At 53.7% G+C, this 57,671-nt stretch carries 49 protein-coding genes (2 of these 49 cut by a window edge); 16 read left to right on the top strand and 33 right to left on the bottom strand.

Translation table 11 applies throughout. The annotated features are described in order from the left end of the window. From ACRDCA_RS17160 to ACRDCA_RS17110, 11 genes are all read right to left on the bottom strand, one after another. Nucleotides 1–185, bottom strand: the 5' end (the start) of a protein-coding gene (locus ACRDCA_RS17160; RefSeq protein WP_438690624.1) for a F390 synthetase-related protein. It extends 1,102 nt beyond the left edge of the window; only the first 185 of its 1,287 coding nucleotides appear in the window; its start codon is at nucleotides 183–185; the stop codon falls past the left edge of the window. Then, entirely contained in the window at nucleotides 182–988 is an 807-nt protein-coding gene (locus tag ACRDCA_RS17155; protein WP_438690623.1) for an MBL fold metallo-hydrolase, read from the bottom strand. Before ACRDCA_RS17155 ends, ACRDCA_RS17160 begins: the two co-directional genes overlap by 4 nt. Continuing rightward, nucleotides 981–1,997: an NAD-dependent epimerase/dehydratase family protein gene (locus ACRDCA_RS17150; protein ID WP_438690622.1), complete on the bottom strand. Its 1,017-nt coding sequence runs from the start codon at nucleotides 1,995–1,997 to the stop codon at nucleotides 981–983. Before ACRDCA_RS17150 ends, ACRDCA_RS17155 begins: the two co-directional genes overlap by 8 nt. Next, complete coding sequence (locus ACRDCA_RS17145) at nucleotides 1,994–3,001, bottom strand: 3-oxoacyl-[acyl-carrier-protein] synthase III C-terminal domain-containing protein (RefSeq protein WP_438690621.1); 1,008 nt, start codon at nucleotides 2,999–3,001, stop codon at nucleotides 1,994–1,996. The genes ACRDCA_RS17150 and ACRDCA_RS17145 overlap by 4 nt, the downstream gene beginning before the upstream one ends. A gap of 492 nt (nucleotides 3,002–3,493) precedes the next feature. Beyond that, nucleotides 3,494–4,171 carry a respiratory nitrate reductase subunit gamma gene (gene narI, locus ACRDCA_RS17140; protein WP_438690620.1) on the bottom strand — a complete coding sequence of 226 codons (678 nt, stop codon included), beginning with the start codon at nucleotides 4,169–4,171 and terminating at the stop codon, nucleotides 3,494–3,496. 2 nt (nucleotides 4,172–4,173) lie between these two features. After that, nucleotides 4,174–4,896 carry a nitrate reductase molybdenum cofactor assembly chaperone gene (gene narJ / locus ACRDCA_RS17135; RefSeq protein ID WP_438690619.1) on the bottom strand — a complete coding sequence of 241 codons (723 nt, stop codon included), beginning with the start codon at nucleotides 4,894–4,896 and terminating at the stop codon, nucleotides 4,174–4,176. Next, a complete protein-coding gene (gene narH, locus ACRDCA_RS17130) occupies nucleotides 4,893–6,437 on the bottom strand; it encodes a nitrate reductase subunit beta (protein ID WP_438690618.1) in 1,545 nt (514 codons plus the stop codon). The genes narJ and narH overlap by 4 nt, the downstream gene beginning before the upstream one ends. Beyond that, nucleotides 6,434–10,195: a nitrate reductase subunit alpha gene (locus tag ACRDCA_RS17125; protein ID WP_438690617.1), complete on the bottom strand. Its 3,762-nt coding sequence runs from the start codon at nucleotides 10,193–10,195 to the stop codon at nucleotides 6,434–6,436. Before ACRDCA_RS17125 ends, narH begins: the two co-directional genes overlap by 4 nt. A gap of 295 nt (nucleotides 10,196–10,490) precedes the next feature. Further along, on the bottom strand, nucleotides 10,491–11,447 hold the full coding sequence (locus ACRDCA_RS17120) for an NAD-dependent epimerase/dehydratase family protein (protein WP_438690616.1): 957 nt from the start codon (nucleotides 11,445–11,447) through the stop codon (nucleotides 10,491–10,493). 213 nt (nucleotides 11,448–11,660) lie between these two features. Beyond that, nucleotides 11,661–12,416, bottom strand: coding sequence for a winged helix-turn-helix domain-containing protein (locus tag ACRDCA_RS17115; protein WP_438690615.1), 756 nt, complete (start codon nucleotides 12,414–12,416; stop codon nucleotides 11,661–11,663). Nucleotides 12,417–13,100: 684 nt separating this feature from the next. Then, nucleotides 13,101–14,498, bottom strand: a complete 1,398-nt coding sequence (locus ACRDCA_RS17110) for a NarK family nitrate/nitrite MFS transporter (RefSeq protein ID WP_438690614.1) — start codon at nucleotides 14,496–14,498, stop codon at nucleotides 13,101–13,103. Between the two features lie 353 nt (nucleotides 14,499–14,851). On the opposite strand from ACRDCA_RS17110, the gene narX reads away from it, so the two are divergent. Next, complete coding sequence (gene narX, locus ACRDCA_RS17105) at nucleotides 14,852–16,636, top strand: nitrate/nitrite two-component system sensor histidine kinase NarX (RefSeq protein WP_438690613.1); 1,785 nt, start codon at nucleotides 14,852–14,854, stop codon at nucleotides 16,634–16,636. A 9-nt stretch (nucleotides 16,637–16,645) separates the two neighbouring features. Then, nucleotides 16,646–17,296: a two-component system response regulator NarL gene (gene narL / locus ACRDCA_RS17100; protein ID WP_438690612.1), complete on the top strand. Its 651-nt coding sequence runs from the start codon at nucleotides 16,646–16,648 to the stop codon at nucleotides 17,294–17,296. On the opposite strand, the gene ACRDCA_RS17095 is transcribed toward narL, so the two are convergent. The 3 genes from ACRDCA_RS17095 to ACRDCA_RS17085 form a co-directional block, all read right to left on the bottom strand. Then, entirely contained in the window at nucleotides 17,293–19,089 is a 1,797-nt protein-coding gene (locus ACRDCA_RS17095; RefSeq protein WP_438690611.1) for a YchO/YchP family invasin, read from the bottom strand. The genes narL and ACRDCA_RS17095 overlap by 4 nt on opposite strands. Before the next feature lie 391 nt (nucleotides 19,090–19,480). Next, complete coding sequence (gene cbl / locus ACRDCA_RS17090) at nucleotides 19,481–20,434, bottom strand: HTH-type transcriptional regulator Cbl (protein WP_438690610.1); 954 nt, start codon at nucleotides 20,432–20,434, stop codon at nucleotides 19,481–19,483. Between the two features lie 298 nt (nucleotides 20,435–20,732). Beyond that, nucleotides 20,733–21,428 carry a gamma-glutamylcyclotransferase gene (locus ACRDCA_RS17085; protein WP_438690609.1) on the bottom strand — a complete coding sequence of 232 codons (696 nt, stop codon included), beginning with the start codon at nucleotides 21,426–21,428 and terminating at the stop codon, nucleotides 20,733–20,735. Between the two features lie 373 nt (nucleotides 21,429–21,801). Here ACRDCA_RS17085 and ACRDCA_RS17080 point away from each other — a divergent pair, with 373 nt between their 5' ends. Both ACRDCA_RS17080 and chaA read left to right on the top strand, forming a co-directional pair. Further along, nucleotides 21,802–22,620: a siderophore-interacting protein gene (locus tag ACRDCA_RS17080; protein WP_438690608.1), complete on the top strand. Its 819-nt coding sequence runs from the start codon at nucleotides 21,802–21,804 to the stop codon at nucleotides 22,618–22,620. Nucleotides 22,621–22,929: 309 nt separating this feature from the next. Beyond that, nucleotides 22,930–24,030: a sodium-potassium/proton antiporter ChaA gene (chaA, locus tag ACRDCA_RS17075; protein ID WP_248947091.1), complete on the top strand. Its 1,101-nt coding sequence runs from the start codon at nucleotides 22,930–22,932 to the stop codon at nucleotides 24,028–24,030. Between the two features lie 47 nt (nucleotides 24,031–24,077). Here the strand turns inward: chaA and lpxO are convergent, their stop codons facing one another. The 3 genes from lpxO to ACRDCA_RS17060 form a co-directional block, all read right to left on the bottom strand. Next, on the bottom strand, nucleotides 24,078–24,980 hold the full coding sequence (gene lpxO, locus ACRDCA_RS17070; protein ID WP_438690607.1) for a lipid A hydroxylase LpxO: 903 nt from the start codon (nucleotides 24,978–24,980) through the stop codon (nucleotides 24,078–24,080). A gap of 450 nt (nucleotides 24,981–25,430) precedes the next feature. Further along, entirely contained in the window at nucleotides 25,431–25,994 is a 564-nt protein-coding gene (locus tag ACRDCA_RS17065) for a phosphatase domain-containing putative toxin (RefSeq protein ID WP_438690606.1), read from the bottom strand. Between the two features lie 63 nt (nucleotides 25,995–26,057). Further along, nucleotides 26,058–26,786 carry a GntR family transcriptional regulator gene (locus ACRDCA_RS17060; RefSeq protein WP_438690605.1) on the bottom strand — a complete coding sequence of 243 codons (729 nt, stop codon included), beginning with the start codon at nucleotides 26,784–26,786 and terminating at the stop codon, nucleotides 26,058–26,060. A 252-nt stretch (nucleotides 26,787–27,038) separates the two neighbouring features. Here ACRDCA_RS17060 and ACRDCA_RS17055 point away from each other — a divergent pair, with 252 nt between their 5' ends. Further along, complete coding sequence (locus ACRDCA_RS17055; protein ID WP_438690604.1) at nucleotides 27,039–28,391, top strand: class-II fumarase/aspartase family protein; 1,353 nt, start codon at nucleotides 27,039–27,041, stop codon at nucleotides 28,389–28,391. Nucleotides 28,392–28,421: 30 nt separating this feature from the next. Next, a complete protein-coding gene (locus ACRDCA_RS17050) occupies nucleotides 28,422–29,846 on the top strand; it encodes a DASS family sodium-coupled anion symporter (protein WP_438690603.1) in 1,425 nt (474 codons plus the stop codon). Nucleotides 29,847–30,109: 263 nt separating this feature from the next. On the opposite strand, the gene ACRDCA_RS17045 is transcribed toward ACRDCA_RS17050, so the two are convergent. From ACRDCA_RS17045 to putP, 8 genes are all read right to left on the bottom strand, one after another. Beyond that, nucleotides 30,110–30,589 carry an Hcp family type VI secretion system effector gene (locus ACRDCA_RS17045; RefSeq protein ID WP_438690602.1) on the bottom strand — a complete coding sequence of 160 codons (480 nt, stop codon included), beginning with the start codon at nucleotides 30,587–30,589 and terminating at the stop codon, nucleotides 30,110–30,112. A gap of 52 nt (nucleotides 30,590–30,641) precedes the next feature. Next, nucleotides 30,642–31,058 (bottom strand): hypothetical protein, encoded by a 417-nt coding sequence (locus tag ACRDCA_RS17040; RefSeq protein ID WP_438690601.1) that lies wholly within the window; start codon nucleotides 31,056–31,058, stop codon nucleotides 30,642–30,644. Beyond that, nucleotides 31,055–31,726 (bottom strand): hypothetical protein, encoded by a 672-nt coding sequence (locus tag ACRDCA_RS17035; protein ID WP_438690600.1) that lies wholly within the window; start codon nucleotides 31,724–31,726, stop codon nucleotides 31,055–31,057. Before ACRDCA_RS17035 ends, ACRDCA_RS17040 begins: the two co-directional genes overlap by 4 nt. A gap of 519 nt (nucleotides 31,727–32,245) precedes the next feature. Further along, a complete protein-coding gene (gene phoH, locus ACRDCA_RS17030; RefSeq protein ID WP_021180979.1) occupies nucleotides 32,246–33,034 on the bottom strand; it encodes a phosphate starvation-inducible protein PhoH in 789 nt (262 codons plus the stop codon). Nucleotides 33,035–33,645: 611 nt separating this feature from the next. Beyond that, on the bottom strand, nucleotides 33,646–34,941 hold the full coding sequence (efeB, locus tag ACRDCA_RS17025; protein WP_438690599.1) for an iron uptake transporter deferrochelatase/peroxidase subunit: 1,296 nt from the start codon (nucleotides 34,939–34,941) through the stop codon (nucleotides 33,646–33,648). Between the two features lie 11 nt (nucleotides 34,942–34,952). Next, entirely contained in the window at nucleotides 34,953–36,089 is a 1,137-nt protein-coding gene (gene efeO / locus ACRDCA_RS17020) for an iron uptake system protein EfeO (protein WP_438690598.1), read from the bottom strand. Nucleotides 36,090–36,107: 18 nt separating this feature from the next. Beyond that, nucleotides 36,108–36,953: an iron uptake transporter permease EfeU gene (gene efeU, locus ACRDCA_RS17015; protein WP_438690597.1), complete on the bottom strand. Its 846-nt coding sequence runs from the start codon at nucleotides 36,951–36,953 to the stop codon at nucleotides 36,108–36,110. A 241-nt stretch (nucleotides 36,954–37,194) separates the two neighbouring features. Next, entirely contained in the window at nucleotides 37,195–38,673 is a 1,479-nt protein-coding gene (gene putP / locus ACRDCA_RS17010; protein WP_438690596.1) for a sodium/proline symporter PutP, read from the bottom strand. Nucleotides 38,674–39,232: 559 nt separating this feature from the next. On the opposite strand from putP, the gene putA reads away from it, so the two are divergent. The 3 genes from putA to ACRDCA_RS16995 all read left to right on the top strand — a co-directional run bounded on the left by putA (nucleotide 39,233) and on the right by ACRDCA_RS16995 (nucleotide 43,971). Next, nucleotides 39,233–43,207 carry a trifunctional transcriptional regulator/proline dehydrogenase/L-glutamate gamma-semialdehyde dehydrogenase gene (putA, locus tag ACRDCA_RS17005; protein ID WP_438690595.1) on the top strand — a complete coding sequence of 1,325 codons (3,975 nt, stop codon included), beginning with the start codon at nucleotides 39,233–39,235 and terminating at the stop codon, nucleotides 43,205–43,207. Nucleotides 43,208–43,341: 134 nt separating this feature from the next. Beyond that, nucleotides 43,342–43,545, top strand: a complete 204-nt coding sequence (locus ACRDCA_RS17000) for a type II toxin-antitoxin system HicA family toxin (RefSeq protein ID WP_438690594.1) — start codon at nucleotides 43,342–43,344, stop codon at nucleotides 43,543–43,545. 12 nt (nucleotides 43,546–43,557) lie between these two features. Next, nucleotides 43,558–43,971 (top strand): type II toxin-antitoxin system HicB family antitoxin, encoded by a 414-nt coding sequence (locus ACRDCA_RS16995; RefSeq protein WP_438690593.1) that lies wholly within the window; start codon nucleotides 43,558–43,560, stop codon nucleotides 43,969–43,971. 28 nt (nucleotides 43,972–43,999) lie between these two features. Here ACRDCA_RS16995 and tcyN read toward each other — a convergent pair whose 3' ends face one another. From tcyN to ACRDCA_RS16960, 7 genes are all read right to left on the bottom strand, one after another. Continuing rightward, a complete protein-coding gene (gene tcyN / locus ACRDCA_RS16990) occupies nucleotides 44,000–44,752 on the bottom strand; it encodes an L-cystine ABC transporter ATP-binding protein TcyN (protein ID WP_438690592.1) in 753 nt (250 codons plus the stop codon). 3 nt (nucleotides 44,753–44,755) lie between these two features. After that, nucleotides 44,756–45,418 carry a cystine ABC transporter permease gene (tcyL, locus tag ACRDCA_RS16985; protein ID WP_438690591.1) on the bottom strand — a complete coding sequence of 221 codons (663 nt, stop codon included), beginning with the start codon at nucleotides 45,416–45,418 and terminating at the stop codon, nucleotides 44,756–44,758. Next, complete coding sequence (gene tcyJ / locus ACRDCA_RS16980; RefSeq protein ID WP_438690590.1) at nucleotides 45,418–46,218, bottom strand: cystine ABC transporter substrate-binding protein; 801 nt, start codon at nucleotides 46,216–46,218, stop codon at nucleotides 45,418–45,420. Before tcyJ ends, tcyL begins: the two co-directional genes overlap by 1 nt. 118 nt (nucleotides 46,219–46,336) lie before the next feature. Continuing rightward, nucleotides 46,337–47,323: a D-cysteine desulfhydrase gene (locus ACRDCA_RS16975; RefSeq protein WP_438690589.1), complete on the bottom strand. Its 987-nt coding sequence runs from the start codon at nucleotides 47,321–47,323 to the stop codon at nucleotides 46,337–46,339. Nucleotides 47,324–47,724: 401 nt separating this feature from the next. Next, nucleotides 47,725–48,234: a flagella biosynthesis regulatory protein FliZ gene (fliZ, locus tag ACRDCA_RS16970; RefSeq protein WP_438690588.1), complete on the bottom strand. Its 510-nt coding sequence runs from the start codon at nucleotides 48,232–48,234 to the stop codon at nucleotides 47,725–47,727. Nucleotides 48,235–48,293: 59 nt separating this feature from the next. Beyond that, entirely contained in the window at nucleotides 48,294–49,016 is a 723-nt protein-coding gene (locus tag ACRDCA_RS16965) for an RNA polymerase sigma factor FliA (RefSeq protein WP_438690587.1), read from the bottom strand. A 180-nt stretch (nucleotides 49,017–49,196) separates the two neighbouring features. Further along, nucleotides 49,197–50,438, bottom strand: a complete 1,242-nt coding sequence (locus ACRDCA_RS16960) for a FliC/FljB family flagellin (protein WP_438690586.1) — start codon at nucleotides 50,436–50,438, stop codon at nucleotides 49,197–49,199. 357 nt (nucleotides 50,439–50,795) lie between these two features. Here ACRDCA_RS16960 and fliD point away from each other — a divergent pair, with 357 nt between their 5' ends. The 5 genes from fliD to ACRDCA_RS16935 all read left to right on the top strand — a co-directional run bounded on the left by fliD (nucleotide 50,796) and on the right by ACRDCA_RS16935 (nucleotide 55,086). Continuing rightward, on the top strand, nucleotides 50,796–52,199 hold the full coding sequence (gene fliD / locus ACRDCA_RS16955; RefSeq protein ID WP_438690585.1) for a flagellar filament capping protein FliD: 1,404 nt from the start codon (nucleotides 50,796–50,798) through the stop codon (nucleotides 52,197–52,199). A gap of 24 nt (nucleotides 52,200–52,223) precedes the next feature. Then, nucleotides 52,224–52,634: a flagellar export chaperone FliS gene (gene fliS, locus ACRDCA_RS16950; protein ID WP_248944512.1), complete on the top strand. Its 411-nt coding sequence runs from the start codon at nucleotides 52,224–52,226 to the stop codon at nucleotides 52,632–52,634. Beyond that, nucleotides 52,634–53,002 carry a flagella biosynthesis regulatory protein FliT gene (gene fliT / locus ACRDCA_RS16945; protein ID WP_438690584.1) on the top strand — a complete coding sequence of 123 codons (369 nt, stop codon included), beginning with the start codon at nucleotides 52,634–52,636 and terminating at the stop codon, nucleotides 53,000–53,002. Before fliS ends, fliT begins: the two co-directional genes overlap by 1 nt. Before the next feature lie 313 nt (nucleotides 53,003–53,315). Next, nucleotides 53,316–54,170, top strand: a complete 855-nt coding sequence (locus ACRDCA_RS16940; RefSeq protein ID WP_438690583.1) for a helix-turn-helix transcriptional regulator — start codon at nucleotides 53,316–53,318, stop codon at nucleotides 54,168–54,170. Between the two features lie 772 nt (nucleotides 54,171–54,942). Beyond that, a complete protein-coding gene (locus tag ACRDCA_RS16935; protein ID WP_438690582.1) occupies nucleotides 54,943–55,086 on the top strand; it encodes a hypothetical protein in 144 nt (47 codons plus the stop codon). A gap of 86 nt (nucleotides 55,087–55,172) precedes the next feature. Here ACRDCA_RS16935 and fliE read toward each other — a convergent pair whose 3' ends face one another. Beyond that, entirely contained in the window at nucleotides 55,173–55,487 is a 315-nt protein-coding gene (gene fliE, locus ACRDCA_RS16930; protein WP_438690581.1) for a flagellar hook-basal body complex protein FliE, read from the bottom strand. A gap of 331 nt (nucleotides 55,488–55,818) precedes the next feature. On the opposite strand from fliE, the gene fliF reads away from it, so the two are divergent. Both fliF and fliG read left to right on the top strand, forming a co-directional pair. Beyond that, entirely contained in the window at nucleotides 55,819–57,501 is a 1,683-nt protein-coding gene (fliF, locus tag ACRDCA_RS16925) for a flagellar basal-body MS-ring/collar protein FliF (RefSeq protein WP_438690580.1), read from the top strand. Then, nucleotides 57,498–57,671, top strand: partial view of a flagellar motor switch protein FliG gene (gene fliG, locus ACRDCA_RS16920; protein ID WP_438690579.1) — the start only. It continues 819 nt past the right edge of the window; 174 of the gene's 993 nt are visible here — the first part of the coding sequence; the start codon lies at nucleotides 57,498–57,500; the stop codon falls past the right edge of the window. The genes fliF and fliG overlap by 4 nt, the downstream gene beginning before the upstream one ends.

The following is a 57,671-nucleotide window of genomic DNA, read 5'->3' as shown; positions in this document are numbered from 1 at the left end:
TTGTCCATTTCTGGCCATTCGCTCAAGGGTAACAGACAGTATGGCCGGAAATACGGGCTATGCGCCAAAACGCGGCGGGCAAAACGTTGCAACTGGCGCGCCTGGTAGGCTTCAAGCGCTGCCCGTTCGGTGAAATGCAGCTTTCGCGCTCGCAGGTAGTGCCACAGCGTCATCAATGGGATCATAAATCCCCCTCATGGCACAACAGGATCTCCGCCGCGCCACCGTGATGCAGTTGGTTTAGCGCCTCAAGGGTTTGATAGTAACTGCGCGGATTATCCATGATCAGATTCGCCAACCGCGAAGGACCGCGGAGTTGCTGATAGTTCAGCGGTGACCAGGCGGCATCGCTTGCCAGCAGCGTCCAGCCCGCGTCGGTTTGCACAAAGGCACCAATATGGCCCGCAGCATGGCCCGGCAGCGGCACGATGATGATTTGCCCCGCGCTACCCGGCAACGCATAACCCTGCTGGAACGGGGCCAGCTCGGCGGGCAGGCTCTGTAACGGGAACGACTCCACAAACTGCAACGCGGATTCAAATTCCTCTGGGATCAGCCCGGGCACAAACGCCCGCCTCAGGGCGGCAAAGCCGCGCAGTTCACGAGTTTGCTGCCAACCCTGGCCGGAGCAAATCATGTTAAGGCGGCTGAAGTCACGCAGACCGGCAATATGGTCGGCATGAAAATGGGAAATAATCACCGCCTCAATATCACCCACGCCCACGCCCCGGCTACTCAACTGTTCGAGCAGTGCCTGCTGTGGGCTGAAATATACCGGCGTCATCTGACTATACAGCCGGAAGATACCGCTGGACGTGTACTGCTGGAAATAGCTGGCGTAACCGGTATCCCACAGCCAGCGGCGCTCGCCCACCTCCAGCAAATACGCTCGGGAGGGGAATTTACAGGTACGCATCGGCGAGCCACGCAGCGCCATACAGCCCAGGTGAGTGCAATAGCCGATTTCAAAGGGAGTGATATTAGCCATGCGGCGCCATCCCCTGCTGTTTCATCCATTGGCCGGTCAGTTCAATCCCTTGTTCCAGGCTATAACGCGGCCGATAGCCCAGCTCTTCAATCGCGCGGCTGTTATCCAATGTCATATCAAAATAGGCGGCTGCCACGCTGTAGCGCGTCAACATCGGCTCTTTGTCGGTAAAATGAGACACCATCTCCATTCCTCCCGCCACAGCCCACAACAGCGGATAAGGCAATGCCTGTATCCGATATTGCCAACCTAGCTGTTGAGCCAGTAGTTGATGCAGCATATCCTCCAGCCGCTGTGGCTGTTGGTTGCTAATGTTATAGATACCGCCAGAGGCTAAATGTTCCCGGTTGCTGGCCAGATCCATCGCATGCACCACGTTGAGCACAAAGGTCAGATCCAGATAGGCGTTACCGCCTCCGGGCAGGCGCAACACGCCTTTATCACGCTGCATCTGGGCCAGGATCCTGGGCACAATGACCCGGTCATGCGGGCCAAACAGGCCACGTGGTCGCAGGATCAGATAGGTCGTCTGCGGATAACGATGCAACAGTCCGGCAATACTTTGCTCGGCGGCATACTTGCTGGCGGCGTAATGATTGGCAAACCGCCGGGCAGACTCGCCTTCGGTGATGTTGTGATGATGTTTGAAATCAAAATAGATCGCAGGCGTCGAGATATGGATAAAGCGCTTTACCCCACAACGTCCGGCAGCCTTGGCGAGTTTTTCCGTGGCGTAGGTATTGGCCTGAAAAAAGGCTCTGCGATCGCCCCAGGGGGAGGATTTGGCGGCACAGTGCCAGACCACGTCATAGCCTTTCATCAGTTGCTCACACTGTTCCATCCCGGCACGGGTCAGATCCAACGGCGTAAACTTTGCCCCCTGCGCCACCAACTCACGGCCGACGGCCTCATCGCGCCCGGTAGCATGGACCTGATGTCCGGCGGCCAATAACCACTCGGCCGCATTGCGCCCAAGCCCACTGGTCGCTCCTGTTACCAACACTTTCATGGCAACAGTACCATGCCACCCAGAGTCAACCCGGCCGCAGTGCCGATCAGCATCACCGGTTGGTCGGCATTCAGCCTGCCGGTGATCGCCGCCTCGTGCAGAGCGGAAGGAATTGACGCCGCCACCTGGTTACCCCGATAACGATAGATATCCACCAGTGCCTCTGGCGCAACATGCAACCTTTTGCGCATATGCTCCAAAGAGAGGTGGCTGGCCTGATGCGGTACCACGGTGGCGATCTGTGGCAAGGTTAGCCCTGCGGCGGCCAGTAAACGGCCAAGGTAACCTTCAATCAGCGCCGAAGCCTGGCGGAACAGTTGCTTGCCCTTCATATGGAACAGAAAATCGCTGTCGTTCATCCCTGCACGCGGGTTGCGGCGCGTGCCACCGGCGCGGATTTCACACAAATCGCTGCCTTCCGGGTAGGTCTCCATCAGGTAGGACAAGATGCCGCTGCGCCCATCACCACGCTCTACGATGGCACAGGCAGCACCATCGCCAAAAATCAGTGAGGACTCTTCATCCTCCCAGTCGATGCCGCGTGAGGCAATATCGGCAGAAACGATGGCGATACGCCGGTAAACACCGGCGTTGAGTAGCCCCGCCGCCACCTGCAATGCGCTAATAAAACTGACACAGCTGGTATTGATATCAAAGCCCGCAATCCCCGACGATAGCCCGGCGATTTTAAGTATATGCGCAGCGCTGAAGGGCAACGCCTGGACGGAAATTGCCGAAGCCGAGATCAACAGATCGATGGAATCGCGCGGGATGTCGTGACGAACCAGCGCGTCGTCTAATGCAGCGACGGCCAGTGCAGCCTGGCTAGCTTGATTGCTGGCATGAAAGCGATGAATAATCCCCGAGCGTTGTTCTACATAGCCGACGGGTTTATTTAATTGCCGATCCAACGCCGCAGATTCGATGCAGCCGGGAGGCAAGGCCGCACCGGTCGCGATGATTTTCAGCGGCAGTACGGGGTGGGACAGGTTATCAATGGTCATAGGTGTTCAGTCTGCTTATCCCTAACTCGTTTGGCTAGCATCCAGCGTAATTAATGAGAACCTTAACGCTATTGTTGATCCAGCCTTTATTTAACATCAGCATAATGAAAATCCTAACAGGAATTTTTACTGATTGATTCCGTTCGCTTAACTAACCGGGTAAAGCATGCTGTTAACCCAATGGCACAGCGTAAATCAACGCCGAAAAGAGATCTATAAGAATAAGCGCTTTGTCGTGTCATATGGGGCTAAGACTGGTCAAAGCAGCCCCTCACCCTAGCCCTCTCCCACAGGGAGAGGGGACTGCGCGTGCCACAGTTTAATACCTGTACCTGATTGCGGCTCAGGGCTAGCTCCCTCTACCTTGTGGATGTACATACGATGGCTAAGATCTATTCGGGGAGAAGGTTGGAGCGAGGGGAAAATAATGAGGAAAAATAACAGAGTAGCGGCAATGTCCATCGGACCTTGCCGCTCGATAATGCGGGGGAATTAACGGCGGTTACGCACCAGTTGGTAGCGACGAGTCAGATATTCCACCGGCACGCTCCAGATATGCACCAAACGGCAGAACGGGAATATCAGGAACAACGTCATGCCGAGCACGATATGGATTTTGAATATCAGTGCGACCCCTTCCAGATGCTGAGCCGCCCCACCATGGAAAGTGACCACCGCTTGCGCCCAGGCCACCAGCTTCAGCATCTCGCTGCCGTCCATATGTTGGGCAGAGAACGGAATGGTCAACAGCCCCAGGCAGACCTGCACGACCAGCAACGTCAGGATCAGGATATCCCCTGCGCTGCTGGTGGCGCGAATGCGCTGGTTGGTCAAGCGGCGTTTCAATAACAGCACGCCCCCTACCAACATCATCACGCCACAGGCCCCACCGGCAAACATTGCCATTTTCTGCTTCACCGCCATCGGCAGGAAGGATTCATACATCCAGTGCGGCGTCAGCATGCCAAGGAAATGCCCGGCAAAAATGCCCAGGATGCCGATATGGAACAGGTTGGAGGCCAGGCGCATGCCCTTTTTATCCAGCATCTGGCTGGAACCGGCACGCCAGGTGTATTGCCCGTAGTCGTAGCGTAACCAACTGCCGATCAGGAAGACGGCCCCGGCGATATACGGATAGATATCGAAGAAGAAAAGCGTCAGAAAGTGCATGATTAGCGTCCTTTGGTTGCCGTGGTCATCGAGCCCACATCCAGATACTGTGGCGCTACCGCGCCCGCAAAGCGCCGCTGGTGAGCGGTTTGCTGCGCCGAAGCACACCCCTGTTCGCCCAGGAACTTGACTTGCTCCTCTTCCCAGACGGCATCCAGTGCCTGTGGCGTATCGTCTCTGGCCTCACCAGCCACCTGCGCCTCCAGGCTGGTGCTGGTGACTGCGGTGCCGGACAGCGCCAGCAGCAGATCGAACAGCACCGCATACGGGCTTTGGCGTTGCTGCAAACGAGCGCCCAGCAAGGCCAGGATTGGCGTAATATCCTGCAATCCCCCCTGCGCTTCCACTTTATTACGGCTGGCCAGGTACTCCAGGTACAGCGGCAGAAAGTCGGGGAGTTCGCGACTGTCGATCTCCAACCCGGCGGCACGGTATTGCTCCATCAAATCGACCATCGCCTGGCCGCGATCGCGGGATTCACCGTGAACGTGCTCAAACAGCAACAATGAGGTCGCACGGCCACGATCGAACAGCTCGCAATACTCCGCCTGCACGTCCAGCAGCGGGCGGCCGCAGAAGCGGCGAATAAACAGGATCAACTGGGCGCTCTGATGCAGATCCAGTTCACACGCCGGCTCCAGGGCTTCCACCAGTTCTTGCTGATGGTCAAACAACGCCCGATCGGGATAATCCAGCAGGCGGGCAATAATTCGCAGAGCGATCATGAGGCATCCTCCTTGCGCGGGGTTTTCTGCGTCACGTCGATGGCATCGATGCGGCGGCTGTTAAACAGGTTGAACTTGCTGTCGCTACCGTGGCAGCCGTCGCCAAAGCTGAAACCACAGCCTTTGCTTTCCGGGAAGGCTTCACGCGCCAGTTCACGATGGCTGGAAGGCACCACAAACCGATCTTCGTAGTTGGCGATCGCCAGATAACGATACATCTCCTGTGCCTGCACCTCGGTCAGCCCAACCTGCTCCAGCGCGCTGGTATCCACCACGCCATCAACGGTTTCTGCCCGCTTGTAGTGGCGCATCGCCAACATGCGTTTCAGTGCCAACAGCACCGGCGCGGTATCCCCGGCGGTCAACAGATTCGCCAGGTATTGCACCGGAATGCGCAAGCTTTCAACGTCAGGCAGCACGCCGCTATGGGCCAGTTCACCGGCATCGGCGGCTGACTGGATCGGTGACAACGGCGGCACGTACCATACCATCGGTAAGGTGCGATACTCCGGGTGCAGCGGCAGCGCCAGCTTCCAGTCGATCGCCATTTTATACACCGGCGACTGCTGCGCGGCTTCTATCACCCCTTGCGGGATACCGTCTTTCAGCGCCTGCTCAATCACCGCCGGGTCGTGCGGATCGAGGAAGATGTCCATCTGGCTCTGATACAGGTCTTGTTCGTGCTCGGTAGCGGCCGCTTGTTCAATGCGATCGGCATCGTAGAGCAGCACACCGAGGTAACGGATACGCCCCACACAGGTTTCCGAACAGACGGTAGGCTGACCTGCCTCAATCCTTGGATAGCAGAAGATGCACTTCTCGGATTTGCCGCTCTTCCAGTTGAAGTAGATTTTCTTGTACGGGCAGCCGGTCAGGCACATCCGCCAGCCACGGCATTTATCCTGATCGATCAGCACAATGCCGTCTTCGCCGCGCTTATAGATCGCGCCGCTTGGGCAAGTCGCCACGCAGGCCGGGTTCAGGCAGTGCTCGCACAGGCGTGGCAGATACATCATGAAGGTGTTTTCGAACTGGCCGTACATCGCCTTCTGCATGTTGTCGAAGTTTTTGTCCTTGGCACGCTTGTCGAACTCGCCGCCGAGGATCTCTTCCCAGTTCGGGCCGTTTTCAATCTTCTTCATCCGCTGGCCGGTGATCAGCGAGCGCGGGCGGGCGATCGGCTGATGCTTGCCCTCTGGCGCGGTATGCAGATGCTGATAGTCGTAATCGAACGGCTCGTAATAATCATCCAGCGCAGGCACGTCCGGGTTGGCAAAAATCTTCGACAGCAGGCCAACACGGTTACCCATGCGTGGCTCCAGTTTGCCGTTGATTTTGCGTATCCAGCCGCCCTTCCACTTATCCTGATCTTCCCAGGCGTTCGGGTAGCCGATGCCCGGCTTGCTTTCCACGTTGTTGAACCAGGCGTATTCCATCCCTTCACGGCTGGTCCAGACGTTCTTACAGGTCACCGAACAGGTATGGCAACCGATGCACTTGTCCAGATTCAGCACCATGCCAACTTGCGAACGAATTTTCATTTGGCTTTCTCCTGCTGGCTGCCTTGTGCGTAGTCGTTACCTTCACCGTCTAACCAATCGATCTGGTCCATTTTACGGACCACCACAAACTCATCGCGGTTAGAGCCAACGGTGCCGTAGTAGTTAAAGCCGTAGGCCAGTTGCGCATAGCCGCCGATCATGTGGGTCGGTTTCGGACACACGCGGGTCACCGAGTTGTGGATCCCGCCGCGCTGGCTGGTGATTTCCGAGCCTGGAATGTTCACAATGCGTTCCTGCGCGTGGTACATCATGGTCATACCCGATGGGATACGCTGGCTGACCACCGCACGTGCGGTGAGCGCCCCGTTGGCGTTAAAGGCCTCGATCCAGTCGTTGTCCTCGATGCCCAGATCTTTGGCATCGTCCTCACTTAACCAGACAATCGGCCCACCGCGTGACAGGGTCAGCATCAATAGGTTGTCGCTGTAAGTGGAGTGGATACCCCACTTCTGGTGCGGCGTCAGGAAGTTCAGCGCTTTTTCTTTGTTGCCGTTCGGTTTTTTATTCAGCAACGGCTGTGCGGCACGGGTGTCGATCGGCGGGCGATAAACCAGCAGGCTTTCACCGAAGGCACGCATCCACTCGTGATCCTGATACAGCTGTTGACGGCCGCTCAGGGTACGCCATGGGATCAGCTCATGCACGTTGGTGTAGCAGGCGTTGTAAGAGACGTGTTCATCTTCCAGGCCAGACCAGGTCGGGCTGGAGATGATCTTGCGCGGTTGGGCCTGAATATCGCGGAAGCGGATCTTCTCGTCTTCCTTGTTCAGCGCCAGATGGGTGTGATCGCGCCCGGTAATGTGGCTCAGTGCCTGCCAGGCTTTCACCGCCACCTGCCCATTGGTTTCCGGTGCCAGCGAGAGGATCACCTCCGCCGCATCGATGGCCGTTTCGATCTTCGGCCGTCCGGCAGCCGGGCCATCTGCCTTCACATAGTTGAGCTTTTTCAGGAAGTCGACTTCGGTCTGGGTATTCCAACTGATGCCCTTACCGCCGTTGCCCAGCTTGTCCAACTGCGGGCCGAGCGAGGTAAAGCGCTCGTAAGTCGCAGGGTAATCACGTTCAACCACCATGATGTGTGGCGCGGTTTTCCCCGGGATCAGATCGCACTCGCCTTTCTTCCAGTCCTTCACGCCATAGGGCTGCGCCAGTTCGGCGGCGGAATCATGCTGGATCGGCAACGTGACAATGTCGGTTTCCTGACCCAGGTGGCCAACGCACACCTCGGAGAACGCTTTGGCGATGCCCTTGTAGATCTCCCAATCACTCTTGGAATCCCAGGCAGGATCGACAGCCGCAGACAGCGGATGAATAAACGGATGCATATCCGAAGTATTCATATCGTCTTTCTCGTACCAGGTCGCGGTAGGCAGCACGATGTCGGAATACAGGCAGGTGCTGGACATGCGGAAATCGAGCGTCACCACCAAGTCCAACTTACCTTCGCCGCCATTATCCAACCATTCGACTTCCTGTGGTTTCACACCGCCCTGCTGGCCCAGATCCTGGCCCTGGATGCCGTTCTCGGTCCCCAACAGGTATTTGAGCATGTATTCATGCCCCTTGCCGGAGGAACCCAGCAGGTTGGAGCGCCAGACGAACAGGTTACGCGGGAAGTTCTGCGGGTTGTCCGGCTGTTCGGCGGCAAAGCGCAGGCTGCCCTGTTTCAGGCTCTCCACGGTGAAATCTACCGGCGTCTGACCAGCGGCTTTGGCCTGCGCGGCCAGATGCAGCGGGTTGGTGTCCAACTGTGGCGCCGATGGCAACCAGCCCATGCGCTCGGCACGCACGTTAAGGTCGATCAGGCTGCCAGCAAACTGGCTCTTGTCCGCCATCGGGGACAACAGCTCTTCGGTACCGACCGTCTCGTAGCGCCATTGGCTGGAGTGGTTGTAGAAGAACGAGGTACTGTTCATATGGCGCGCCGGGCGTTGCCAGTCCAGGCCAAACGCCAGCGGCATCCAACCGGTTTGCGGGCGCAGTTTTTCCTGGCCAACATAGTGCGCCCAGCCGCCGCCGCTTTGCCCAACGCAACCGCAGAAGATCAGCATATTGATCAGCCCGCGGTAGGTCATGTCCATGTGATACCAGTGGTTGACACCGGCACCAACGATAATCATCGAACGGCCGTGCGTTTTCTCGGCGTTTTCAGCAAACTCCCGCGCAATGCGGGTGATGTTATGGCGAGATACGCCGGTGATCTGCTCTGCCCAGGCTGGCGTATAGGCTTTGACTTCGTCATAGCTGTTCGCACAGTTGGCATCATTCAGACCGCGATCCAGCCCGTAGTTCGCCAAAGTCAGGTCGTAGACGCTGGTGACCAGCGCCTGGCTGCCATCCGCCAGCTGCAGGCGTTTGACCGGCAGCTTGTGCAGCAGGATTTCGTCTAGCGCCACGCTGTTGAAATGCTCGCTTTCGGCACCGCCAAAGTAAGGGAAGCCAACGTCGACCACCTCATCATGGCTGCCTAACAGGCTGAGCTGCAGTTCCACATCCTGTTGGGCTTTCCCTTCGCGCTGCTCCAGGTTCCATTTACCCTTCTCGCCCCAACGGAAACCGATGGAGCCTTGTGGAGCCACCAGTTCGCCGCTGGTTTGATCCAGCGCCACGGTTTTCCACTCTGGGTTGTTTTCCTGGCCTAGACCGTCAACCAAATCGGCGGCGCGCAGCAGGCGGCCAGCGGCGTAATAACCTTCAGTACGCGGCTCCAACAGCACCAGCATCGGCATGTCGGTGTAGCGGCGCACGTAATCACGGAAATAACCCACTTCACGATCCAGATGGAACTCTTTGAGCATCACGTGGCCCATCGCCAGCGCCATGGCGCTATCGGTACCCTGTTTAGGGTTCAGCCACTGGTCGCACAGCTTGGCCACTTCCGCGTAGTCTGGCGTCACCGCAACGGTTTTGGTGCCTTTGTAGCGCACCTCGGTGAAGAAGTGGGCATCCGGGGTACGCGTTTGCGGCACGTTAGAACCCCAGGCAATGATATACGACGAGTTATACCAGTCAGCGGATTCCGGCACGTCGGTCTGTTCGCCCCAGGTCATCGGCGAGGCCGGTGGCAAATCGCAGTACCAGTCGTAGAAGCTAAGACAGGTGCCGCCAATCAGCGATAGGTAACGGGCACCCGCGGCATAAGACACCATCGACATCGCCGGGATGGGTGAGAAACCGATAATGCGGTCCGGGCCAAAGGTCTTGGCGGTATAGACGTTGGAGGCGGCAATCAGTTCATTCACCTCCTGCCAACTGGAACGGACAAAACCGCCACGGCCACGGGCCACCTTGTAGCTTTTGGCCTTTTCCGGGTCGGAAACGATCGAGCCCCAGGCATCCACCGGATCGCTGTGCAGGGCCTTCGCCTCACGCCACAGCTTGATCAGACGTTTGCGCATCAACGGGTATTTCAGGCGGTTGGCGCTGTAGAGATACCAGGAATAGCTGGCACCGCGTGGGCAGCCACGGGGCTCATGGTTTGGCAAATCCGGGCGGGTGCGTGGATAGTCGGTCTGCTGGGTTTCCCAGGTAACCAGACCGTTTTTCACATAGATTTTCCAGCTACAGGAGCCGGTACAGTTCACGCCATGGGTTGAACGCACCACTTTGTCGTGCTGCCAGCGGCTGCGGTAGCCGTCTTCCCAATCACGGTTGGTGTTCAGCGTTTGACCGTGACCGCCAGAGAAGGGTTCGGCCAACTGCTTGAAGTAGCGGAACCGATCTAGAAATTTGCTCATCCGGAGTTCTCCTGAAGGCTATTATCGTTGTAAGAAGTTGCCAAGTGACATTGCTCAATCTGCGGTCAGGCTACTAATGCCCAGCAGGGCGTAACTTGATTGCGATCAAGGGAATCAGGGAGGGAAAGAGCGGGGAATGCTGGAAATACCACTAAAGGATGATAGGTTAAAATTACGCTATCGTACTGTATTTAAACAAAAATAATAGATTTAAGCCAAAAAACGCCTGCTGAAAAACAGGCGACAGATATTTGGGGGTAGTGCAGGAAAAGCACCGTACAAACGGCTTTGAACCTCAGCTAAATTCGTGCCTTACCGTTTGCTCAATCGCCAGGCTGAGTTCGACGGGGGCGACAAAATGTGACGGTCCATTGGAGGTAAACTGGGCCGTGGCACAAAACTTTTGTACCTTGGCGCGGCTGATGGCAAATTTATGGCGGCTGACCTTACCGGCTAAATCAAGCAGTGCCACACCGCACATCCCTGGCCAATAGGGGATATGAATAAACCTGTCTTCTCGACCGAGAGCGGTGGCCACGCCCTCAATAAGCTGGTTCATGGTGAGGTCCGGCTTATCGGCATAGTTGCTGATCTGGTAATCGGCCTGCCGATCGAGCACATACTCCAGGTGAGCCGCGATATTTTCAACATAGGCCATCGACTGCCTGTTGTTACCGTCGCCGATCATGACGTAACGGCCGCTGGCGATCCGGCGGCACAGATGATAAAAATGGCCACGATCGCCTTCGCCAAACACGGGCGTTGGGCGAATAATCGTCAGCTTGTTACCCGCACCCGCGTGACGCCAAGCTTGATAAATCAACTCCGCCTGCCGTTTTGACTTGCCGAAACGATCGGCAGGAACAAGAGAACCCTCCTCCCCGGTTTCCTGCTCCACTACACCATAGACGGCCACCGACGAAGTGAACACGATTTGCTTGATTGCCAACTCGACAGCGACATTGCACAGAGTGCGCGCGCCTTCGACACTGACCTGACGATCAAGCGAGCGGGACCTCCTTTTATCCCGATGCGTAGCCGCCAGATTGATCACGGCATCGCAACCTGCCAGCGCCTGTCGCAGGCTTTCTGGCTGAGTCACATCAGCATAGTGGTACCACTGAGCAAAGCGTTGGCTCTCTTTGAGGTCGATGATCTTCAGTGCCAAATCACTACGGGTACTCAGGCGTTTCACCAGGCGCGTGCCAATAAAACCAGAGCCACCGATAATAGCTATTGTGCGTTTACCCATTATTTACCACCCAGTCAGTTTCCCTACTCTATTTTTCCACATGAAAAATACGGCAAAGGGTCGTGGCTAGACTGGGCAATTCATCTTGAGGATTCAAATAACAAATAATAAAATAGTATTTTTCGGTAATTATAAAGCCAAGCTAACATGAAATTACGTGTTCAACTTACTCTTTTGAAGGCTCATAACTTAAAGAGGTACAGGTGAAAACGGTTAAGGAGCACGGCAGCTCACCCTGATTTCCTTGCCCTGCCCCTCCTGATAGATACAGTTCAACGCCTGTGGCCGGGCACTGGTGCGCAGATCCAATGACAGTACCAGACGGGCATTGTTTACCCGCTCATGCTGCATGGCTGGCTTGGCTCGGCTGCCTAACGCATAGGACAATAGCGATACCGTCAGCAACGAAATAAATACCGCCAAATAGTTCACTATTCTGTTCCTGCGGATCACCTGCGCCCGTTGCCCCGTGCGGTTTAATGTCGGCTTTAGTGATGGATAACTTTCCGCAACCGTGATGTTATCGACAATTTCAGCCTCTCTCTGGTAAATTTCATCCGCTTCGACAGCGTCATTATCTTCATTTGCGCACGACTCCTTATTAATACCTTTACCGTGATTTTCTGAAAAAATGGTGCCCGCAGGCAAGGCAGGCTCCGTTTCAGATTTAAAATGAAAAATCGTTTTATTATCCACCTTATAACCAAGGCGAGGAATAGTTCTGATCAGGGTATGCTCAGCATCACCAATTTTTTGGCGAATAGACTTAATCGTTTGATTTATTGTAGAGTCTGAGCAATAGGTGCCCTTCCAGATATTCTCTATAATTTCCGCACGGCTCACCAACTCTGGCGATCGGTTAACCAGCAGAGAAAGTATCTGAAACTCTTTCCAACGTAACCGGGTGTTTTTTCTATTGGGTATGATCACCTCAAGATTTTTGATTTTTATTTCCCTTTCAGCGCTCATTTTTCATTCCCTTTATGAATTCACAAAGTCTTCTTTGTATAGAAGTATGAAAAAATGTTCAAGGCATTAAATATAAACTCTAACGGCTAAATTTTCTTTATATTTCACCTTAATTAAAATCATCAATTTCACCGTTTTAGATTTTGATTTTTTGCCTAATCGACACGCAAAAATTTATGCTGTAAAAAGCGTCTGTTTTTTACGATGCGCAGAAAAACAAAATCACAACTCAATGATAGTAATCAATAAAATAACCAGAAGCACATTTTTTCAGCGCCAGATGAAATCATGAAACCCGCCCAGCGGGCACATTTCACACGTTAACCTGTTGCTTGACGCAGACATAAATCAGCTGGCAGCAGACCTTGGGCGTTTTCTTTTTCTATGGTGCTGAAAAATGGTGCGCCCACTTTCCCGATCAGGGAAAAACACGTCTGGTCACTCATCGGATAAGATTGTACCCCTAAAAATGCAGAGATTTATCCTGCAATCGGTTGTTTATAATAACCAGGATTTTGAAAAGAAGAGGTTGGTTACTGGAGGATATCCATGTAATGAAACCGCATTATGGATAACAGTGAAAATATCACACCAAAAAGGCTCGCCCCTGAATTACCAATAAAATACCCTGAAGAGTTCAAAGAAGAAAACACTCCCCGGCAAGCCAGGGAGTGTTAGAGGACATTAACGTGACGCTTTTTTACGACCGTAAACGCCCCAGGTCACCACAACACACAGAATATAAAACACCAGGAAGATCTTCATCGCCCCGGCCGGTGAGCCCGTCAAGGCCAGCGAAGTACCAAACGCCTTGGGAATAAAGAACCCCCCTGCCGCACCAATCGCCGAAATGAAGCCCAAAGCGGCTGCCGAATCAGTGACCGCCTCGCGCTGCGCCAACTCATCGCTTCCCCCTTCAGCTTTTACTCTGTCCACGGTGATCTTGCGGAATATCACGGCAATCATCTGGAAGGTTGAACCACTACCCAATCCGGCAGTGAGGAACAACACCATGAACACGCCATAGAAGGCGATAAACGAGCCTTGATGCGCGCTTCCCGGCAAAGTCAGGAATAACAAGGCAGCGAAAATGGCCATGACGATAAAGTTAAGCAGCGTTACCCGAATACCGCCAAAGCGATCGGAAAGCGCCCCGCCCACCGGACGAGCCAGCGCCCCAAGGAACGGCCCGAAGAAGGCGTAATGCAGGATCACCACGTCCGGGAACTGGGTTTTCGCCAGCATGGCAAAACCGGCCGAAAAGCCGATAAAAGAGCCAAAGGTCGCCAGATACAGCAGGCTCAGCACCCACAGGTGACCTCGTTTCAGTACCGGCAACTGTTGGCGTAAAGACGCCTTGGAGGCTGCCAAGTCGTTCATGCCGAACCAGGCCGCCAGCGTCGCTACCAGCAGGAAAGGCACCCAAATCCAGGCGGCGTTCTCCAACCACAGTTGGCTACCGTCCGGCTGTACTTGGCCGGTGCCGCCCAGGAAACCAAACATGGCGAGCGAGATGGCTAACGGAGCCACCAGTTGCATCACGCTGACGCCCAGATTTCCCAGACCACCATTCAGACCCAGTGCACCGCCCTGCTTCGCTTTCGGGAAGAAGAAGCTGATGTTTGCCATGCTGGAAGCAAAGTTGGCCCCGGCAAAACCGCACAGCAACGCAATAATAATAAAGACGTTAAACGAGGTGGTCGGATCCTGCACCGCATAGCCCAACCACAGGCAGGGTACCAGCAGGAAACAGGTGCTGATGGCTGTCCAACGACGGCCACCAAACATCGGGATCACAAAGGAGTAAGGCACGCGCAGGATAGCACCGGAAACCGAGGGTAATGCGGTCAGCAGGAACAGTTGATCGGTAGTAAAATTAAAGCCCACCTTATTGAGATTGACCGCCACCGCGCTGAACAGCATCCAGACACAGAAGGCGAGCAACAGGCAAGGTATGGAGATCCACAGGTTGCGGCGAGCAATGCGATGCCCGCTTTGCTGCCAGAACTCGCTGTTCTCAGGTTGCCAGTCCTGAATAACCGCACCTGTTTTTCTTGTTAAAGGCGTTGCAGATTGCGACATAATAACCTCAGAAACACAGTGATAATTGCGCCCACCCTAGATGATCCCCGCAAGCGGTAAAGTTGATGCAAATCAACCAGCAAGCAGGTAACCCACAGCGGAAAAACCTCATACATCCCTTAGTGAGTAGCCCATCAAGGCCAGCTAATCTATTGCTATTCAGCAGCTTATACCTCAGCAACGCTTAAGGTTTGGCTGATAGGCAAGCAGCCGGAAACTAAGGGGTACTTCGTTAGGGGTATGGGGTTATGCCGGGGGATAAGGAAAAATGGCGGCTATTGACGTCATTTGGCCGCCGGAGTGGCTGGTAATTCCCCCTCCGGTTTGCGCTGCTGTATGGGGATGCGTATTCGATGAAACGCTTGCTGGCTCCGCTTTCCATCGTTAACCAGGTAGCTCTGCTTATGCTACTGCTGGGGGTGCTGGGTATCGCCGGAATGAGTACTTCTGCCTGGATGTCGCAAAGCATTCAGGGCAACGCGCATGCCATCAACAAAGCGGGTTCGTTGCGCATGCAGAGTTACCGTCTGCTGTCTCAGGTGCCTCTGGATGCCCACAGCGACATCCTGATGCTGGGCCTGGATCAGGATGAAACCAGCCGCGACTTGCAGCAGGCGCTGGAGCGCGAAGGGCTGACCCCGCAGTTACGGACATTACGTGATTATTGGCTCAACCAGCTGCAACCACGACTGCGACAGGCGCAACGCCCTGCCGATGCGGCTCCTCAGGTAGCCCACTTTGTCAGCCTGCTGGACAAGCTGGTTTCCGATATCGATCACCAGACCGAACGGCGTCTGCTGATGGTGACGCTGGTTCAGGGGGGCTTTATTGCCCTGACGCTGTTGCTGCTGGTGGGCACCATCTGCTACCTGCGCCGCCGTTTATTGCACCCGTGGCGTCAGTTGGTGGCCATGGCGCTGGCGGTGGGACGCGGCGATTTCAGCAGCCGCTTCGCCCAACGTGGGCATCAGGATGAGATGTCTTCCCTGGGTGCCGCGCTGAATACCATGTCCGATGAGCTTTCCACCATGTACGCCAGGTTGGAACAGCGCGTCGCGGAAAAAACCGCCGACCTGCAACAGAAAAACCAGATGCTGAGCTTCCTGTATCGTACCAGCCGCCAGTTGCACACCAGCGAGCCGATCTGTAGCCGCCTGACGCCGATCCTCAACCAGTTATCGACGCTGACGCCGCTGCACAGCATCCAGGTACGGCTGTATGAAAATAATAGCCAGGAGCAGTTTTTGCAGCTGAGCGGTAACCAGCCGTTAAGACCGGAGTATTGTCATAACCCGGTGTGCAGCGCCTGCTTGAGTGAGCATCAGCCCCATCATCAGGGGCATCCTTCGCTTAGCTGGAGCCTGAGTGACCAACTGGGCAATTATGGCGTCGTTGTCGCTCAACACGCGCCAGACCAGCGGTTAAGCGATGAGCAATGCCAATTGCTGAATACTCTGGTAGAACAGTTGACCAGCGTACTGGCGATAGAGCGCCAGGTTGACCACCAGCAGCAGTTGATGTTGATGGAGGAACGCGCCGCGATTGCCCGCGAGCTGCACGACTCCATCGCTCAATCCCTCACCTGTCTGAAGATGCAGACCAGTTGCCTGCAAATGCAAGGAGAGGAACTCCCTCCGGCCAGCCTGGCGTTGGTGCAGCAGATGCGGGAAGAGATCAATACTGCCTATCGGCAGTTGCGTGAACTGCTGACGACCTTCCGCCTGCGCCTGACCGAACCCGGCCTGCTGGCGGCGTTACAGTCTACGGTACAAGAATTCAATCAGCGGCTGGGGATTGCCATCGAGCTGGATTATCAGTTGGGCCCGCGTAGCGTACCGGCTTATCAGGCGATCCACCTGCTGCAAATCACGCGCGAGGCGCTGAGCAATATTCACCAACATGCGCAGGCTAGCCAGGTGACTATCCGCGTAATGCACCAACAGGGCGAAGTCAGCCTGAGCGTCAGTGATAATGGTCGTGGCCTGCCGGATATCAGCGAACGACCCGATCACTATGGCCTGATCATCATGCGCGATCGCGCCAAAAGCCTGCACGGCCAGTGCGAAATCTTGCCGTGTAGCGGCGGCGGCACCGAAGTCCGGGTGACGTTCCGCCCGGATAACCCAGCTATCGAATAAGGAAAGAGTATGACGACCGAAGAAGCTGCCACCATACTGCTGATTGACGACCACCCCATGTTGCGTAACGGCGTCAAACAGCTGATTAGCATGGATCCGCAACTGCAAGTCATTGCCGAAGCCAGCAACGGTGAGCAAGGCGTGGAACTGGCGGAACAGCACGATCCTGACCTGATCCTGCTGGATCTGAATATGCCCGGCATGAACGGCCTGGAAACGTTGGATCGTCTGCGTCAGACCGCCCTTTCCGGCCGCGTGGTGGTGTTCAGCGTTTCCAACCATGAAGACGACGTGGTGAACGCGTTAAAACGCGGTGCCGATGGCTATCTGCTCAAGGATATGGAGCCAGAAGAGTTACTCAAGGCGCTGCATCAGGCAGCGGCAGGGCAAATGGTGCTGAGCGAAGCGCTCACCCCAGTGCTGGCTGCCAGCCTGCGGGAAAACCGCCCGGCAACAGAACGCGACATCCAGCAGCTAACCCCGCGCGAGCGCGACATCCTCAAGCTGATCGCACAGGGGCTGCCAAACAAGATGATCGCCCGCAAGCTGACAATCACTGAAAGTACCGTCAAAGTGCATGTAAAACATCTGCTGAAGAAGATGAAACTGAAATCCCGGGTCGAAGCCGCCGTCTGGGTGTTGGGCAATAAAAAAGATTAGTTGCCCTGCGGGTGCAACGGCCCGGTAACCGCCGGGATGGCCGGTGGCTGTAAGGTTTGCGGCGGCGGTAACCCAGGTTCCCCTTCGACAGACAAGCTCAACGGAGCGGCAACCTGTAGCGTGATCCAGTTAGAGGTGGCTTTCTGCTGCTTTTCATCCTCAAGGGTGACGGACAGTTGGTAGTGATTACTGGCTCCTGGCGTCTCATCCCATGCTGGCACCGTCAAGGTCCAACCCTGTGGATCGTTGCTGTTGGCTGGCGGCGTCAGGCTGACGGCCTGAGTATCCCCTTGCCAGTTAACCGCAGCGATCTTGTTGGCCGCTTTGATTTCCAGCACCAACGGCAGCGTTTCCCCGGCATTCAGGTTCCATGACGGCGTTGCCAGAAACACCTGCAGCGTCTTGCTTTCGCGGAACTCCAGCACCGGCACATTATTACGCTCGATGCTATCGTAGCGGCTACCGCGCAACGATTTGGCCTGCTCCACATAATAAGGGGAGATCTGCTTGATCAGCGGCACCCCCAGGCGGTAACTCATCGCCAGTTCGACTTTGTCCTGAGTGTCGCCTGCATTATCCAGTTTGTGCAGGGCTTTGACCGTGACCAAAGGAACCGGCGTATAGTTGAGCCCCACCTGCATCGCGCTGGGATCGGTTTGTTTATTGCCATTGCCTAACAGATCGACGCTGGCGCCGCGATACTGTTCATAGCTCAGTGATGCACCAAGCTGGCGATAAAAAGGCAGATAGCCTTGGGTGGTAATGTCGTAGCCGCGCGCCGGACGGCCAAGGAACACGGCATTATTGGCCTGTTGGGTAAACGACGACAGCGGATGGTAATAGTTGGCCGACAAGCGGAGATAATCCCCCCAGGCTTCGGCACCGATGCTGCCGCGGTTATGCTGACTCTGGAAATCACTGTCGAGCACGGAGTTATAGCCCAGCAGCCAATCCCCTACCACCCAGCGCTGCCCCAGGCCAAAATTACCTTGTGAGCCGTTGGCCTTTTGCAGATACCCCACCTGGCTGTATGTCAGCAGACCATCCACGTCATACAGCGGGCTGAACAACTGGCCACTGCTGCCGGTGAAATCGCCTTCGGGCGTAACCGCCAGCGACAGTTTGGCGGTACCCAGTGGCGAAAGTAGCTCCTCAGTCTGCTGCTGTAGGGCCGAGCTGGCCTGGTTGGTCAGATAATCTTTGGTACCGGCGCGCGCCCGCTCGCTGGATAGCTGGTTAAGATTCTGCTCTGCCAGCTTTTTCGCCCGCGTAGCCCACTCTTTTTCCCGTTCGGCATCGTTGACGCCAGCGCTGCCCAGTTCCGGCAGGTCTTGTGCCGGGTTTGGCTTGGCCTTTACTTCACTGACCTCTGCAACCGGAGTTTCTGCCACGGGTGCTGGCACTGGGATATCTGCCGCATTGGCTACCGCTGGCGGGGCAATTGCCTCAGCCTCTGCCGCTGGCGTTACCGTCTGGGCTTCTACTACCGTTGGCGCGTCTTTCTGAGCGGGTATTGCTGCTACCGGCAGTACTTCCTCCTGAGCTGGTGCCACTTTTACCGGCGGAGCTTCCTTCTGAACCTCTGCTGTCGCAACCGGTGGCGCTTTAGCCAGATCGTCAATCACGCTCGTCCCTTCCGAGGGAGCGTCCACCGTAGCTTCTGCTGCGCTTTGCGCCACTGCCGGCGGTGCTTCCGCCTGGGCGTTAAACGCCATTACTGGCAAGGCCAATAGCCCGAGCAAGCGCGTGCTGGATAACAACTGTGACACCTTTTGCCGCATAACCTTTGTCATAACTACGTTTGCCTTCCGTCTTCCTTGCCGCATGGCAAACTCACCTCGTTGACGCTACCGTTCCGGCCGGTAGAAAAAAACTGTCGCACAGCATAATGCAACCTGAGGCATTAGCCTAAGCGATCGACAAAAAGAAGCCATCGGAAAAACCTGTAATCGGCAACGCCAGCCATAAAAAAGACGCCCGGGCAGCACATTCCACCATTGGGGCAAACGTGCTGCGCGGACGCCTGTTGAAGTTTTCGTGGCTATTTTACAACTCACTAGCAGCTTGTATGCCAGTTTGCCAACCCACAGATACTAAAATGTTCTTGCCGTACAATCTGTAACCTACGCCTCACTTTTGCACAGAGATGTGGCATTCCTTGCACCATTCAGGCGCATAACAGCCTCAGATCTGATAGTCGATGACCTGCTCCAACTGGTCGGAGAACACTTTCTCTTTAATTTCCGTGAGCGACAAGGTGGGATTGCATAGCTGGATAAATTGCCAGGTATAGTTACGTTGTAACTGACCGCGTTTCAGGCCCAGCCAGACGGTATTAGGCTCGAACAGATGTTCGGCATTGAGGTTCACCAACCCACGATCGCGCTCTTTTTCAAACGACATATCGGCCAGAATGCCCACCCCCAGCCCCAACTCGACGTAGGTTTTGATAACGTCAGAATCCTGGGCGCTTAGCGCGATATCCGGTGTCAGCCCTGCGGCCTTAAATGCCGCATCCAGCCGTGAGCGCCCGGTGATCCCCTGACGGTAGGTAATCAACGGCAAGGTACTGAGCATTTCCAACGTGACCTGCGGTTGGCGTGTCAGCTCGTGGCCCTCCGGCACCAAGATGGCATGATGCCAGCGGTAATAAGGGAAAGCGGCCAATGACTCTTCGCTCATCAGGCGTTCACTGGCGATACCGATATCCGCCTCGCCACAGGCCAGCATGGCGGCAATCTCCTCTGGACTGCCCTGGTTCAGCACCACGCGCACCTGTGGATACAGCGCGCGAAACTCCTTAATCACCCCCGGCAGGCTATAGCGGGCCTGGGTATGAGTGGTCGCAATATGCAGTTGGCCAGCGTCTTTACTGCTGAACACGTCGGCCAGGCGGCGGATATTATTGGCATCATTAAGGATACGTTCCGCCACCACCAGCAGCTCTTTGCCCGGTTCGGTCATGCCTAATAATCGTTTGCCACGGCGGATAAATATCTCAATCCCCAGCTCCTCTTCAAGTTCGCGAATATGGCGGCTGACCCCGGATTGCGAGGTAAATAATGCATTAGCCACGTCAGTCAGGTTGTAGTTGCAACGCGCTGACTCACGAATGATTTTTAATTGCTGAAAATTCATTCCGTACCCTTCTCTCCCCAATAGCGTTAACAATATTGATACGGAGTCTGTTCGGGCAGAACAAATAAGCAATACGCTTTACTTATAGCTTTTAATGCTAAGTGCATTTTTTATCATTAAAAATTCATCTCTGATGTTGGTGAAAATATAAATGGCTTATGAATTAACAAGATAAATAACCATTAACTTATTATGGTTAACTGAGTTATGCAGTAAAAAGTTATTACCTAGAGGGATTAGATATATAAACGCGATGATTTTTGGGCGCGGAATACCACGCCCTGATGGTGATGGAGGGTTAGGCCGTGGCTTCGCCACCTATTGGCCCCGAGGTGTTCTGCTGCAACCACTGGCGTACATAGCCGACCAGATCGCCAATGCAGTCATCCTTCATACCGTAATTTTTCAGCTCGTTATCCAGCGCAAACAGATACTGCGCGTTAGTACCCAACGGGCCGCTGGCGCTGGCAATCAACGGGGCGATCACCTGATGGCTGGTATCCGCTTCAAACAGTGGATGCTGGGGGTTCATCACAAACACCAGAGCGGTCACTACGGTGCCGTCGTCCAGCGTCAGGTCACACCAGGTTGGCAGGTAGCAACCGGTGATCATCTCGCGCTTCCACAGCAGTTCCAGCTCTTCGCGCAGCTTATCTTCCGGCAGGCGAAACGCCAGGCCAGTGGTTTGCCCTCCTTCCTGTAGCGCCAGCATGCGCCCAGGCTGATGCAGCGTACCCCGCCCAGCGGTTAAACGCAGACAAAATGCCCGATGCCAGCCTTGCAGCGTCGCCGGGCGTACTTCTTCGGATTCAAATACCGGGTTCCACATCAGCGAGCCATAGCCAAAAACCCATACTGGGCTATTGCCTCGCCGCCTGGAGAGCGTACATGTCAGTGAGGCCGAGCGCTGTTCCGGCGTCAGCAACAGCGACTCTTCGATGGTGCCGAAAGCCGTTTTGCAGTCTGCTTTTTGCAGAAAATCTCGAGTTAACACCTAATACAACCTCCTGGGAATAGGATTGCCCTAAACCCTGCGCCACTGTGTCTGTAATTTGCTTTGGATACGGGCGTGTATTTATTTTCACCTACCCGATGTAATAATGACCATATTCTTTTCTGGCCCCCCAATCAAGTTCCCACACAGATTAAATGTGAAAAAGTATTTGTACCCACAAGCAATAATAATAATAGACGTAAAAGTTTACTCTTCACCTGTGTTTTGTTAACAGAGAGCGGAGTTTTAACCGCAAAAAAATACAATCCGACCGGATGAGGTCGCTTGGCATGATGTGCCATGCCAACCAGCAAACAATTCTCATTATCAGATGGCATGATATACTGCCCGCAGAATGATAAAGGAGAGTCCCGTGACAACCGAAACCCCACGCAGCCGCGCCCCCTATTTGATCGAAGTCGCCCGTTTACGCGACATCACACCGCACCTGCGCCGCATTACCTTCAGCGCGCCAGACTTGCGTTATTACCCGGCCGAAGCCGCAGCCGCCCATATCAAGGTCTTCTTACCGCTCGCAAATCAAACGCAACCAGACCTGCCGACGCTCACCGAGAATGGCCCGGTCTGGGCCGCCGATGCCGTACGTCCAATAGTGCGTACCTACTCTATTCGTGCCGTTCGCCCGCAGCAGGGTGAGATTGATATTGAGTTTGCCCTGCACGATCACAGCGGGCCAGCAGTGAACTTTGCGCGCCAGGCCAAGCCAGGGGATAAAATTGGTATCAGTAATCCTGGTGGCCCCAAGCCAATGCTGCCAACGGCCGATTTTTACTGCCTGGCAGGCGATCCTTCTTCGTTACCTGCCATCGCCGCACTGCTGGAAAACCTGCCTGCACGTAGCGAAGGCCACGCCTTTATCCGCGTCGATACCCCAGCGGACGTTATCGAGCTGCAAAAACCTGCCGGCGTTGAACTAAGCTGGATCATTGGTGGCACGGAAAAAACGCCCGATCTCATCACCCAATTCTGCACCCTGCCCCTGCCGCAAAGCGGCACCCAGTTCTGGTTGGCTGGTGAGGATCGGCTGGTGGTGGAACTACGTCGCTACCTGCGTCGGGAGCGGCAATGTGATCGTAATCAGCTTTATGCCGTCCCTTACTGGCGTGAAGGGCTAAATGAAGAGGGTTACCACCATAAAAGGCACGAGATCATGGATAACATTGATTCCTGATCACCATTATCTGCCTTATTTTGCGTGAAAAACGCCGGTTAAAAGCCATTTATAGGCGTTTAAGCCGTAATCTCTGATTTTTTACGTAAAAGTAAGTAAATAAAACCGCATCCAATGCGGTTTTTTTGTTACTCTTATCACATAAAGCAAAGTTTTGCTTTCTAAAAACTAAACATAACATCACATTATTACTCGGCGTCATACGCAGAGTGTATCCTATTATTATTAACAACTTTCTGGATACGCTGACCCTATCTGCAGGTGAACAGCGATGACGGGCCACGCAGTTTGAGAAGGAGATGTACCGTAATGAAGTCGCACAACGATCCTGGCCGATCCAAATCTCGCCACACAGAGTACTCCCTGATTTTTCCTATCGCCGCGCTGGTGGTGCTTAACCTATGGAGCGGTACCAGCAGTTTCCCACTTATTGTTGCTATCAACATCATCGCCCTGGTTGGTATCCTTAGCAGTGCCTTCAGCGTGGTACGCCATGCCGACGTTCTGGCCCACCGCCTGGGTGAACCCTACGGCTCGCTGATCCTCAGCCTGTCGGTGGTGATCCTGGAAGTGAGTCTGATTTCAGCATTGATGGCAACCGGCGACGCGGCCCCGGCTCTGATGCGCGATACGCTGTATTCCATCATCATGATAGTGACTGCCGGACTGGTTGGGGTTGCCCTGCTGCTCGGCGGGCGCAAGTTTGCCACCCAGTACGTAAACCTGGGCGGCATCAAACAGTACCTGATGGCGATTTTCCCGCTGGCGGTGATTGTGCTGGTGTTGCCAAGCGCTTTGCCGGGCGGCAATTTCAGCGTAGGTCAATCTCTGCTGGTTGCGGCCATCTCGGCGGCGATGTATGGCGTGTTTCTGCTGATCCAGACCAAAACTCACCAGAGCCTGTTTGTCTATGAACACGAAGATGATGATGGTGACCCGCACCACGGTAAACCCTCGTCACACAGCAGCCTGTGGCACGCGGCCTGGCTGATCGTGCATCTGGTTGCGGTTATTGCCGTTACCAAATTCAACGCCAATCCGCTTGAGGGCTTGCTCACCAAGCTCAACGCGCCAACCCAGTTCACCGGTTTCCTGGTTGCGTTGTTGATCCTGTCCCCGGAAGGGCTGGGTGCTCTGCGTGCGGTATTGAACAATCAGGTGCAGCGCGCCATGAACCTGTTCTTCGGCTCAGTGCTGGCGACCATTTCACTGACGGTGCCAGCGGTAACAATTATTGCTACCCTGACCGGCCAGACGCTGATCTTCGGCCTACAGGCACCGCATATGGTAGTGATGCTGACGGTGTTGATCTTGTGCCATATCTCGTTCTCTACTGGCAGAACCAACGTGCTGAACGGCACCGCGCATCTGGCGCTGTTTGCCGCTTATATGATGACGATATTTGCCTGATCCCAGACAAAACAATCAACGGGGCGCAGATTTGTGCCCCGTTCTCTTTATAAGGAGAAGAAAATCAGTGCAGCGATCCCGCCAAACAGCAACCATTTGATCAGGTAATATCCCGTCTTGTTCCAGGCTTTTAATCGTTTGCCAACCTTACGGATAGCGTAGATATATTTGAACACCCGATTGACGCCGCCGGTGCGATCGCCCTCCTCGTTCGGTGCCGTGGCCGCACTCATCAAATTACGCCCCAGCCAATGATTCACCGCCTGCGCCCAACGATAACGCATGGGGCGTTCGATGTCGCAAAACAGGATCAGCCGGTTTTGCCCGCTCTGGTTCTCGGCATAGTGCAGATAGGTTTCATCAAACATCACACCTTCCCCGTCACGCCAGCTGTAGCGTTCACCATCCACCTCAATAAAGCAGCGGTCATCGTTAGGGGTTATCAGCCCCAGGTGATAACGCAATGAACCGGCATAGGGATCGCGATGGCGTGGCAAGCGGCTGCCATGGGGCAATTCGGCAAACATGGCGGCCTTCACCGAAGGCATGCTGCGTAGCAACGCGGTAGTTTGCGGGCATAGCGCCATCGCCGAAGGGTGATTATCCTCATACCATTTCAGGTAAAAGCGTTTCCATCCGGTTTTAAAAAAGGAGTTGAAGCCGGCATCGTTAAACTGGTCCGACGCCTTGATTTGCTGGATCGCCATCAGCTGCTGCCCTTCCTCACGAATGGTCTGCCAGTTGTCGCGCAGCGTGACCAGATCGGGGAACTGCTCTGGTTGCAGATATGGCGTGGTTGGCACGCGTGAGAACAGATACATAAATACGTTCAGCGGCGCGGTAAAGGTAGAGTGGTCGGAAAGTTGCCGCCAAAAAGGATAACGAACGCGGCCGCGATAATGAATGTAAATCACACATAAAATCAATAGAATCAGAATGATATATTTCATGATGACTTCAAAGCTCCCAAATACAACAGTCGGTGTACCCAGCACTGCGCACTGCGCACAACCCAAAAATTCCTAAATCTGCGTTAAGTTCGGTTTTAACGGCTGGAAGACACCAATAATTAACATTATTAATGTTAAATGATATACAAAAAACCACACTAATTTACACAAAGCGTAAACGAGAATGAGATTTGCTCTGAATAAGGATGGGAGACGGCGTAGTGGTCTGGTCATTGAGATCGCCCCTCACCTCAACTCTCCCACAGGAGAGGGAGCAGATCCGCAGTTGTGGTCAGGTGACGAGTCTGTCTGGGACGCTTTCCAGGGCTGGAACCTTGGCGCAAAAGCCTGCCTGTGGCACGTTCGGTCCCCTCGCCCTTTGAGTGAGGGTCGGGGTGAGGGGAAGATCGCTACTGCCAATGCTATTAACTGCTATAAAATCTCTCATTTTTACAAATGGTTATCAGCAAAAACTCGCTGCCGTATCTGGCTGATATCGACATTGGCAATATAGCGCGCAATCCCGGCATAATAGTTTTCATGATAACCATGCTCCGGCTTTCTCAACTCGGCCAATGCCGCAGGCTTGGCCGCATTTTCAAACACCAGACGATACATTGCGACCACCAGCCCGGTACGATCGCTACCGTGCCAGCAGTGAACCAACACCGGTTTCTGGGCAAAACGAATTTCTCTCAGCGCCCGCACCACAACATCATCATTGATCACAGCGGCGTTGATCGCTACCCGGCGCAGGATTAGCCCCGTGCCTCTGGCTTCGCTATCGTCATTATTCCACTGACGCAGGTTGAGTACGGTTTTGATGCCCTGCTGCTCGAGCGTATGCATTTGAGAGGCAGAGGGCTGTGAAGAGCGGTAAAGTTCTGGCGAGACCTGATGGTAGTTTTCTGGCGTCGTTGCACTTACCGAGGCGGCAAAACTCCCCATCAGCAGCATTGCGCTCAGTAACCACGGTTTACCCACACTCGGCCATCCATGCTGCATATCATCCATAATATTGCCTCTGCTTTATCCTATTGTTTATGATAAAAAATAGTACGATTGTCTGGTTTCACTCTACGCTTGTGGTCTGAGTACGATCGAACAGGCGTATCTGTCCGCCGGGTGGATCGAGATAGTCGTTTCGAACGTTTCACCGTTACGGTCAACATACCGGCGAACAATTTTCAACGCCGGTGAACCGGGCTCAACGCCAAGCACCTTGGCAATTTTGGCAGGCACTCCCACGGCCGTGATGGTCTGGCGTACTTCTTCACTTTTGACCCCGTAGTGCTGTTCAATCAACACGCTGATCAAGGCGTAAGGATCGCTACGCACCAAGCGACGTATTTTGTCGTAGATTGGGCTGGTGTAACTGTCTGTCCAGCAGATCGGCGCATCTTTCTTTTCGCTGTCTTCACGGATACTGGCAATATGCAGCCAACGGGAACCGGGCGAACAACCGATCACCTGTGCCAGATCGTGATCAACCACCACCTCATCAATTTTTTTAACCACTCGCAGGTTATTGGTGGCGAGAACAAACAAATCTTCCAGATAGGCCATGGGGTGATTCAGGGCATTGTTCGACTTTTTCTCCGCCACTATCGTGCCAATCCCCTTACGTCTGACGATCAACCCCTGTTCGGTGATATCACGCAGCGCTTCGCGGATCGTATGACGACTAACCTGATACAGCTCGCATAACTCCATTTCAGGGGGCAATAACGCGCCTACCGGATATTGACCCGACGCAATACTTTCAACCAGTTCGCGTGCAATACGTTTGTAAAGCGATTCTTTCATAGCTCTCTACCCCTGGCTCCCGGCAAAAATTTCCTGATCCGTATCACAAAACCAAAACTAAATAACCCGACTTAATGTCCGGACATTATATATTGTCCGGACATATGAAATGTACGGACATTTGAGCCTGTCAGCACAGCAAAAACATACATGCGCTTGATTTTCGCTCAATGCGCTGTGCCCCTAATTGTCGACGCATGGCATATGAAACAGATCTTACCTTACCACTATTCTTCCATTGAGGGAGGCATCATGGCTTCTAATGTTCTTGATTCTATTCTGTTTCGCGATTCATTCGGCACCCCGGAAATGCGGGCTATTTTTGATGATCGCGAATTGGTTCGCAAGTACGTTGAGGTAGAGATTGCCTTGGCGAAGGCCCAAGCAGCCTGTGGAGTGATACCACAGGAAGCCGCGGAAGAAATTAGTGCTCGCTGTAATGCTGATACACTGGACTTTGAACTACTTCGCCATGAAACCGAAATCGTGGGTTATCCCATTCTGCCACTGGTGCATCAGATAGCAAAGCAGGCTGGAAACTCGGGCGGGTATGTTCATTGGGGGGCAACTACCCAGGATATTATGGACACCGCAGTGGTACTGCAAATCCGCGATGCCTTTGAGTTGATTGAAACCGATATTGACCAATTGCGCAGCATCCTCACCGACATGGCTTTACGCTACCGAACAACCCCAATGGCCGGGCGTACTCACCTGCAGCAGGCCTTGCCGATCACTTTCGGTTATAAAGCAGCAATCTGGCTCAACATGTTTGATCGTCACGCCGAGCGTCTGGCTCAGGCTCGCCCACGCGTGTTGGTTGGCCAATTTGCCGGGGCAGCAGGGACTTTGGCTTCGCTGGGTGACAAGGGGTTGGAGGTCCAGCACGCCATGATGCAAGAACTCGGGCTGGGAACCCCTGTTTCCACCTGGCATGTGGCGCGTGACGGCTTTGCCGAGGCCGTGAATCTGCTGGGGCTGATCACCGGTTCACTGGGCAAAATCGCCTTTGACGTGATGCTGATGGCCTCTAACGAATATGGCGAGCTGTATGAACCGTTCGTCAAAGGACGCGGCGCCAGCAGCACCATGCCACAAAAACGCAATCCTATTTCTAGCGAACTGATGCTGGCCTGTGCCAAAGGCGTTCGCCAGCAGGCTGGGTTGATGCTGGATGCCATGGTGCAGGATCTGGAGCGTGCTACCGGCCCGTGGCATGCCGAGTGGATTGCCATCCCAGAAAGTTTTGTGCTAAGCGCCGGGGCGCTCAAGCAGGCGAAATTCATGTTGGGTGGCCTGATTGTTGATGAGGCGGCAATGGCAAGAAACCTGAATATGACCAAAGGGTTGATCGTGGCCGAGGCCGTGATGATGGGGCTGGCCCCCTATATCGGACGCCAGGATGCCCATGATGTGGTTTACGACGCCTGCCGCATCGTCAATGAAAACGGCGGAAATCTCGCCGATGTCCTCAATGCAATGCCTGCCATTACCAGCCGTCTGGAGCCGGAATTGATTAAACAACTCACTGACCCGGCCAATTATCTGGGCATGGCACCGCAGATGGTGGATCGGGCAGTGAAACATTCAGCCCAACAGGGCTAAAAAACTCAATCCTTTCATAAGGAGATGATTATGTCAGCCGAATCATCCAACAGAAATAAAAAGATTGTCGCTGCACTAATTCCAATATTGTTGGGCGTGATTATCTGGCTTTGCCCAGTGCCAAAAGGATTAACTCCGCAGGCCTGGCAAATGTTTGCCATCTTCGCTGCCACCATTGCCGCCATATTGACCCAACCGCTGCCCTCCGGGGCAGTCATGCTGGTGGCGCTGTGCGTGACGATCTTTACCAAAACCCTGACCGAAGCCCAGGCTTTATCCGGCTTTGCCAGCGGTACGGTATGGTTGATCTTCTGTGCTTATATTCTTTCACTGGGATTTGTAACATCAGGCCTGGGCAAACGTATCGCCTATAAAATGCTGTCGATGTTTGGCGGCAGCAGCCTCGGAATTGCCTATTCGCTGGGGGTTTCCGATCTGATTATGGCTCCCGCCATGCCATCGGTCACGGCCAGATCGGGGGGAATTATCTTTCCCATCGCCCGTTCGATTAATGAAGTTCTGGGCTCGGCACCCGGCGTGAGCGGTAAAAAAATCGGTGATTTTCTGATTATGGTTTGCTTCCAGTTCACACCGATCACCGGTGCTATTTTCCTGACCGGGATGGCGGCAAACCCGTTGGTGGGCAGCCTCGCCAAAAGCTCGCTGGGCGTGGAAATTACCTGGGGCGGTTGGTTCGTTGCTGCCGTAGTACCGGCGATGGTGTGTTTTTTGCTAATGCCACTGCTGGTGTATAAAATCCTCGATCCAGAGCTTAAAAAGACGCCTGAAGCCAAACAGATGGGGCATCGTGCTCTGAACGAGTTGGGGGCTATGTCCGGCACTGAGAAAAAAGTGGCGTTGGGTTTTGCCTTGGCACTGCTAGGTTGGGGAACCAGTTTGCTGACTGGGCTATCCGCGACCACAGTAGGCCTGGGCCTGGCCGCTTACCTGTTTGCCACTCAGGCGGTAAGTTGGAAGGATCTGCTTAAGGATCAGGCCGCCTGGGATACGGTGATTTGGTTCAGCGTGATCATCAGCCTGGCTGGTGGGCTTTCCAGCCTCGGTTTTATCAGTTGGATGACCTCCCAGTTGCAAACTTCCATCAGCGGTTTTGGTGCCATGCAGACGTTTGTGATCCTTGGCGTGCTGTATATTTATGTGCACTATCTGTTCGCCACAGCGTCCGGCCATGTCGCTGCGCTATATGCTCCGTTTGCCGCCACGGCCATCGCTGCCGGCGCACCGCCGATGATGGTGGCCATCTGCTTTGGTATCTTCAGTAATCTTATGTGGGGAAATACCGAATATGGCGGTGGTCCTGGCCCTATCTACTTTGCTCAGGGTTATTTTGAACGGCCACGCTTCTATAAAATCAATTTCTGCGTAGTGACCATCAATGTCATTCTGATCTTTGTTGTCGGCCTCGCCTGGTGGAAGTTGTTGGGATATTATTGAGTTATTTCGTAGGTTCATATCCGTCTGGATTATTAAAAACTCTTGCTAAAAAAGGCCATCGAAGTGATGGCCTTATAAATCAGGTAAAGTTCCAGCAAAACCTGGTGGTAGTTCTCTGGGGTTGTCGCCCACACTGAGCTGGAAAAATGACCAACTAACAACACCACGTTTTCCCGATGCTATAAATACCTACCGTGACCATTTCCTAAATGATTTCTACGTTGATTATTATCAGTATTATAGCCATTGTGCCGACGATTCACTCAATAAACGTTGTCAGACCAAATGCTATAACCTGAGGTTCCTGCCGCATGGTGTTTCCAGGTAACACTTTGGTATTTCACTGAAACCGATTCGTAGGGTTGGGCATCGTTATGGGTTAAAGAGTTTGGATAATGACTGGAGAAACCGACGATTGTCGCGCCCGTAATTTCTATGCTGTAATATAGTTCCAGGGTTCCATCGGTAGCCGTTCGATAAAAATCAAAACGCAGCGTTAGTGACTCATTATTGGTGATCGAAATACCAAACAGGGGCGATGACTTATCGATTGCCTTGATAAAATCGATAGGCTGATGGTTTACATTCTGCTCACGCGTAAGGTCATGATCAAATGAGAAAACAAAAATTTCATCCTCATGCCCTGCCTGATACCTGTTGCCTATCGAGGCATAGGTCGAGCACCCAGCGGAAATCAAACCCTGTGTACGCCCTTTTACTGTTAAATAAATCAGGTTTGCCATAATGGTTTCCTTAAAGTTAACTATTACAATATCCGCCATCCGGAATTAGCTGTTATTTCGCTTCCTTAGAGAAGGATAAGATTAAGCACTCTTCCCCTCCCCGTAGGCTCGTCCTGCTCAGAAAAAAATACTCATCACCACGCTTGGGAGGATTGTCCCAAGTATATCCTGTACTGAAAGTTTTTCCCGTACCTTTAACATATGAAAGTAACTTGGCATAGCCTTCATCGATATTGCTTACCCCACAGGTGTACATGATACTTTCCTGCGGGTCAGACTCATCACTGGGTCCATACTCAAAGTAATAATCCTCTGACAATCTTGGAGCATTCTTTATTTCCGAAAACGTCAGAAGATAGTATTTAAAGAGATCTTTATCGGTGTAAGTGATGTTAGGCATAGTATATAACCAAGCAAAGTAGCAAAAAGCAGAAAACACTATTGTGATAAAAGCTAGCATCGTTTTCATTTCAGCCCCAATATCATGCTAGCATCAATTGTATTGATGACCAAATCATTCTCATAAGAAGAAAATGGTTTGATAGAACAAAGATAGGATGGAAGCCCCTTTTTATAAGGGTAGGCATTATTGGGAAACCGTTCAGGGTCAGGGAAAATAATCGCTTTTAACTCATTGTTTTTATACCGCCCAACAGGACCGTAATAATCCCATATCTTCCGTGCATATTCCTTTGGTTTTGGGCGAATGAGTGCCATGTAGTTACGAGGAAGAACAACGGAGTAAAAACCTAGCAGATTTGACACCAAGTCTTCACAACTGAAGCCACTGTCAGTTACACGGGAAAACAAAGCATTTGATTGCAACCCTTCGAACTTTAGCGAAACATAGAACATCATGGAAAGCGCAATGGAACGTTTGGTCTCTATCGACAGTCCCTTCTTTACTTTCCATTGTGCACGAATGCCAGTACGGACATTGACGCCAACATATTTCCCGCCCATTGTCTGGGAGTAGTTAACCAGAAAGTAATCTTTTAGCAAGGGATTGGCTGGCTCACTAAGCAGTTGTGCCCATAGCGCTCTGGCATCCCCACCTTGAGCATGCCCTTTATCAATCCACCCAAGATGCTCAGTATAGATTAATCGACCTTTTTCTATGTCTGCCCTTGTTGTCATCGCTCTAACTCCCGTCAGGTTCAGCCTTATCCCTGTTAATAGCAGTATTACTATACATTAATAATTATGTCTATACTCAAAAATCCATGAGCCACACGCTACTCATTTAATTATTTTAAAATCAATTTATTATAAAAAATACGCAGTATTTAAACTATTAACCATTGAGTAAGCAAATAAACTAAACATCATCAATACTTAATTTTTATTGCTTGTTTAGCTTGACCTGCAAGACCAGAAGGACCTCAGTCGCAATCTAGCCCGCGCAGGATATGCACGCATAGAGTAGAGCATGAACTATGCCCACTTTGCTCCCGACTTTCTGCAAGATGCGATTGCCTACAATCCATTAAAGGGGAAAGCATGTATAGAGCGTCCACATAGTGTCCACACTCGAGCAGTCTTTAAGGGTTTACAGATGCCTATAGCGCGTCTTAACTGATTTTTTTTGAAGGGTTTCACCGTAGTTTGAGGCGTGAAAAAGGCCACCGAAGTGGCCCTTGTAGAGATAGAGAAAGCTTAATCGTAGGCATTAAGCGTGCGCTGGCACAGCGCAGAGCGCACACAGTCCTGTTTATCGAAGCGAATAATGCCGACCATCTCGTCCTCTTCGAAGCGCTCCAGCGCGTCGCTAAGGCCGGATTTCACGCCGCGTGGCAAATCGCACTGGGTAATATCCCCGTTAACGATCACCGTAACATTCTCGCCCAGGCGGGTCAGGAACATCTTCATCTGGCTGGCCGTGACGTTTTGCGCCTCGTCCAGAATGACCACCGCATTTTCGAAGGTACGCCCACGCATATAAGCGAAAGGCGCTATTTCAACCTTGCCGATTTCCGGGCGCAGGCAGTATTGCAAAAACGACGATCCTAAACGGCGTAGCAGAATGTCATACACCGGCCGGAAATAAGGGGCGAACTTCTCAGAGATATCCCCCGGCAAAAAGCCGAGATCTTCATCCGCCTGCAGAACCGGACGGGTAACGATAATCCGATCCACCTCTTTATGTATCAGGGCTTCAGCTGCCTTGGCAGCACTGATGAAGGTTTTGCCGCAGCCGGCTTCACCAGTGGCAAATATCAACAGCTTGTTTTCTATGGCTGATAAGTAATGACCTTGAGCTTCGGTTCTAGCCTCGATGGTAGAAGTATCCCGGCTGTCACGCGCCATGCCGATAGATTCCACACCACCCATTTGTACCAGCGAGGTCACGCTTTCTTCTTCACGCTGGCGATGACTACGTGCGTCACGACGAATGACGCGTTTGGCTTCACGACGTGCTTTGATCACTGCTTTCTGTCTTCCCATAGTGGCACCTTACAGTTTGTTTCACCTACCGCAACGGCAGTCGAAAACCGCGCGATTATGTTACACACGTATTAGGTTGTGGCCCCTTTAAAGCCATTGGATGACGTGAACAGCCGTTCACAGGAAAATGTGATTTGTGTAAAACAGGAGTGTGTGTCAGCCGGATTAATGCGCAAGGAAAGCCAAGAGTCGGTCAGAAATTGAGAGTCGTAGAGAGAACCCTCGTTACAACGAGAAATCAGGGAAGGTCTGTTATTTGTTCTTTGTAGCCCAACCAAGGACTTTACCATTAGCGATCCCCGCAGTGATATTTACAGCATTGAGCTGTGCACCGTGTGAAAACTACCGCCAGATGATTACAGTATAATGACATTCAACCGCGCCGCGTTGCTAAAATGTAAAAATTTTTAATATTTTTTGTTTTAACTCGCTGCAACACCACTATATCAAAGCGTAAATGACTTGGCATTAAATTATTTTATTAATAAATATCAACTAGTTAATATTCACATCGCCGAATGACATTCAGGTTTCCGGATTAAAATTTGAGCAAACAAAAAAAGCGCAGCCTTTGCGCTACGCTTCTTGTTCTTACCGGCAGTTTTAACGTCTCAAGCCTGCAACAAGCCGCTGGCCAAATAATCACCACTGCTCTTGGCACCCGGTAGCACAAAGAAATACCCGCCGCCGATGGGCTTGACGTATTCCTCCAGCGCTTCGCCGTTCAACCGTTTTTGCACCGTCAGGAAGCCCTGCTCCAGATCGGCCTGGTAACAGACAAACAGCAGGCCCATTTCCAACTGGCCAGAATTGGAGACACCCAATGAATAGCTGTAACCACGGCGCAGCATCAGGCTGCTCTGGGTTTGCGGCGTACGTGGGTTAGCCAACCGAATATGGGCATCCATTTTGATCTGCCTGCCTTCCGGATCCTTGGCATAATCCGGTTCGTCGTGTTCGTGTTTCATCCCCAGCGGCGCACCGCTGTGTTTTTCACGACCGAAAATGGTTTGCTGCTCCTGCAATGGCGTACGATCCCAAAATTCGACGTGGAAACGAATGATACGTGCGGCCTGATAGCTGCCACCGACGGCCCAGGCTGGCTCCCCTGCCTTAGCACCGACCCACACCACCTGGTCCATTAACGGCTTATCGCTGGTTTTTGGGTTGGCCGTACCGTCTTTGAAGCCCAGCAGGTTAATCGGCGTTTCTTTGCCCCGGCTACGTGCCGAGTGTGCCGAGATAAAACCTTCCCGCTTCCAACGTACGCTGAGTAGATCCGGCGAATGCTTGATGATATCGCGCAGCGCGTGGATCACCGTTTCATTGGTATTGGCACAAATTTGCAGCAGCAAATCACCATGACACAGGGAAGCATCGAGTGAATCGTTGGGAAAACGCGTCATGGTTTGCAGATGCAGCGGCTTCTGCGCCTGTAAACCAAAGCGCTCATCAAACAGCGAGGTGCCGACGGAAACGGTAATGGTCAGATTATCGGGGTAGATTTCCGGCCCCATGATGCCCGAATCCAACGGTGGCAGCTTGGGATCGACCTCCGGTGCCTTACCACCACTGGTGAGGAATGCGATACGGTTGGTCAGCAGGCGAAACAGTCGTTCAAGATCCTGCTTGTTGGTCGCCAGCACGTCGAAAGCCACCAGCATCATGGCCGCCTGCTGCGGCGTCAGGATCCCGGCTTGATGCTGGCCGTAGAACGGCTGTTTTTGCCAGCGTTCGTCCTGCGAGGTAGCCAGCTGCTCTTCAGCAGCCCGGGCCAGCGAAGGCCCCGCCAACGCCAAAGCTCCGCCCATCATGCCCAAACCTTGCAACAGCCGCCTGCGCGATGGCAAAGCGGCCTGCTTATCCTGAGGAAACGGCCCGTTATGCGGGCCGGTCTTGTGATTCATTATGCTCTGCCTTAATCCAGACCCAGCACGCCACGCAGCTGTGACAAGTCTTCTGCCAACGTGGTGATCGGCCCTTTCATCGCGTTACGATCCGCCGTGGTCAGCTTCTCGTAGGATTCATAACCGTGTGGAGTTTTATACTTGGCCAGGATGGTATCCACGGTTTTAAAGTTGGCGTCGATCTTCGCCAGCAGTGGCTGATTGGCCTTTGCCAACAGCGGGCGCAGCAGGTTCACAATCTTCTGTGCGCCATCGACGTTAGCCTGGAAGTCCCACAGGTCGGTACGGCTGTAGCGATCTTCTTCACCGCTGATCTTGCTGGCCGCCACTTCTTCAATCAGGCCCGCCGCACCACCCACTACCTTGCTTGGTGGGAAAGTCAGCTCAGAGATGCGTTTTTGCAATTCCAGCGTGTCTTGGTACAGACCGTCGGCATACTCATTCATGCCTTTGGTGGTGTTGTCGGCAAACAGCACTTTCTCCAGGCGGTGGAAACCGGTGAATTTCGGATCTTCGGCTTTCTTCTCATAATCGTCTTCACGGGCGTCGATGCTGCCGTCCAGATCGGAGAACAGCTCGGCAATCGGTTCGATACGCTCATAGTGCTGACGCGTTGGCGCATAAAGCTTACGCGCCAGGGCCACGTCACCGGCTTTAATCGCATCGGTGAACAGCTTGGTCTGCTTGACCAGCCCTTCAACTTCCTTGGTGACATAAACCTTATATTCGGCAATGGGGCCAACCAGATCCATCGCGTTAGGCTTACCATCGGTTGCTGCACCGGCCGCCGCCGTGACGACAAGCTTGCCTTTAGGGTTGCTCAGCAGCCCGCAAGTCATGTCATATTCGCCCGGTTCCAGGTTCGCGGTCATTTTCTGGGTGAAGCCCGGCGCGATGTTTTCACGCTCTTCGACCACCATCACCCCTTTGAGGATTTCCCACTCAAGGTTTTTCTGGCTGGTGTTCTTCACCACGAACTGGGTTTTACCGGCAGGCAGAGTCAGCTGCATCGGCTCGCACTGTTTGTCGTTAACGGTCACTTTAACCTGTGGGACATCCGCCGCCAGCGCGTTGAGGCTCAGCGCGAAAGCGGGAACGGCCAGTAATGCAGCGTGCAACGCCTTGCGGCGAAATAACGGAGTAGACATACGGTATTCCCTATTAAATTAGTGAGGAGTCTTGCGCTGCACCGGGATCGCTGAGGACTCCGTACGCTGCGGCAGGAAAAAGAAAATCAGAGCAGGGATCAGATACAGGAAATAGACCGCGACTTCACTGACCGATGGCGCTTCCTGATAGCCGAACATCCCTTCTAACAGGGTGCCCAGCAGTGAATGCGTAGATAGCTGGTTGCTGAAGTCGAAAGCGATATCCTGGAAGTGGTTCCACAGCCCGGCCTCGTGGAAGGCGCGGATCGCCCCGGCTGCCAGGCCCGCAGCCACAAACAGGATAAACAGGCTGGTCCATTTGAAGAATTTGGCCAGGTGCAGCTTGATGCCGCCCCAATAGATCAGCATGCCAACCACGATGGCGCACGCCAGGCCGAGCATCGCACCGATTGGCGCGGCAATACCCACGTCCTGCTGGAACGCAGCCAACAGGAAGAACACCGACTCCAACCCTTCACGAGCGACGGCAAAAAACACCATTGCCACTAATGCCCAGCCTTGCCTCTTGCCCGAGTTGAGCGCGTTATCGATCGCTCCTTCAAGATGCACCTTCACCGAGCGGGAAACCTTGCGCATCCAGAACACCATATAGGTCAGGATGCATACCGCCACCACCGCCACCAGCCCTTCGAACAGCTCTTGCTGTTTTTGCGGGAACTCGCCGGTGGTTTCATTGATGAAGATCCCTAGCGCCAGGCACAGCGCCACGGCGACGATCACCCCAATCCATACCACACCAAGCCATTGACCGCGTTGAGTCCGCTTCAGATAGCTGGCGATCAAACTGACGATCAGCGCAGCCTCCAGCCCCTCACGGAACATGATAAGGAAAGGAACAAACATAGAATATTAACCCCTGAAAAGGCGCTTGCAGTCAGCCGCTGGCGCTGGATCGACCGAGGCCACGGCTATGTAAAGAAAAGTAAACCAGAACGATAGTGATTATCATTCTACTGAAAAGAAAAACAAGAGGCGGAAGTGTGATTTTTATTAATCAAATGTCGCTAGTTGTTACAGCTTGGTGAGAAGAGTGAGGGGCGAAGAGGATCTCTCCCCGCTTTAACAGGGAGAGATGTAGGCGAATTTAGACCGTTTTAAACTCGGCTTCTGCCAGATCAAAACGCTTGGTGATGGTGGCCGAAGGTTGGCGACCCATCAGGCTGACCAACACGATGGCGATACTGCCAAATACGAACCCAGGGATGATTTCATACAGATCCAGCCAGGCATACTGCTTCCAGACGATCACGGTGATCGCTCCCACCAGCATACCGGCCAGCGCACCGTTACGGGTCATACGCGACCACATCACCGAGATCAGTACCACCGGACCAAATGCGGCACCAAAACCAGCCCAGGCATAGCTTACCAGCCCCAGCACGCGGTTCTCCGGGTTTGCCGCCAGGGCAATCGCTACCAACGCGACCACCAGCACCATCGCGCGCCCTACCCACACCAGCTCACGCTGGCTGGCATTTTTGCGCAGGAAGGCTTTGTACAAATCTTCGGTGATGGCACTTGAACACACCAGCAGTTGGCAGCTCAGGGTACTCATTACCGCCGCCAGAATGGCCGACAGCAAGATCCCGGCAATCCACGGGTTGAACAGCAGCATGGCCAGTTCGATAAACACCCGCTCGCCGTTTTGCGAAACGTTGCCCGCCTGCTCCGGATTGTTGGCAAAGTAGGCGATGCCGAAGAAGCCCACCGCGATAGTCCCAGCCAGGCAGAGGATCATCCAGGTCATGCTGATGCGGCGCGCGCTACGAATAGTGCGATGGGAGTCTGCCGCCATAAAGCGCGCCAGGATATGCGGCTGACCGAAGTAGCCCAGACCCCAGCCCAGCAACGACAGGATCGCCACCAGATTCAGCCCTTTCATCATATCCAGATTGGCCGGGTTTTTCGCCGCGATCACCAGCATTGAGCTGTCGATGCCGCCCACGGCCAAGATCACAATCACCGGCGTCAGGATCAGCGCAAAAATCATCAGGCTGGCCTGCACGGTATCGGTCCAGCTTACTGCCAGGAACCCGCCGATAAAGGTATACAGGATGGTAGCGGCCGCCCCGGCCCACAGCGCAGTGGCGTAAGTCATGCCGAAGGTGCTTTCAAACAGACGCGCCCCCGCCACAATGCCGGAAGCGCAGTAGATGGTGAAGAACACCAGGATCACGATGGCGGAAATCACCCGCAGCAGTTTGCTGTTATCTTCAAAGCGGCTGGTGAAGTAATCCGGCAGCGTCAAGGCATTGTTGTTGGCTTCGGTATGCACGCGCAACCGCCCCGCCACCAGCTTCCAGTTCAGGTAAGCCCCGATGGTCAGCCCGATGGCGATCCAGCTCTCCGAAATGCCGGAGAGGAAAATCGCGCCCGGCAAGCCCATCAGCAGCCAGCCGCTCATGTCGGAGGCGCCGGCGGAGAGCGCAGTGACTACGCTACCCAGGCTACGGCCACCCAGAATGTAATCGTCGAAGTTGTTGGTAGCCCGGTAGGCTAGCAGCCCAATTACCACCATCCCAAGAATGTAGACCACGAAGGTCACCAGCATAGGTGTGTTCATTTATCTTAAACTCTCCATTTTTTATTCCCTTTCCCCTTTCAGGCCACCGCGTCATGGGCAGCTTGTTGAAAGTTATCGGGTATTTTTATGTCAGTAATTTCACCCGCCAAAACGCCGGAACGGGGCGCATTGCGATGACGGCGGGCAAACAGTGGTTGAACCCATCATGATCTGAACGCTGGCTATCCTAGATGACGCGGTCAATAACCAACAAGACATTTAACAATAAACTCACACAAAACTCACCCCAGGTCACACTTATTCCCTGTCACGGTTGCACACTTCCAGCCCGGAATGAGTTGCACCTCTTACTTAACCCTGATTTATACAGGGAAATTGTCGCTTTACTGACCAAAATCCTGTGTCAAAGCCTGAAATCTCTGGATTGCAGGATGTTAAAAAACCGCGTGAAGTCACAATTCGTAATCGGCCAGATTTAACAAGGTTGCACAAAGTTGCAACATGCAGGATATTGTCGGCATCAATAACCTCATTACTCTACGGAACGCCCCCGATCTGGCCGATTGGCAGGGGTTCCAAACACAGGAGCTGGATTGGCATGGGCACTACCACAATGGGCGTAAAGCTCGATGAAGCAACCCGCGATCGCATCAAGAGCGCAGCACAACGGATTGACCGCACGCCGCACTGGTTAATCAAGCAGGCTATTTTCAATTATCTTGAACGTCTGGAGAGCGGTTCCGATCTGCCAGAAATTCCGACGTTGGCCGCTGCCAGCCAGGCAGAAGACGTGGAGGAGGTTACGCCACAGGTGCCTGAAGAGTCCCATCAGCCGTTCCTGGAGTTTGCCGAACAGATCCTGCCACAGTCTGTAAATCGTGCGGCCATCACCGCCGCTTACCGTCGCCCGGAAACCGAAGTCGTGCCGATGCTGCTCGAGCAGGCGCGTTTACCCGCCGATCTGGCGCAGGCTACTCATAAATTGGCCTATGGCATTGCCGAAAAGCTGCGTAACCAGAAGAGCGCCAACGGCCGTGCCGGTATGGTGCAAGGGTTGCTACAGGAGTTCTCACTCTCTTCTCAGGAAGGGGTGGCTCTGATGTGTCTGGCCGAAGCGCTGCTGCGTATTCCAGACAAACCAACGCGCGATGCGTTAATCCGCGACAAGATCAGCAACGGTAACTGGCACTCTCACCTCGGCCGCAGCCCTTCGCTGTTTGTCAACGCCGCGACCTGGGGCCTGCTGTTCACCGGCAAGCTGGTGTCTACCCATAATGAAGCCAATCTTTCCAACTCACTGAACCGCATCATCGGTAAACGTGGCGAGCCGTTGATCCGTAAAGGGGTCGATATGGCGATGCGCCTGATGGGCGAGCAGTTTGTGACCGGTGAAACCATCGCCGAAGCGCTGGCCAACGCGCGCAAGCTGGAAGATAAAGGTTTCCGCTACTCTTACGACATGTTGGGTGAAGCTGCACTGACCGAAGCCGATGCGCAGGCGTATCTGGTTTCCTATCAGCAAGCGATCCACGCCATCGGTAAAGCTTCCAATGGCCGTGGCATCTATGAAGGCCCCGGCATCTCGATCAAACTCTCGGCGCTGCACCCACGTTATAGTCGCGCTCAGTACGATCGCGTGATGGAAGAACTCTATCCGCGCCTGTTATCTCTGACGTTGCAGGCACGCCAATACGATATCGGCATCAATATCGATGCCGAAGAAGCCGATCGCCTGGAGATCTCTCTCGACCTGTTGGAAAAGCTGTGCTTTGAGCCGCAGTTGGCCGGTTGGAACGGCATCGGCTTTGTGATCCAGGCTTACCAGAAGCGCTGCCCGTTCGCCATCGATGCGGTGATCGATATGGCCAGCCGCAGCCGCCGTCGCCTGATGATCCGCCTGGTAAAAGGCGCCTACTGGGACAGCGAAATCAAGCGCGCCCAGATGGATGGCCTGGAAGGCTACCCGGTGTATACCCGCAAGGTGTACACCGACGTTTCCTATCTGGCCTGCGCCCGCAAGCTGCTGGCGGTACCGAACCTGATTTACCCGCAGTTTGCCACCCATAACGCCCACACCCTGAGCGCCATCTATCATCTGGCGGGCAATAACTACTATCCGGGCCAGTACGAATTCCAGTGCCTGCACGGTATGGGAGAACCGCTGTACGAGCAAGTGGTAGGTAAAGTGGCCGATGGCAAGCTCAACCGCCCTTGCCGTATTTATGCGCCGGTCGGCACGCATGAAACGCTGTTGGCCTATCTGGTACGCCGTCTGTTGGAAAACGGGGCCAATACCTCCTTCGTTAACCGTATTGCCGATGCCACCCTGCCGCTGGACGAACTGGTGGCCGACCCGGTCAGCGCAGTTGAGGCCATGGCCGCCAGCGAAGGTCGTATCGGTTTACCGCATCCGCGCATTCCGTTGCCGCGTGAGCTGTACGGTGAAAAACGCGTCAACTCCAGCGGGCTGGATCTCTCTAACGAACAACGATTGGCTTCGTTGTCCAGTGCCCTGCTCACCAGCGCCACGCAGCAGTGGCGCGCAGAGCCGATCATCGATGCCGCGTTGGATCAAGGGGTGGAGCAACCGGTGATCAACCCTGCCGAACCGAGTGACATTGTCGGTTACGTGCGTGAAACCACCGAAGGTGAAGTCAGCCGGGCATTAGACGCCGCCGCCGCTGCCGGGCCGATCTGGTTTGCTACCCCTCCAGCCGAACGTGCCGCCATTCTGGAACGTGCAGCAGAGTTGATGGAGAGCCAGCTGCAAAGCCTGCTGGGGATCCTGGTGCGCGAAGCGGGTAAAACCTTCAATAACGCCATTTCCGAGGTACGCGAAGCCGTTGATTTCCTGCATTACTATGCGGGTCAGGTGCGCGACGATTTCGCCAACGACAGCCATCGTCCGTTAGGCCTGGTAGTCTGTATCAGCCCGTGGAACTTCCCGCTGGCCATCTTTACCGGTCAGGTTGCCGCCGCCCTTGCTGCGGGTAACAGCGTGCTGGCAAAACCTGCCGAGCAGACGCCGTTGGTCGCAGCCCAGGCGGTACGCATCCTGCTGGAGGCTGGTATTCCTCAGGGCGTGTTGCAACTGCTGCCTGGCCAAGGTGAAACCGTTGGCTCCCTCTTGGTCAACGATGCTCGCGTACGCGGCGTGATGTTCACCGGCTCGACTGACGTGGCGGGCATTCTGCAACGCAACATCGCAGGCCGCCTGGATCCTCAAGGCCGTCCGACTCCGCTGATTGCCGAAACCGGCGGTTTGAACGCGATGATCGTCGACTCTTCCGCCCTGACCGAACAGGTAGTGACCGACGTCGTCGCCTCTGCCTTCGACAGTGCCGGGCAACGCTGTTCTGCCTTACGTATCCTGTGTGTACAGGAAGACGTGGCGGAACACACTCTGCAAATGCTACGCGGAGCGATGGCCGAATGCCGCATGGGCAACCCGGAACGCCTGTCTACCGACATTGGCCCGGTGATCGACGCCGAAGCCAAAACCGGTATTGAGCGTCATATCCAGGCCATGCGTGCCAAAGGCCGCAAGGTTTATCAGGCAGCCAAGAGCCTGGGGGATGACGAGAAGGAGTGGTCTCGCGGTACCTTTGTGAAACCAACGCTGATCGAACTGGAAAGCTTTGACGAACTGCAAAAAGAGATCTTTGGTCCGGTGCTGCACGTGGTTCGCTTCCAGCGTGCCAACCTGGGCGCGTTGGTCGATCAGATCAATGCCTCTGGCTATGGCCTGACGCTGGGGATCCATACGCGTATCGATGAAACCATCGCCAGAGTGACCGACCACGCCAAGGTCGGTAACCTGTACGTTAACCGCAATATGGTCGGTGCAGTGGTAGGCGTTCAGCCGTTTGGCGGTGAGGGCCTGTCCGGCACCGGGCCGAAAGCCGGTGGCCCGCTCTATCTGTACCGTTTGCTGGCCAGCCGCCCACAGGATGCCGTGCAACGTACGCTGAACCGCCAGGATAACGAGCGTCCTCTGGAGGCAACCGTGCGCCCTGCACTGCTCGCACCGCACCAAGCTCTGGAGCAATGGGCAGTGGCGGAGAATCATCGCGAGTTGGCCGTTCTGGCACAGCTTTACGCCGAACTGGGTCAGGGAGGTACCGTACGCCCACTGCCAGGCCCTACCGGGGAACGCAACACGTATGCCCTGTTACCACGCGAACGCGTGCTGTGTCTGGCAGACAACAATGCCGATGCGCTGAACCAGTTGGCCGCCGTACTGGCAGTTGGTAGCCAGGTGCTGTGGCCGGAAGCCGAATTGCAGCGCACGCTGTATCGTAGTTTGCCAGCCGCCGTTCAGGCACGGATCGGTTTCACCAAGGACTGGGCACAGGATAAGGTCGAGTTTGATGCGGCCATCTATCACGGCGATGCGGATCAGTTGCGCACGCTATGCGAGCAAATCGCCCAGCGCAGCGGTGCCATTGTCTCGGTGCAGGGCTTCGCACGCGGTGAGACCAATATCCTGCTGGAACGGTTGTTGATCGAACGCTCGTTGAGCGTCAACACCGCCGCCGCCGGGGGCAACGCCAGCCTGATGACGATCGGTTAACCACGGGTTTTCGATCGACTACGCAAACCCCGCAACAATGCGGGGTTTTTTATTGCCTGAACAAAAAACACCCGATACCGTATTCATTCCCTTGTTATTTAATGTGTATAGTGTGTAGTATAGGTGGTGAACAGGTGAAAAGTTCAGAGCTGATAACATTACTCGAAAAACAGGGTTGGGTTTTGCAACGGATCAAAGGCAGCCACCATCAATTCAAACATCCCGACTCACCGCTGGTGGTGACCGTGCCTCATCCTGTTAAAGATCTGAAATTGGGCACCCTACGGCAGATCATCAAAGATGCCGGGTTATCTGATGGCAAAACCCTTTCGCATTAACGAGGTAACGCTATGTTTTATGCCGCTTATATTCATTCCGATGCCGATGGTAGCGCCAGCGGCTTCTTTCCCGATGTACCTGGCTGCTACTTTGCCGGAGACAGCCTCGACCAAACCTTCCAGGATGCCAAAAGCGCCCTGGATGCGCATTTTGAATTATTAAGCGAAGACAATCAGGCCATTCCGCGTCCACAGGCGGTGTCATTCCATTTGGCGCAGGGAAACGACGCCCTCAACGGTGGACAGTGGCTGCTGGTAGATATCAATATGGACAAGTTTGATGGCCGGGCAGAACGTATCAATATCACGTTGCCCCACAGGCTGCTGAACCGTATTGATTCACTGGTGCAACAACATCCTGGCTATGGTAGCCGCAGCGCGTTTCTCGCCGCCGCAGCACGCAATGAGTTACTAAAGGCGGGTTAAGCTCAGGGGGCATAGCCCCCTGGCAACATCACTGATTAAGAAACTTATCCAGAAACTGCTTGGTACGCTGATGCTGTGGGTTGGCGAACAATTCCTTCGCGGGCCCCTGCTCAACTATGCGGCCATGATCCATAAAAATGGCGCGATCGGCCACGTCACGGGCAAAACTCATCTCGTGCGTAACAATCACCATGGTGCGTTTTTCTTCTGCCAAGGCGCGAATGGTGCTGAGCACCTCACCAACCAGCTCCGGATCGAGCGCCGAGGTGGGTTCATCGAACAGGATGACTTCAGGCTGCATCGCTAACGCTCTGGCAATGGCTACGCGCTGCTGCTGGCCGCCGGACAAGCGTTTCGGATATGCCTGCTCTTTGCCGCTGAGCCCCACTTTTGCCAGTAAGACACGGGCAAGCTTTTCGGCGCTGGCCTTGTCCTCCCCTTTGACGATCACCGGCCCTTCAATGATGTTTTCCAGCACCGAACGGTGGGGAAACAGGTTAAAGCTCTGAAACACAAAGCCCACCTGCTGGCGCAGGGCACGTACCTGGTTTTTCTGTTTGCTCAGCGGGCGAGCGCTGTCGATCAGGATCTCACCGACGCGGATGGTGCCAGAGTCCGGCACCTCCAGCAGATTGATGCTGCGCAGCAAGGTGGTTTTACCGGAACCGCTAGGCCCGATAATCGCCACCACTTCACCGGCATTCACCTCAAGATCGATGCCGTGTAACACGGTCTGCCCTTTGAACTTTTTGACCAACTGTCTGACTTCGATGGCGCTCATCGGTTACTCCTGATCCTGACGGTTAACGTGCGCTTCCAGGCGGTTTTGCAACGCGGAAAGCAAGGTGGCCATCACCCAGTAGATCAGCGATGCCGCCAGATACATAGCGAACACTTCCAACGTCCGTGAGGTGATCAGTTGCGCCTGCCGGAACAGTTCCGGTACCTGAATGGTTGCTGCCAGCGAGGTATCCTTGACCAGACCGATAAAGCTGTTGCCCAGCGGAGGCAATGCGGTACGAGCCGCCTGCGGCAGGATCACCCGGCGCAGGGTCTGCCAAGGCGTCATGCCGATACTGGCCGCCGCTTCCCATTGCCCTTTGTCGATCGAGGAGATAGCCGCACGCAGCGTTTCAGACGTGTAAGCAGCGGTATTTAACGACAGGCCAATCAGCGCCGCCGGGAATGGATCCAACTCGATGCCAAACTGCGGTAAGCCGTAATAAATCATAAACAGCTGGGCGATCAGCGGCGTACCACGAAACAGGGATACGTAAATGCGTGACAACCAGGCAATCGGCCATAACGGCGAAAGGCGCATCAGCGCCAACACAAACCCAAGGATCAATCCGAGCGCCATGCCCCCCAGACTGAGCTGGAGGGTCAACAGCGCACCCCGTAATAAAAATGGCGCTGAATCCAGCGCCAGTTGAATACTCTCTTGCATTATTTAGTTACGTCCGCGCCAAACCATTTCTCAGAGATCTTCGCCAACGTACCGTCTTGCTGCATTTGGGCAATGGCCTGGTCGATAGCGGCCAGCAGTTCCGGATTGTTTTTACGCACCGCTACGCCAGACTCCTGACGAGAGAATGCCGGGCCAGCGACGGCCAGCGTATCACCGGTTTTCTTCACCAGATCCAACGCCGCCAGACGATCGACCAAAATGGCATCGATACGGCCTACGCGCAGATCCTGATACTTGGTTGGGTCATCATCATAGGTACGCACATCAACACCCTGCACGTTGTCACGCAGCCACTGTTCGTAGTTGGTGCCCAGACCGACGCCGACCTTTTTGCCCTTCAGATCGTCGGCCTTGCTGATAATGCCCTCATTGCCCTTCTTCACCAGTGCCTGGATACCGGACACGGTGTACGGGGTTGAGAAGTCGTACTTTTTCTTGCGCTCGTCGGAGATGGTGACCTGGTTGATCACCACGTCGATACGCTTGGACTCCAACGAGGCCAGCATGCCATCCCATTTGGTGGGATTGAGCTTGGCCTTTACCCCGAGATGTTCGGCAAGTGCATTAGCAAAATCCACCTCAAAGCCGGTCAGTTTGCCGTCCTCACCCTGGAAGCTGAACGGCGGGTAGGTGCCCTCCAGCCCAACGATCAGCGTGCCACGCTGCTTGACCTGATCGAGCAGGTTGTCGGCCGCATAGGTTTTCACGTTCAACCCGGTTGTCAGCGCAACGGCCATCACACCCAGCAGCAGTTGACGACGAAATTTTGAAAAGACCATAGACACCCCATCTGTTGTTTATCTTTTTGATATCATGACTTTAACAGCCATGATTATTTCATAAAGGAATATAAACCAATAAATATAGTTCTAAATGGAATAACAGCCTTGCCCAGCATTATACCTGCGGGTGATAGGCGAACAGCGCCGGTGCCCCACCGGTATGCACAAACAGGATCGGGCCTTCATCGCGAAAACGTTTCTGGCTGATACCATCAATCAACCCCGCCATCGCCTTACCAGTATAGACCGGGTCCAGCAGCACACCTTCCTGCTGCGCCAGCAGTTTTACCGCCGCCATACCTTCGTCATTCGGCATACCGTACTGCGGCGCATAATAATCATCCCACAGGGTGATTGGTGCCAATGCATCAATATGCAGCGAACTGGCGACCGCCTTTTGCAACTGTTCTACCTTCGGTAACTGATCGATCACCTTGCGGGAAACGGTCACGCCAATCAGTTCGCTCTGCGGCAACAGTTGCTGTAGCCCCACCGCCAGACCGGCATGCGTTCCGGCGCTACCGGAAGCCACCACGATCGAACTGAAGGTCACATCACGGCTTTGCGCGGAAATTTCCAGTGCGCACTGCACGTAGCCCAATGAACCTAGCGCGTTGGAACCGCCTACGGGGATCACATAAGGACGGAAACCCTGGGCTTCCAAACGTGTGGCGAGATCGGCCAGCTGTAGCTGCGGATCGTGCAAGGCATCGCACATCACCACTTCAACATTGAACAAGTCGAGCAGCAGGCGGTTACCGTTAGTGAGGTAGTTTTCCGCTTTGGTATCAATAGGGTTTTCCAGCAGCGCCACGCATTGCAGGCCAAGCTTGGCCGCCACGGCGGCAGTCTGGCGAACGTGGTTGGATTGAATGGCACCGGCGGTAACCAGGGTATCGGCCCCTTGGCGCACCGCATCGGCGGCTAAAAACTCTAGTTTTCTCAGCTTGTTACCACCCATTGCCATCGGCGTGACATCGTCACGTTTGATGTAAATTTCGCGGCCAAGGTAATCAGAAAGGCGGGATAACTTTTCGAGCGGCGTGACAGAGCCAACCAAATCCAGGCGCGGAAATTGCGCCAGTTGCTGTTGCAGATCCACAACTTCCCCCCAGGGAAAATAACGACGTCAGAACGATAGATTTATCAGATGTGCTCTGAATAATCATCCTTTATTCGTGGGGAAGGAAGTGGAACGTAGGGTGAAACTCTTCAAATTCAACAATATTCTGACGTTGACTGCGGTTATACCCTATGGATTTCAAGTTGGCCGCTCTTGTGCATCCATGCGCTCGCGGCATTCGTACATCCTTGTACAGCACAGCTAGGCGCCAAGCTATCTCATCCCCAGGAGCTTACTTTTAGTAAGTGACTGGGGTGACAAATCTGTCGGGAACAGATTTGAACGCTGTACACAGCGGCCCCGTAAGGGGTGAGGCCCACGGATGGGCCGAATAGCTATGTGCAGGTAACAACGCTGCAGCTTGAAAGACGACGGGTATATCAATAGCTTTTTTGCCAGGCTAAATACTGGTCATATTTACGCAGTGCGATGCGGTAATTATCGTTCGCCGCCGGGGGCAGATCGTCGATAATACGCTGATGGTTGAACGCGCTGGCAAACTGGTCGGTAGGATAGTTGTGAGCCACCAGCATTTCATCCAATCGCCGCAGACGCACGACATATTCGCGGATGGTGCTGTGGTTCATCTCGGTCTGTTCAAACAGATACTGTTTAAACGCCATGATATCGAAGTAGCTGGGGTGACTGTTACAGGAAATTTCACTACAAAACCGGCAAAGTGCGGTCAACTCGCTTTGCACATTTTGCCAGACCAGATCGTCAATCGGCTGATCCATCTTGGCGATGGCTTCCTTATTGATGATCTTGCCACGAAACACCAGCGCCATACGGTCGAGCACCTTCTCGCACTGGGAACAATGGGTTTGGCTGTGTTTATAATCTTTCAGGTAGCGGCTGAGTGGCCGTTTCTTCAACTGTTTTCCTGGCATATTTGCAGTCCATTTATTGCGGCAGTAATCAGGTGGGTTTTGAGGGCAGGCTTTAGGGTTCAGGTGTCCTGGGCCAACCGTGCCCGCAGGCGTTTAATCGCCTGGCTGTGCAACTGGCTGACTCGTGATTCACCGACATCGAGCACTGCGCCAATTTCCTTCAGATTCAGTTCTTCCTGGTAATACAACGTCAGTACCAGCTTTTCACGTTCCGGCAGCGCCTCGATGGCGTCAATCACCCGCTGACGCAGATTGCCTTCCAGCAGTTGATGCAGCGGATTGGCGGCTTCATGACCTTCCAGCACCGGTTCGGCGCTGTCGCCATGCTCTTCCTGCCATTCGTCGTAGGAAAATAGCTGGCTATTATTGGTGTCCAGCAGGATCTGCCGATACTCGTCCAGCGAGACATCCAACCCCTGAGCCACCTCCACTTCGCTGGCCGCGCGGCCAAGCCGCTGTTCCAGTTGCTGCATCATACGCGCCACCTCCCGGGCGTTGCGCCGTACGCTGCGCGGTACCCAGTCCCGGCTACGCAACTCGTCGAGCATCGCCCCGCGAATACGCTGTACGGCATAGGTCGTGAAGGCCGTTCCTTGCAGGGCATCGTAACGCTCAACGGCGTTTAGCAGCCCTATTCCCCCGGCTTGCAGCAGATCGTCCAGCTCCACGCTGGCGGGCAGCCTAACCTGCAGGCGTAACGCCTCGTGGCGCACTAGCGGAACGTAGCGCAACCAGAGAGAATTTTTGTCCATGACGCCTTCGGCGGTATACAGATCGCTCACTATGTCTAACCTGCGGATAACGGAGTCACCGCTATTATCCGCAGCAGGCGAAATACCAATCGTCTGAACAGCCGTACAAAACGGGCTTTATTTGTGCCATGTAAATACCCTGATGGCACCCGAAGACAAAAAACCCTGCCGAAGCAGGGTTTGGATAACAGGCTAATCGGAGAGAGTCGATTAACGCAGCAGAGTCAGTACGTTCTGGGTAGACTGGTTAGCCTGGGCCAATACAGAGGTGCCAGCCTGTTGCAGGATGTTGGCACGGCTCATGTTGGACACTTCGGTCGCGTAGTCAGCATCTTGAATACGAGACTGGGAAGCAGACAGGTTGTTCACGGTGCTGTTCAGGTTGTTGATAACAGAATCGAAACGGTTCTGTACCGCACCCAGGGAAGAACGCAGGCCATCTACTTGTGACAGCGCTTTGTCCAGTACTGCCAGTGGGTCGGTGGTTTTAGGATCGGTGCTCATTTCCGCGCCTTTACTAACTTTACCGTCGCCATCTACTGTAGCTTTGAAGTACTTGGCGTCAGTACCGGTGCCTTCTTGAATGACATATGACTTACCACTATCATAAGATTTCAGATTAGCGGCATCTGCACCTGTTGGAGCTACTTCTTGTTTAATTGTCGTGGCCGAAGACAGAGTCATTGCTGTGGTATCTGTTTCTGTACCGGCGATAGTGCCCACTTTACCTGTAGCATTATCAATGGTGGCTTTATAAGACTTACCATCAGCGCCAATAGCATACAGATCGCCAGTTGCATCATCTGTTTTGTAACTGGCTGGAGCAGCACCACCAGCTTGCTTGCCATCGCTATCGATAGCCAAGGTTTTACCCGTTGCTACTGTGGTTGGAGTCGCTCCAACTTTAGCAACATCAACACCATCAGCAACACTGAATTTATCCAGGCCCAAAGTGGTGGCATTGATATTTTTCAGATCGATATCGATGGTTTCTCCATCGTTAGCACCAACCTGAATAGTCAGCTTCTGGTCACCGCTCAGCACTTTCACGCCGTTGAAATCAGTTTGTTCAGAGATACGGTTGATTTCGTTCAGACGCTGGGTGATTTCGTCCTGGATTGACTGCAGGTCGCTAGAAGAGTTAGAACCGTTCTGAGACTGCACGGTCAGACGACGGATGTTCTGCAAGTTGTCGTTAACTTCGTTCAGTGCGCCTTCAGTGGTCTGCGCCAGAGAGATACCGTCGTTGGCGTTACGAGAAGCCTGAGTCAGGCCCTTGATGTTAGCGGTGAAACGGTTGGAGATCGCCTGACCCGCAGCATCATCCTTCGCGCTGTTGATACGCAGACCAGAAGACAGACGCTCGATTGCGGTACCCAGAGAAGACTGAGATTTGTTTAGGTTGTTCTGCGCCATCAGCGACAGGCTGTTGGTATTAATTACTTGTGCCATAATTTGCTTTCCTTACGAATCAGTTGCGACGTTCGCATTCACAATTAAAGGGTTCGGACCTTGTTGGCCCACGGCGTCAACCACCGTCTCATCAGGTATCGGCGCTCCCCCTGCAACCTTTAGATTTTTTTTCCGTTTTTTTCATTTTTCGTCAATGGCGCGAATAACGCTGTTTTTCCCTCTTCTACTGCGCCATCGTTTTTTCTATTTATCCGTAAACTTTTCTGATACTGAGCCGATAACGCAAAGAACGTACATACCCGATGGCTTCCAGTTAGCGGCAGGGCTTCATTCTCCGATGCTCAAGCAACTGGCAAGACGACGGGTATCAAGTTTTTGATCATAGGAGAATGACGAATGGCATCGATTAGTTCATTAGGCATCGGCTCAGGGCTGGATCTTAACGGATTGCTGGATAAGCTGAGCGCGGCGGAGCAACAGCGCCTGACACCTTACACCACTCAGCAAACCAGCTATAACGCCAAGCTGACCGCCTACGGCACGTTGAAAAGCTCTCTGGAAAAGTTCGATAACCTCAGCAAAGAGCTCGCCAAACCGGAGTTTTTTAACAACACCACCACCAGCACACACGATCAGTTTGGCGTCACCACCACGGCCAAGTCGGTCCCGGGTAACTACAGCATTGAGGTGCTACACCTGGCGCAGCCGCAAACCCTGACGACGACGGCGGATATCAAGGATCAGGCAGAGCAACTGGGAACCAGCGGTGCCAGCGATCGTTCGATCTCCATCACCGCCGGCAACCCGCCCAAAGAAGTCAAAATCCCGCTTGGCGACGATCAAACCTCGTTGCTGGAAATGCGCGATGCCATTAACGGCGCCAAGGCTGGGGTAAATGCCACCATCATGCGCGTGGGCGATAACGAATATAAGTTGGCCATCAGTTCCTCCACCACCGGTGAAAGTAATACGGTCAAGGTACAGGTCAATAATGATGACAAGCTGGGGGCGATGTTAAATTACGACGCCGCCAGTACCAGCAACGGCATGAAGGAAACGGTCAAAGGCCAGGATGCTGAGGTGACCATTAACGGCACCAGCATCAAACGCAGCACCAACTCCATCGCCGATGCCCTGCAAGGGGTCACGCTGGATCTGAAAACCACCACCAAACCGGGTGAACCGCAGAACCTGGTGGTTACCGCCGATAAAGGCGGGTCGGCAGACAAGGTCAAGGCCTGGGTTGATAGCTACAACTCGCTGCTGGATACCTTCAACTCCCTGACCAAATACACCCCGGTCAAGTCGGGTGAAGCGCAAAACGCCAAGAATGGCGCATTGCTGGGTGATAACACGCTGCGCGGCGTCCAGTCTTCTATCAAGAGTGCGCTAAGCGCCGCTCAGGATAACCCTGACCTGAAAGGCCTGGGTAACCTCGGCATTACCACCAATACCAAAACCGGCAAGTTGGAATTGGACAGCGACAAGTTGAAAAAGGCGCTGGACGAAAAGCCGGACCAGGTAGCCAAATTCTTTGCCGGTGATGGTAAAGAGACCGGTATGGCAACGGAAATCCACAATGAGATCCAAAACTATATCAAGGCCGGTGGAGTTATCGAAAACTCGACCAAGAGTATCAATACCAACCTCGATCGTTTGAATACCCAGATCACCCGCGTGACCGAAAGCATTCAAAGCGCCATCGATCGTTACAAACAGCAATTTGTTCAGTTGGATACCATGATGTCGAAACTGAATGGTACCAGTAATTACTTAACCCAACAGTTCGCGTCTAAATAAACGCGATAACCAGGTAACAATAGCATGTACAACCGCAGCGGCACCCAGGCTTACGCCCAGGTGAGTGTAGAAAGTGGCGTGATGGGAGCCAGCCCGCACCAGTTGATCGTGATGCTATTCGACGGGGCGCTCAGCGCCCTGCTTCGTGCACGCATCCTGATGAATCAGGGCAATATCGCCGGCAAGGGTTTAGCCATCTCGAAGGCGATTAATATCATTGATAACGGGCTGAAAAATGGCCTCAACCATGAACAAGGCGGCGAGATTGCCGATAATCTGGCCGCCTTATACGACTATATGAAACGCCGTCTGATGCAGGCCAATCTGCACAATGATGTCGCGGCTCTTGACGAGGTCAGCGGGCTGCTGGAAAACATTGCGGACGCCTGGCGTCAAATTGGGCCCAATTATCAACCCGCTCAGGACGGCGTATAATGGAAGACTACCAACAACTGCTATCGGCCTATCAACAGATCCAGACTCTGAGTGAGCAAATGATCGCCCTGGCGCAGGCTGCCCAGTGGGATGCGCTGATTGAAATGGAAGTCATCTACGTCCAGGCGGTGGAAAAAACCGCCAAACTGGTGGCCATCGCCGAGTTATCTCCGGCCTTGCAGGGGATTTTACGCAACAAATTGCAGCAAATCCTGAACAACGAAACCGAACTGAAGCGTCTGATGCAACAGCGCATGGATGAATTAAGGGTGTTGATCGGGCAGTCCACGCGCCAAAGCGTGGTCAACAGTACCTACGGTCAATTTCATGACCGCGCCTTACTGCTTGGCGAGCCGCAACCAAGATAAATCTTATGTTTGTTTGTCTGTCTTTGGTGATTAAGAGGATAAAACACTATTATTATCCCGTTGCACCATAATATAAACGCATGTCATTTGAATAATTCGTTTGGCAGGTAATGCATGAAAATGCAAACCGCTGGCATTATTGCCGACTTAATGGATAATACTTATCCCGACACGGACGTTTTCTGTTCAACAGGAAACTGATTCTTGACCAGTAAATTACCGAGTTGTGATCGGCAACAGACGAAAAGATGTTGCTCCATCACCCAGCAAAGCGTAAAGATATTCGTAGATAATAACGATGAAATGAATATTGATGGAACGCTTAATTAATCTTTGTCCCGGGATCGGTGCATCAGCACACCTCATTCAGCACACTGAACTACGATTTCTGGCGCTCTATTTTGAGCACACGCATCTGTTTTTGATCCAGCAAGGACAAACACGTATACGATGGCAGCAGCGGGAGGTGGTCGCTCGCGCGGGGGAGCTGTTGATTATAGACGGAGGGTTAACTGTCGATGTGATTAACAGCCTTTCAGACGGCGGAGTGTTCAGTTGCCAGCTGCTGATTTGCGATCCCTTGCTGTTTGATACATTACCCAATGCGCCAACTCCTTTCACCGGCGTCACTACGCTGACGAAGCTGCCCTGCCCGTTTTTACACAGTTTTGAAACTACCTCGCTGGCAATGACGCTACACGAGCGTTTTCCTCAGACGGTGATCCGCCATAAAATGTGTGAAATACTGTTGTGGCTGGCACATTTTGGGGTTCATTTTACGCGCCAGGAAACCAACGATCTGACTCAGCAGGTTCGCCGCTTGCTGGCAACCGATCCGCACCGGATCTGGACCGCCGCCGAAGTGGCTGAAAATCTGATGATGAGTGAGGTAGTTCTACGGCGTAAGCTGTCGGCAGAAAACACTGCCCTGCGCAGCCTGATGATCGACGTACGTATGAGCCGTGCGCTGTTTCTTCTGCAGGCCACCGACTGGCCGATTTCCGCCATTGCGCAATATGTGGGTTATGAGAGCGCTTCCCGTTTTGCCGAACGCTTTCGTAAACGCTTCGGCTTCGCACCTACCGCCATTCGTGGGCATCAACGGATTATGCCACCCACTGCCGTGCTGCCCCCCTCCTATCCTTTGCTCAATACGGTAGAGGAGTAATAACGATTGCGGGCTGGGGAGGTGACGAAGGCCACCCAGAGTGGCCCGTACTTCAGCTAAGCTTAACTAATACATAGGTCAGAGCGACCAAGACAACCAACATGATAATGCTGAAAAAACGCCATCTCACTTCACTTTTCGTGCTCATCATCGTTCCTGAGTAAATACTCTTATAGCTATTATTTTCGTCGGTAAAAAATAACATCCCTGCCCAAATAAATGTATAGACTCTCTAATCTACAGTGGCCTCAGCATACTCCAATGCTCGGCCAAAAAAAATAAGATTTATATTAGCAAATTAAAATACCCCCTATTTATTTATGTCACACCTGCCCTGTGTGTTGTTGATGCTGTAATGAGACTCAATCCGTTTCTCATTGGCGAGCTGGCGGATTGAAAACACGACGTTGGGCTCGAAAACCAAGACATTTTCATCTGATGCAGTCGTAAACAATAAGAGTGATGATTGATGTGGGTAGTATCATTTCATTCGATGAAATTAGCGTGAATCTAATCATTAGCTCAAGTGGGTCCGTGATTTATCCCATTAAAAGGGTTAGTCTAAGTGATTAACAATTATCCCCACTAAACGCTAACAACTTCCATTCTCTAATCGAATACCAAAGGCACCATTCATCAGTTTAGCCACCAAAAATATAAGACATTTCCTTTGTTTTATAAGGATATATCCAATTCTTACCCCACCAATTGACTTTTAGGACAATAACTACAAAGATTAGTTTGTTTTATCAATTTCAAGGAGGACGTTGTGATGGAATACTTGGTGGCGTCGCTGACGATGTTGTGCATTTTTGCCTTCAAGAAACACGCAAAAGTTATTGATAGTAAAAAGATTGGTATCGCCAAGAAAAAACATCGGCGACGCACAAGACACCGGATCGCAGTGATTTATTAATCGATTACGCGATCGGTAACGGTACCGGGCGGTGGGTGTTAGTACAGAGCGTTTTATCGTTACTCCCTCGCCGCCCTACCTTATCGCTAAACTGCCATATTCATCACATCCTGATAAGCCGCGACCAGTTTATTACGTACCTGAACCCCCAACTGCAATGAAACCGAAGACTTCTGCAGATCGACCATCACATCATTTAAGCTGATACCCGGTACACCCAGTTCAAAATCCTGCGCCTGTTGGCGGGCAGTTTGTTGCGTGTCGCTGATTTTCCCGAGCGCCGCTTTTAGCTCACTGGCGAAGCTGGCTCCCTGCACCGGATCGTTTTGGCGCAGCGCTCCGGCCTGAACCGCCGTAGCCTGCAACTGCTGCACCACACCTTCAATACCCTGAATTGCCATCGTGACCTCAATATCCTGTCGATTGTGCGTATTAATTCGCCTGCATTATTCCGATGTAGCACACCCTACCACAGCGTTTTACGACTAAAGCGGCTAATTAACTGCAAAAACACCGGTTTATCGGGCCATCGAAATTGGCCTTTAGGGCAAATAATGGCATGCCCAAAAATGGGGGCACTTTTATACCCGTCGTCTTTCAAGCTTGTCGCCTGGCTTCAGCTTGAAATCCAGAGGGTATATCAGGCCGTAAAGAACTGTGTATCAGGGAGTCTGTTTTGTCATCACACAACAACGCTAGCCATACCTCGAACCCACCAGAGTGGGTACCAGCATGAATGGTGAGAGCCGTGATAACGGCCTGCTGGCCCTATGGAACCGGCTGCGTGCCAACCCTAAAATTCCACTGCTGATCGCGGCTTCGGCGGCGATCGCTATCGTGGTTGCGCTGGCGCTATGGGCAAAGAGCCCCGATTACCGCGTGCTGTACAGCAATCTCAACGATCGCGACGGCGGCGCTATCGTCACGCAACTGACGCAGATGAACATCCCCTATCGCTTTACCGAGAACGGCTCGGCGTTGATGATCCCGGCAGAAAAGGTGCATGAAACCCGCCTGCGTCTGGCGCAACAGGGGCTGCCTAAGGGAGGAGCCGTCGGCTTTGAACTGCTGGATCAGGAAAAATTCGGTATCAGCCAGTTCAGCGAACAAATCAACTACCAGCGGGCGCTGGAAGGCGAACTGTCGCGCACGATTGAGTCCCTTGGGCCAGTACAGAGCGCTCGCGTACATCTGGCTCTGCCCAAACCTTCACTGTTTGTGCGCGAACAAAAAAACCCTTCAGCCTCGGTAACGCTGGCGTTGCAACCTGGCCGCACTCTGGACGACGGCCAGATCAATGCCGTGGTGTATATGGTATCCAGCAGCGTGGCCGGTTTACCGCCGGGCAACGTCACGGTGGTCGATCAGGCTGGCCGCCTGCTGACTCAATCTGACGGCACCGGGCGCGATCTCAATGCCGCGCAGTTGAAGTACGCCAATGAGGTCGAGAACCGCTACCAGCGCCGTATTGAAGCCATTCTGGCACCGATTGTCGGCAGTGCGAACGTGCGCGCTCAGGTTACGGCCCAAATCGATTTTGCCACCCGTGAGCAAACCGACGAGCAATACCAACCCAACCAGCAGCCGGATAAATCCGCGATACGTTCCAAACAGCTCAGCCTGAGCGAACAGAACGGCGGACAACAGATCGGCGGTGTACCAGGTGCCCTTTCCAACCAGCCTAGTGCAGCACCGACGGCACCGATCGAAACGCCAAAAGCGACGGCGGCGGGTAACACTCCTGCCACGGCAAACAATGCCAATAACAACACGCGTACCGGGGCGAGCAGCAACGTCGCGCAAAACAGTCGCCGTGATGAAACGACCAACTACGAGGTGGATCGCACCATTCGCCATACCCAGCACAAAGCCGGGGCGGTGGAGCGCCTGTCGGTTGCCGTGGTGCTCAACACTCTGGGTACCGATAAAGACGGCAAGCCGCTGCCAATGAGCAAAGAGCAATTGGCCCAGGTGGAAGCGCTGGTTCGTGAAGCGATGGGTTACTCCAGCAGCCGTGGCGATACGCTGAACGTGGTCAACACGACCTTCAACGATGTGGAGCAGACCGGCGGCGAGTTGCCTTTCTGGCAGTCACAATCGTTTATCGATCAACTGTTCAACGCAGGCCGCTATTTGCTGGTGTTGCTGGTGGCCTGGATTTTGTGGCGCAAGCTGGTTCGCCCGCAGTTGCAAAGCCGTCAGATTGCTCAGCAGGCCGTGGTTGCCGCAGCTAATGCACCAGCCAACCGCCCTGCTGAGGTCAGCAAGCCAAGTCATGAAGAGCAGGCGCTGCATAAGAAATCACAGCAGCGCGTCAATGCTGAAGTCCAGGGCCAGCGGATCCGCGAACTGGCCGATAAAGATCCACGCGTGGTCGCCCTGGTGATCCGTCAATGGATGAGTAACGAACTATGAGCCTGACAGGTACCGAAAAGAGCGCCATCCTGCTGATGACGCTGGGTGAAGATCGCGCCGCCGAAGTCTTCAAGCATCTCTCCTCGCGCGAAGTGCAGCAGTTGAGTGGCACCATGGCCAGCATGCGCCAGGTGTCGCATAAACAACTGGGAGAAGTCCTCACCGAGTTT

This window comes from Serratia sp. (in: enterobacteria), assembly GCF_051654945.1.
Lineage (GTDB): Bacteria > Pseudomonadota > Gammaproteobacteria > Enterobacterales > Enterobacteriaceae > Chania.
The sequence above is the reverse complement of the archived record's forward strand: the minus strand, read 5'-3'. Positions and strand labels throughout refer to the sequence as shown.

What these genes read in the sequence shown, in the direction of transcription:
- ACRDCA_RS17155 (WP_438690623.1), bottom strand. Translation starts at nt 988, where the DNA reads ATGGCTAATATCACTCCCTTTGAAATCGGCTATTGCACTCACCTGGGC.
- ACRDCA_RS17150 (WP_438690622.1), bottom strand. Translation starts at nt 1,997, where the DNA reads ATGAAAGTGTTGGTAACAGGAGCGACCAGTGGGCTTGGGCGCAATGCG.
- ACRDCA_RS17145 (WP_438690621.1), bottom strand. Translation starts at nt 3,001, where the DNA reads ATGACCATTGATAACCTGTCCCACCCCGTACTGCCGCTGAAAATCATC.
- narI (WP_438690620.1), bottom strand. Translation starts at nt 4,171, where the DNA reads ATGCACTTTCTGACGCTTTTCTTCTTCGATATCTATCCGTATATCGCC.
- narJ (WP_438690619.1), bottom strand. Translation starts at nt 4,896, where the DNA reads ATGATCGCTCTGCGAATTATTGCCCGCCTGCTGGATTATCCCGATCGG.
- narH (WP_438690618.1), bottom strand. Translation starts at nt 6,437, where the DNA reads ATGAAAATTCGTTCGCAAGTTGGCATGGTGCTGAATCTGGACAAGTGC.
- ACRDCA_RS17125 (WP_438690617.1), bottom strand. Translation starts at nt 10,195, where the DNA reads ATGAGCAAATTTCTAGATCGGTTCCGCTACTTCAAGCAGTTGGCCGAA.
- ACRDCA_RS17120 (WP_438690616.1), bottom strand. Translation starts at nt 11,447, where the DNA reads ATGGGTAAACGCACAATAGCTATTATCGGTGGCTCTGGTTTTATTGGC.
- ACRDCA_RS17115 (WP_438690615.1), bottom strand. Translation starts at nt 12,416, where the DNA reads ATGAGCGCTGAAAGGGAAATAAAAATCAAAAATCTTGAGGTGATCATA.
- ACRDCA_RS17110 (WP_438690614.1), bottom strand. Translation starts at nt 14,498, where the DNA reads ATGTCGCAATCTGCAACGCCTTTAACAAGAAAAACAGGTGCGGTTATT.
- narX (WP_438690613.1), top strand. Translation starts at nt 14,852, where the DNA reads ATGAAACGCTTGCTGGCTCCGCTTTCCATCGTTAACCAGGTAGCTCTG.
- narL (WP_438690612.1), top strand. Translation starts at nt 16,646, where the DNA reads ATGACGACCGAAGAAGCTGCCACCATACTGCTGATTGACGACCACCCC.
- ACRDCA_RS17095 (WP_438690611.1), bottom strand. Translation starts at nt 19,089, where the DNA reads ATGACAAAGGTTATGCGGCAAAAGGTGTCACAGTTGTTATCCAGCACG.
- cbl (WP_438690610.1), bottom strand. Translation starts at nt 20,434, where the DNA reads ATGAATTTTCAGCAATTAAAAATCATTCGTGAGTCAGCGCGTTGCAAC.
- chaA (WP_248947091.1), top strand. Translation starts at nt 22,930, where the DNA reads ATGAAGTCGCACAACGATCCTGGCCGATCCAAATCTCGCCACACAGAG.
- lpxO (WP_438690607.1), bottom strand. Translation starts at nt 24,980, where the DNA reads ATGAAATATATCATTCTGATTCTATTGATTTTATGTGTGATTTACATT.
- ACRDCA_RS17065 (WP_438690606.1), bottom strand. Translation starts at nt 25,994, where the DNA reads ATGGATGATATGCAGCATGGATGGCCGAGTGTGGGTAAACCGTGGTTA.
- ACRDCA_RS17060 (WP_438690605.1), bottom strand. Translation starts at nt 26,786, where the DNA reads ATGAAAGAATCGCTTTACAAACGTATTGCACGCGAACTGGTTGAAAGT.
- ACRDCA_RS17055 (WP_438690604.1), top strand. Translation starts at nt 27,039, where the DNA reads ATGGCTTCTAATGTTCTTGATTCTATTCTGTTTCGCGATTCATTCGGC.
- ACRDCA_RS17050 (WP_438690603.1), top strand. Translation starts at nt 28,422, where the DNA reads ATGTCAGCCGAATCATCCAACAGAAATAAAAAGATTGTCGCTGCACTA.
- ACRDCA_RS17045 (WP_438690602.1), bottom strand. Translation starts at nt 30,589, where the DNA reads ATGGCAAACCTGATTTATTTAACAGTAAAAGGGCGTACACAGGGTTTG.
- ACRDCA_RS17040 (WP_438690601.1), bottom strand. Translation starts at nt 31,058, where the DNA reads ATGAAAACGATGCTAGCTTTTATCACAATAGTGTTTTCTGCTTTTTGC.
- ACRDCA_RS17035 (WP_438690600.1), bottom strand. Translation starts at nt 31,726, where the DNA reads ATGACAACAAGGGCAGACATAGAAAAAGGTCGATTAATCTATACTGAG.
- phoH (WP_021180979.1), bottom strand. Translation starts at nt 33,034, where the DNA reads ATGGGAAGACAGAAAGCAGTGATCAAAGCACGTCGTGAAGCCAAACGC.
- efeB (WP_438690599.1), bottom strand. Translation starts at nt 34,941, where the DNA reads ATGAATCACAAGACCGGCCCGCATAACGGGCCGTTTCCTCAGGATAAG.
- efeO (WP_438690598.1), bottom strand. Translation starts at nt 36,089, where the DNA reads ATGTCTACTCCGTTATTTCGCCGCAAGGCGTTGCACGCTGCATTACTG.
- efeU (WP_438690597.1), bottom strand. Translation starts at nt 36,953, where the DNA reads ATGTTTGTTCCTTTCCTTATCATGTTCCGTGAGGGGCTGGAGGCTGCG.
- putP (WP_438690596.1), bottom strand. Translation starts at nt 38,673, where the DNA reads ATGAACACACCTATGCTGGTGACCTTCGTGGTCTACATTCTTGGGATG.
- putA (WP_438690595.1), top strand. Translation starts at nt 39,233, where the DNA reads ATGGGCACTACCACAATGGGCGTAAAGCTCGATGAAGCAACCCGCGAT.
- ACRDCA_RS16995 (WP_438690593.1), top strand. Translation starts at nt 43,558, where the DNA reads ATGTTTTATGCCGCTTATATTCATTCCGATGCCGATGGTAGCGCCAGC.
- tcyN (WP_438690592.1), bottom strand. Translation starts at nt 44,752, where the DNA reads ATGAGCGCCATCGAAGTCAGACAGTTGGTCAAAAAGTTCAAAGGGCAG.
- tcyL (WP_438690591.1), bottom strand. Translation starts at nt 45,418, where the DNA reads ATGCAAGAGAGTATTCAACTGGCGCTGGATTCAGCGCCATTTTTATTA.
- tcyJ (WP_438690590.1), bottom strand. Translation starts at nt 46,218, where the DNA reads ATGGTCTTTTCAAAATTTCGTCGTCAACTGCTGCTGGGTGTGATGGCC.
- fliZ (WP_438690588.1), bottom strand. Translation starts at nt 48,234, where the DNA reads ATGCCAGGAAAACAGTTGAAGAAACGGCCACTCAGCCGCTACCTGAAA.
- ACRDCA_RS16960 (WP_438690586.1), bottom strand. Translation starts at nt 50,438, where the DNA reads ATGGCACAAGTAATTAATACCAACAGCCTGTCGCTGATGGCGCAGAAC.
- fliD (WP_438690585.1), top strand. Translation starts at nt 50,796, where the DNA reads ATGGCATCGATTAGTTCATTAGGCATCGGCTCAGGGCTGGATCTTAAC.
- fliS (WP_248944512.1), top strand. Translation starts at nt 52,224, where the DNA reads ATGTACAACCGCAGCGGCACCCAGGCTTACGCCCAGGTGAGTGTAGAA.
- fliT (WP_438690584.1), top strand. Translation starts at nt 52,634, where the DNA reads ATGGAAGACTACCAACAACTGCTATCGGCCTATCAACAGATCCAGACT.
- ACRDCA_RS16940 (WP_438690583.1), top strand. Translation starts at nt 53,316, where the DNA reads ATGGAACGCTTAATTAATCTTTGTCCCGGGATCGGTGCATCAGCACAC.
- ACRDCA_RS16935 (WP_438690582.1), top strand. Translation starts at nt 54,943, where the DNA reads ATGGAATACTTGGTGGCGTCGCTGACGATGTTGTGCATTTTTGCCTTC.
- fliE (WP_438690581.1), bottom strand. Translation starts at nt 55,487, where the DNA reads ATGGCAATTCAGGGTATTGAAGGTGTGGTGCAGCAGTTGCAGGCTACG.
- fliF (WP_438690580.1), top strand. Translation starts at nt 55,819, where the DNA reads ATGAATGGTGAGAGCCGTGATAACGGCCTGCTGGCCCTATGGAACCGG.